The 49,130-nt window shown below is 67.2% G+C and carries 50 protein-coding genes; 37 read left to right on the top strand and 13 right to left on the bottom strand.

What is annotated here, in order from left to right:
• Positions 1-15: 15 nt before the first annotated feature.
• From E1263_RS20015 to E1263_RS19995, 5 genes are all read left to right on the top strand, one after another.
• The gene (locus E1263_RS20015; RefSeq protein WP_202868969.1) at positions 16-408 is read left to right on the top strand and encodes a cytidine deaminase; all 393 of its coding nucleotides are present in this window, start codon (positions 16-18) and stop codon (positions 406-408) included.
• A complete protein-coding gene (locus E1263_RS20010; protein WP_132169535.1) occupies positions 405-1,679 on the top strand; it encodes a thymidine phosphorylase in 1,275 nt (424 codons plus the stop codon). Before E1263_RS20015 ends, E1263_RS20010 begins: the two co-directional genes overlap by 4 nt.
• A gap of 232 nt (positions 1,680-1,911) precedes the next feature.
• Positions 1,912-2,517 (top strand): hypothetical protein, encoded by a 606-nt coding sequence (locus E1263_RS20005; RefSeq protein WP_132169533.1) that lies wholly within the window; start codon positions 1,912-1,914, stop codon positions 2,515-2,517.
• Positions 2,511-3,470, top strand: a complete 960-nt coding sequence (locus E1263_RS20000; protein ID WP_132169531.1) for a hypothetical protein — start codon at positions 2,511-2,513, stop codon at positions 3,468-3,470. Before E1263_RS20005 ends, E1263_RS20000 begins: the two co-directional genes overlap by 7 nt.
• Positions 3,471-4,097: 627 nt before the next feature.
• Positions 4,098-4,580, top strand: coding sequence for a hypothetical protein (locus E1263_RS19995; RefSeq protein ID WP_132169529.1), 483 nt, complete (start codon positions 4,098-4,100; stop codon positions 4,578-4,580).
• 9 nt (positions 4,581-4,589) lie between these two features.
• Here E1263_RS19995 and E1263_RS19990 read toward each other — a convergent pair whose 3' ends face one another.
• Complete coding sequence (locus tag E1263_RS19990) at positions 4,590-6,545, bottom strand: hypothetical protein (protein WP_132169527.1); 1,956 nt, start codon at positions 6,543-6,545, stop codon at positions 4,590-4,592.
• Entirely contained in the window at positions 6,545-6,883 is a 339-nt protein-coding gene (locus E1263_RS19985; protein WP_132169525.1) for a hypothetical protein, read from the bottom strand. Before E1263_RS19985 ends, E1263_RS19990 begins: the two co-directional genes overlap by 1 nt.
• A gap of 304 nt (positions 6,884-7,187) precedes the next feature.
• Here E1263_RS19985 and E1263_RS19980 point away from each other — a divergent pair, with 304 nt between their 5' ends.
• On the top strand, positions 7,188-11,717 hold the full coding sequence (locus tag E1263_RS19980) for an FtsK/SpoIIIE domain-containing protein (RefSeq protein WP_132169523.1): 4,530 nt from the start codon (positions 7,188-7,190) through the stop codon (positions 11,715-11,717).
• A gap of 80 nt (positions 11,718-11,797) precedes the next feature.
• Here the strand turns inward: E1263_RS19980 and E1263_RS19975 are convergent, their stop codons facing one another.
• A complete protein-coding gene (locus E1263_RS19975) occupies positions 11,798-12,067 on the bottom strand; it encodes a hypothetical protein (protein ID WP_132169521.1) in 270 nt (89 codons plus the stop codon).
• Positions 12,068-12,127: 60 nt separating this feature from the next.
• Between E1263_RS19975 and E1263_RS19970 the strand changes: the two genes are divergently transcribed.
• The 11 genes from E1263_RS19970 to E1263_RS19920 all read left to right on the top strand — a co-directional run bounded on the left by E1263_RS19970 (position 12,128) and on the right by E1263_RS19920 (position 21,536).
• Positions 12,128-12,319: a hypothetical protein gene (locus E1263_RS19970; RefSeq protein ID WP_132169519.1), complete on the top strand. Its 192-nt coding sequence runs from the start codon at positions 12,128-12,130 to the stop codon at positions 12,317-12,319.
• 270 nt (positions 12,320-12,589) lie between these two features.
• Positions 12,590-13,315 (top strand): hypothetical protein, encoded by a 726-nt coding sequence (locus E1263_RS19965; RefSeq protein ID WP_132169517.1) that lies wholly within the window; start codon positions 12,590-12,592, stop codon positions 13,313-13,315.
• Positions 13,315-14,109, top strand: coding sequence for a CpaE/TadZ family protein (locus E1263_RS19960; RefSeq protein ID WP_132169515.1), 795 nt, complete (start codon positions 13,315-13,317; stop codon positions 14,107-14,109). The genes E1263_RS19965 and E1263_RS19960 overlap by 1 nt, the downstream gene beginning before the upstream one ends.
• On the top strand, positions 14,109-15,416 hold the full coding sequence (locus E1263_RS19955) for a TadA family conjugal transfer-associated ATPase (RefSeq protein ID WP_132169513.1): 1,308 nt from the start codon (positions 14,109-14,111) through the stop codon (positions 15,414-15,416). Before E1263_RS19960 ends, E1263_RS19955 begins: the two co-directional genes overlap by 1 nt.
• A complete protein-coding gene (locus E1263_RS19950) occupies positions 15,413-16,297 on the top strand; it encodes a type II secretion system F family protein (protein WP_132169511.1) in 885 nt (294 codons plus the stop codon). The genes E1263_RS19955 and E1263_RS19950 overlap by 4 nt, the downstream gene beginning before the upstream one ends.
• Positions 16,294-17,211 carry a type II secretion system F family protein gene (locus E1263_RS19945; protein WP_132169509.1) on the top strand — a complete coding sequence of 306 codons (918 nt, stop codon included), beginning with the start codon at positions 16,294-16,296 and terminating at the stop codon, positions 17,209-17,211. The genes E1263_RS19950 and E1263_RS19945 overlap by 4 nt, the downstream gene beginning before the upstream one ends.
• 28 nt (positions 17,212-17,239) lie before the next feature.
• A complete protein-coding gene (locus E1263_RS19940; protein ID WP_132169507.1) occupies positions 17,240-17,443 on the top strand; it encodes a hypothetical protein in 204 nt (67 codons plus the stop codon).
• Between the two features lie 10 nt (positions 17,444-17,453).
• Positions 17,454-17,864, top strand: a complete 411-nt coding sequence (locus tag E1263_RS19935) for a TadE family protein (protein WP_132169504.1) — start codon at positions 17,454-17,456, stop codon at positions 17,862-17,864.
• A 37-nt stretch (positions 17,865-17,901) separates the two neighbouring features.
• On the top strand, positions 17,902-18,276 hold the full coding sequence (locus E1263_RS19930; protein ID WP_132169502.1) for a TadE/TadG family type IV pilus assembly protein: 375 nt from the start codon (positions 17,902-17,904) through the stop codon (positions 18,274-18,276).
• Positions 18,273-18,707 (top strand): TadE/TadG family type IV pilus assembly protein, encoded by a 435-nt coding sequence (locus E1263_RS19925; protein ID WP_132169500.1) that lies wholly within the window; start codon positions 18,273-18,275, stop codon positions 18,705-18,707. Before E1263_RS19930 ends, E1263_RS19925 begins: the two co-directional genes overlap by 4 nt.
• 12 nt (positions 18,708-18,719) lie before the next feature.
• The gene (locus tag E1263_RS19920; RefSeq protein ID WP_132169498.1) at positions 18,720-21,536 is read left to right on the top strand and encodes a BTAD domain-containing putative transcriptional regulator; all 2,817 of its coding nucleotides are present in this window, start codon (positions 18,720-18,722) and stop codon (positions 21,534-21,536) included.
• 3 nt (positions 21,537-21,539) lie between these two features.
• On the opposite strand, the gene E1263_RS19915 is transcribed toward E1263_RS19920, so the two are convergent.
• Complete coding sequence (locus tag E1263_RS19915) at positions 21,540-22,190, bottom strand: hypothetical protein (RefSeq protein ID WP_132169496.1); 651 nt, start codon at positions 22,188-22,190, stop codon at positions 21,540-21,542.
• Positions 22,191-22,220: 30 nt separating this feature from the next.
• Positions 22,221-22,817, bottom strand: coding sequence for a uridine kinase family protein (locus tag E1263_RS19910; RefSeq protein WP_202868968.1), 597 nt, complete (start codon positions 22,815-22,817; stop codon positions 22,221-22,223).
• Positions 22,818-22,876: 59 nt separating this feature from the next.
• On the opposite strand from E1263_RS19910, the gene E1263_RS19905 reads away from it, so the two are divergent.
• A complete protein-coding gene (locus E1263_RS19905; protein ID WP_132169492.1) occupies positions 22,877-23,296 on the top strand; it encodes a hypothetical protein in 420 nt (139 codons plus the stop codon).
• On the opposite strand, the gene E1263_RS19900 is transcribed toward E1263_RS19905, so the two are convergent.
• Both E1263_RS19900 and E1263_RS19895 read right to left on the bottom strand, forming a co-directional pair.
• Positions 23,253-24,041, bottom strand: a complete 789-nt coding sequence (locus E1263_RS19900; RefSeq protein WP_132169490.1) for a phosphotransferase — start codon at positions 24,039-24,041, stop codon at positions 23,253-23,255. The two genes, E1263_RS19905 and E1263_RS19900, sit on opposite strands and share 44 nt — an antisense overlap.
• Before the next feature lie 6 nt (positions 24,042-24,047).
• Entirely contained in the window at positions 24,048-25,001 is a 954-nt protein-coding gene (locus E1263_RS19895; protein WP_202868967.1) for a sugar-binding transcriptional regulator, read from the bottom strand.
• A gap of 143 nt (positions 25,002-25,144) precedes the next feature.
• On the opposite strand from E1263_RS19895, the gene E1263_RS19890 reads away from it, so the two are divergent.
• The 8 genes from E1263_RS19890 to E1263_RS19855 all read left to right on the top strand — a co-directional run bounded on the left by E1263_RS19890 (position 25,145) and on the right by E1263_RS19855 (position 32,768).
• Entirely contained in the window at positions 25,145-26,509 is a 1,365-nt protein-coding gene (locus E1263_RS19890; protein WP_238161338.1) for an ABC transporter substrate-binding protein, read from the top strand.
• Positions 26,510-26,521: 12 nt separating this feature from the next.
• Positions 26,522-27,472: a carbohydrate ABC transporter permease gene (locus tag E1263_RS19885; protein WP_132169486.1), complete on the top strand. Its 951-nt coding sequence runs from the start codon at positions 26,522-26,524 to the stop codon at positions 27,470-27,472.
• Between the two features lie 8 nt (positions 27,473-27,480).
• A complete protein-coding gene (locus tag E1263_RS19880) occupies positions 27,481-28,314 on the top strand; it encodes a carbohydrate ABC transporter permease (RefSeq protein ID WP_238161337.1) in 834 nt (277 codons plus the stop codon).
• The gene (locus E1263_RS19875) at positions 28,311-29,777 is read left to right on the top strand and encodes a mannitol dehydrogenase family protein (protein WP_132169482.1); all 1,467 of its coding nucleotides are present in this window, start codon (positions 28,311-28,313) and stop codon (positions 29,775-29,777) included. The genes E1263_RS19880 and E1263_RS19875 overlap by 4 nt, the downstream gene beginning before the upstream one ends.
• 133 nt (positions 29,778-29,910) lie before the next feature.
• Positions 29,911-31,350, top strand: a complete 1,440-nt coding sequence (locus E1263_RS19870) for a xylulokinase (protein WP_132169480.1) — start codon at positions 29,911-29,913, stop codon at positions 31,348-31,350.
• A 26-nt stretch (positions 31,351-31,376) separates the two neighbouring features.
• Positions 31,377-31,847 (top strand): DUF3592 domain-containing protein, encoded by a 471-nt coding sequence (locus E1263_RS19865; protein WP_132169478.1) that lies wholly within the window; start codon positions 31,377-31,379, stop codon positions 31,845-31,847.
• Complete coding sequence (locus E1263_RS19860) at positions 31,844-32,293, top strand: DUF3592 domain-containing protein (RefSeq protein WP_132169476.1); 450 nt, start codon at positions 31,844-31,846, stop codon at positions 32,291-32,293. Before E1263_RS19865 ends, E1263_RS19860 begins: the two co-directional genes overlap by 4 nt.
• Positions 32,294-32,348: 55 nt before the next feature.
• Positions 32,349-32,768, top strand: coding sequence for a DUF3592 domain-containing protein (locus tag E1263_RS19855; protein WP_132169474.1), 420 nt, complete (start codon positions 32,349-32,351; stop codon positions 32,766-32,768).
• On the opposite strand, the gene E1263_RS19850 is transcribed toward E1263_RS19855, so the two are convergent.
• The gene (locus E1263_RS19850; RefSeq protein ID WP_132169472.1) at positions 32,765-34,021 is read right to left on the bottom strand and encodes a sensor histidine kinase; all 1,257 of its coding nucleotides are present in this window, start codon (positions 34,019-34,021) and stop codon (positions 32,765-32,767) included. The two genes, E1263_RS19855 and E1263_RS19850, sit on opposite strands and share 4 nt — an antisense overlap.
• Positions 34,018-34,713, bottom strand: coding sequence for a response regulator transcription factor (locus E1263_RS19845; protein WP_132169470.1), 696 nt, complete (start codon positions 34,711-34,713; stop codon positions 34,018-34,020). Before E1263_RS19845 ends, E1263_RS19850 begins: the two co-directional genes overlap by 4 nt.
• 125 nt (positions 34,714-34,838) lie before the next feature.
• Here E1263_RS19845 and E1263_RS19840 point away from each other — a divergent pair, with 125 nt between their 5' ends.
• From E1263_RS19840 to E1263_RS19815, 6 genes are all read left to right on the top strand, one after another.
• On the top strand, positions 34,839-35,072 hold the full coding sequence (locus E1263_RS19840; protein WP_132169468.1) for a hypothetical protein: 234 nt from the start codon (positions 34,839-34,841) through the stop codon (positions 35,070-35,072).
• Positions 35,069-36,073 carry an AAA family ATPase gene (locus tag E1263_RS19835; RefSeq protein ID WP_132169466.1) on the top strand — a complete coding sequence of 335 codons (1,005 nt, stop codon included), beginning with the start codon at positions 35,069-35,071 and terminating at the stop codon, positions 36,071-36,073. The genes E1263_RS19840 and E1263_RS19835 overlap by 4 nt, the downstream gene beginning before the upstream one ends.
• Positions 36,070-37,089, top strand: coding sequence for a DUF58 domain-containing protein (locus tag E1263_RS19830; protein ID WP_132169464.1), 1,020 nt, complete (start codon positions 36,070-36,072; stop codon positions 37,087-37,089). Before E1263_RS19835 ends, E1263_RS19830 begins: the two co-directional genes overlap by 4 nt.
• Positions 37,086-38,024 carry a VWA domain-containing protein gene (locus E1263_RS19825; protein ID WP_132169462.1) on the top strand — a complete coding sequence of 313 codons (939 nt, stop codon included), beginning with the start codon at positions 37,086-37,088 and terminating at the stop codon, positions 38,022-38,024. Before E1263_RS19830 ends, E1263_RS19825 begins: the two co-directional genes overlap by 4 nt.
• Before the next feature lie 176 nt (positions 38,025-38,200).
• The gene (locus E1263_RS19820) at positions 38,201-38,956 is read left to right on the top strand and encodes a S1C family serine protease (RefSeq protein WP_238161336.1); all 756 of its coding nucleotides are present in this window, start codon (positions 38,201-38,203) and stop codon (positions 38,954-38,956) included.
• A gap of 320 nt (positions 38,957-39,276) precedes the next feature.
• Positions 39,277-39,741 carry a YkvA family protein gene (locus tag E1263_RS19815; RefSeq protein WP_132169458.1) on the top strand — a complete coding sequence of 155 codons (465 nt, stop codon included), beginning with the start codon at positions 39,277-39,279 and terminating at the stop codon, positions 39,739-39,741.
• Here E1263_RS19815 and E1263_RS19810 read toward each other — a convergent pair.
• Together E1263_RS19810 and E1263_RS19805 are read right to left on the bottom strand one after the other, a co-directional pair.
• Entirely contained in the window at positions 39,729-39,989 is a 261-nt protein-coding gene (locus E1263_RS19810; protein ID WP_132169456.1) for a hypothetical protein, read from the bottom strand. The genes E1263_RS19815 and E1263_RS19810 overlap by 13 nt on opposite strands.
• Entirely contained in the window at positions 39,986-40,723 is a 738-nt protein-coding gene (locus E1263_RS19805) for a sulfite exporter TauE/SafE family protein (RefSeq protein WP_238161339.1), read from the bottom strand. Before E1263_RS19805 ends, E1263_RS19810 begins: the two co-directional genes overlap by 4 nt.
• Positions 40,724-40,811: 88 nt before the next feature.
• On the opposite strand from E1263_RS19805, the gene E1263_RS19800 reads away from it, so the two are divergent.
• The 3 genes from E1263_RS19800 (at position 40,812) to E1263_RS19790 (ending at position 45,531) form a co-directional block, all read left to right on the top strand.
• The gene (locus tag E1263_RS19800; RefSeq protein WP_132169452.1) at positions 40,812-41,693 is read left to right on the top strand and encodes a LysR family transcriptional regulator; all 882 of its coding nucleotides are present in this window, start codon (positions 40,812-40,814) and stop codon (positions 41,691-41,693) included.
• Between the two features lie 63 nt (positions 41,694-41,756).
• Positions 41,757-44,207: an aminopeptidase N gene (gene pepN / locus E1263_RS19795; RefSeq protein ID WP_238161335.1), complete on the top strand. Its 2,451-nt coding sequence runs from the start codon at positions 41,757-41,759 to the stop codon at positions 44,205-44,207.
• A 43-nt stretch (positions 44,208-44,250) separates the two neighbouring features.
• Positions 44,251-45,531: a S28 family serine protease gene (locus E1263_RS19790; protein WP_132169450.1), complete on the top strand. Its 1,281-nt coding sequence runs from the start codon at positions 44,251-44,253 to the stop codon at positions 45,529-45,531.
• On the opposite strand, the gene E1263_RS19785 is transcribed toward E1263_RS19790, so the two are convergent.
• Positions 45,518-46,054: an RNA polymerase sigma factor gene (locus tag E1263_RS19785; RefSeq protein WP_132169448.1), complete on the bottom strand. Its 537-nt coding sequence runs from the start codon at positions 46,052-46,054 to the stop codon at positions 45,518-45,520. The genes E1263_RS19790 and E1263_RS19785 overlap by 14 nt on opposite strands.
• Positions 46,055-46,111: 57 nt before the next feature.
• Between E1263_RS19785 and E1263_RS19780 the strand changes: the two genes are divergently transcribed.
• Both E1263_RS19780 and E1263_RS19775 read left to right on the top strand, forming a co-directional pair.
• The gene (locus E1263_RS19780) at positions 46,112-47,131 is read left to right on the top strand and encodes a serine/threonine-protein kinase (RefSeq protein ID WP_132169446.1); all 1,020 of its coding nucleotides are present in this window, start codon (positions 46,112-46,114) and stop codon (positions 47,129-47,131) included.
• 44 nt (positions 47,132-47,175) lie between these two features.
• Positions 47,176-47,808 (top strand): hypothetical protein, encoded by a 633-nt coding sequence (locus E1263_RS19775; protein ID WP_202868966.1) that lies wholly within the window; start codon positions 47,176-47,178, stop codon positions 47,806-47,808.
• 1,234 nt (positions 47,809-49,042) lie between these two features.
• On the opposite strand, the gene E1263_RS19770 is transcribed toward E1263_RS19775, so the two are convergent.
• On the bottom strand, positions 49,043-49,129 hold the full coding sequence (locus E1263_RS19770; RefSeq protein ID WP_420323368.1) for an IS3 family transposase: 87 nt from the start codon (positions 49,127-49,129) through the stop codon (positions 49,043-49,045).
• Between the last annotated feature and the right edge of the window lies 1 nt (position 49,130).

Genomic DNA, 49,130 nt, shown 5'->3' with positions numbered 1-49,130 from the left:
GGGGATGCTGGGGTGGTGGATGTGGATTGGGTAGGGCTGCGGGTTGCCGCGGTGGAGGCCATGGGGCGGGCGTACGCGCCTTATTCGGGGTACGCCGTGGGGGCGGCGGCGGTGACCGACGACGGGCGGGTGGTTGCCGGGTGCAACGTCGAGAACGCGTCGTACGGGTTGTCCTTGTGTGCTGAGTGTGGGCTGGTCTCGGAGCTGCACCGGACCGGGGGTGGGCGGCTGGTCGCGTTCACCTGTGTGGATCAGCATGAGGCGTTGCTGACGCCGTGTGGGCGGTGCCGGCAGCTGTTGCACGAGCATGGTGGGCCGGAGTTGCAGATCGAGACGGCGACCGGGAGCCGGCCGTTGCGTGAGTTGTTGCCTGAGGCATTCGGGCCTGAGTTTCTGGAGGAGAAGTGAGCTTCGACGCGGTCGACGTGATCCGTACCAAGCGGGATCGCGGTGAGCTGAGTGACGGGCAGATCGACTGGGTGATCGACGCCTACACGAAGGGCGACGTCGCCGACGAGCAGATGTCGTCGCTGGCGATGGCGATTCTGCTGAACGGGATGAACCGCCGTGAGATCGCTCGCTGGACCGCGGCGATGATCGCCTCCGGTGAGCGGATGAACTTCGCGAAGCTGTCCCGCCCGACCGCCGACAAGCACTCCACCGGCGGGGTCGGCGACAAGATCACGCTGCCGCTGGCACCGCTGGTCGCGGCCTGTGGCGTCGCTGTGCCGCAGTTGTCGGGGCGCGGTCTCGGGCACACCGGCGGGACGCTGGACAAGCTGGAGTCGATTCCTGGCTGGCGTGCGGCGCTGTCGAACGACGAGATGATGCGGCAGCTCGAGGATGTCGGCGCGGTGATTTGTGCTGCGGGTGACGGGCTCGCTCCGGCCGACAAGAAGCTGTATGCGCTGCGCGATGTGACCGGTACGGTCGAGGCGATTCCGCTGATCGCCAGCTCGATCATGAGCAAGAAGATCGCCGAGGGGACCGGCGCGTTGGTGCTCGATGTGAAGGTCGGTACCGGCGCGTTCATGAAGGATCTGGCGGACGCGCGTGAGCTCGCCGAGACGATGGTTGCGCTGGGCACCGATGCCGGCGTGAAGACCGTTGCCCTGCTCACCGAAATGTCGGTGCCGCTGGGATTGACGGCTGGAAACGCTTTGGAGGTTCGCGAATCCGTTGAGGTGCTGGCCGGTGGTGGTCCCGCGGATGTCGTCGAGCTCACCATCGCACTCGCCGTCGAGATGCTCGCTGCCGCTGGGGTGACCGACGTCGACCCGGCGGAAAAGCTGCGAGACGGTACGGCGATGGACGCGTGGCGAGCGATGATCGCGGCCCAGGGCGGGGACCCGGATGCGGAACTGCCGATCGCTCCGGAGCAGCACGTCGTACCGGCTCCTGCTTCTGGTGTGTTGTCGAAGCTTGACGCTTTGGCTGTCGGGGTTGCGGCCTGGCGGCTCGGCGCTGGTCGGGCGCGGAAGGAAGACCCGGTTTCCGCGGTCGCGGGGATCGAGATGCACGCCAAGCCAGGCGACACCGTTGTGGCCGGGCAGCCGTTGCTGACCTTGCATGCTGATGATGCGGGCCGGTTCGAGCGGGCGCTGGAGTCGTTGACGGATGCAGTCGAGGTCTCGGCTTCGTACCAGGCCGGGCCGCTCGTGATCGACCGAATCGGCTAGCAAGACCAAGCCCCGCAAGCACAAGCCAGACCGGCACCGCACTTTTGCAGGAAGGTGCAATTCCGCACCACTCAACCACGCACTGTGATTTAGTGGAACGGTATCGGCTCTCGAGCCGACCCGTGACCGGAACCGCGCACTCCCCGTGATCGTCCGATCCGTTAGTGTGCGGGTGCTGGTTCGTCGACAAACTCTGGGGATAAAAGTGATGACGAGGTCTCGCGTCGGGTCCATGCTGCTCACGACCGCGTTGGTGTGCTCGCTGGCGGCCTGTGGCGGCAAGGATGACAAGTCCAGCGGCTTGCCCACCCTGACGCCGGATCCCACTAAATCAAGCTCGACCCCTTCGAGCACCCCCACGCCTCCTACGCCGACCGCGCTTCCGACCACCAGCACACAGAAGTACGGCGGGCTGACGGTGATTCTGAATCATCCGAATCCGCCTGCCAACTCGGACGATGTATTTGCGGCGTACGACAACTTCGAGCGGGCCGCGAACAAGACAGCCGCCACCAACGTCGAGGATCCGACGCTGACGAAATACGCGGTCGGCGCGGCGCTGACCACTATTCGCGGTCATCTGGCGGATCAGAAGTCCAAGAAGGTCGTTACCGGTGGTCAGGTCCGCCTGACCACAAAAGTTGAGACCTTCGGCGCGATCGCTGCGCTTACCACCTGCTTAGATCAATCGAAGTCGGTTCTGGTCAGGGCCAACGGCACGACTTATGTCGGGCCGGGCGCGAAGAAGTTTCCGCGGATCAAGATCGTTGTCATTCTCGGGCCCCTCGATAGCCAGTGGAAGGTCACGGGGTACAACGTGAAGGGGGAGAAATGCTGAGCCGACGCATGTTCTACTGCCTCGGAGTGACATCCACGGTGGCAATGTCGGTGGTGGCCGGAACGGTGCCGGCTGGTGCGGACTGGGAGGATCCTCCGCCGACCCCCGGCGCTTCGGGCAACACGATCAGCGTGAGCCTCACCGGCACAGGCGTCGGTAACGGTAAGGGCGGACGTCCAGGGCACACGTCGGTGAAAAAGGTGCCCGTTCCCTGCAACTACACCCAAGGCTTTACCGGCAAGCACTACTACGAGTTCGTCACGGGCGGCGCCCCGTTGGGGCGTGACACGAACGGCGTTCCGTTCGAGCCGCATCCAGGGTATGAGCAGTACAAGGACGACGACAAAGGCCACTGGTACGGCGGCATGTGTGATCCGGATCTTTTCGGTGGCGGTACGGCAGCGTTCAACGAGTTCATCACCAAGTGGTTCGCCGAACATCGGGCAGTGTATGTGCCGGAGGGGCAGCAGCCACCGGTACCACCTATTCCGCCGGCCATCCTGCGTGACGCTGCGTTCGAGGCGATGACGGTACCTGAGCCGAAGCTGAACTGGAATCCCAAGTTGACCGCCGCTGCGGGGACTGTGGTCAACGTGGATACCTGGGTGTGGCTGGACGGCTATCCGAAAGATCTCTACGTGCGGGCTTCTGTGGGCGCGGTCTGGGCTCAGGTCGACGCGGAGTTGACTGGCATGGAGGTCTCGGCGCCGGACGCTGACCCGGTGAGCTGCGCTGATGCGGGTACGCCGTACGCTCCCGGGGCGACCAGCGACTGCATGATTCGGTTTCGCAAGGCCGGCGCAGGCAAGACGCCGGTCACTGTGAAGGTCGGTTGGGCCACCACCTGGAGGTCGAGTGAGAACGGCGACCCGCAAGCTACGCCAGACCAACTCGACATACCTCCCGCCACAGCAGGCATCCAGGTACTGGAGATCCAGACACACAATCGCTGACGCGGTAGCTGGTGGGTACGAATGGCGCTCGGCAGGAGCACCCCTCACGATCCATGCAGAAACCGACTGCCTCGACCCCTGAATTTCGAGGTAGTGAGATGGAAGGTTGGCTGAGGGCACGGCGATGGTTGCCGGTGGCGGAGCTCATGGCGGGCGGAGTGTGTCTCAGGGCCTGATGCCGCCGAGCTGGGTGCTGAATTGCGGCGCCGAGGAATGAGGCAGCTGACGGAAGAGGCGGACTTCAACACTGCCGACGGCGTTGAGCCCACGATTACCGAGGATTCATCCAAAGATGTTGCTTGCGGCAATGACAGGGTGAAGCGGGTCTTCGCAGCTTCTTCCCCTTCAGGGTCTGCCGAGACATCGACCAGACCTTCGACTTTGCCTTCACCGCCTTGCGCGGGAGGTGTTACGACCTCACCAGTCGGCCAGATCCGGACAGCACGGCACGGCGGGGGGCCGTATTCACTGGCAAGGACGACTACAAGGTGACTTTGACGTCCGTCTTCACCGGCGGTGCGAAGCCGACCTTCCTCTTCCTCGGCGAGACAGTTCGTCTCGACCGTTGAGTGTCGTGGCGCGCGGCGTGGGTGGGATTGTGGTCTGTCTGTCTGGTAGAACCGGTGCATGGTGAAGCGGTGGTTGGTGACGGGGGTTGTTCTGCTGGCGGGGGTAGGGCTGACTGGGTGTGCGAAAGGTTCGACGCTTGCTGAGCTCGGCTCTGAGATCAAGCAGGTGGGGACAGAACAGCTAACCGAGGCTGCGGACACCGGGGCGGTCAAGGGAACGGCGCCGGTCATCACCGACGACGCATCGGCGGATGTGCCATGCGGTAGTGGTAAGGCGAAGAGGGTTTTCGCCGGCTCGTTCCCCTACAAACCAGATCCCGATATCGACACGACGCTAGATTTTGGCTATAAGGCGGTTCTGGCAACGATGGACACTGGCCGCTACAAGCTGACCAAGGAGCCGGACTCAGACGACACCAAGCGTCGGGAGTTCGTCTTCACGGGCCAAGAGGAGCACAAGGTGACCTTCACCTTCGTTCTGACCGGCGGAGCCGCTCCGTCCCTGGCGCTGCGCGCTGAAACGGCTTGCCTTGACGTGTGATCGCCGGGCTCACTTCCACTGCAGCGTGGAGCCATACTTCTCGCCGACCTTCGAGCCGCCGACGTAGTTCTTCTCGCCCTGATCGATCTTGTCGTCCATGACGTACGGCGGCTCGTCGTTGGAGTCGCTCCAGGCGAAGAACCTCGCCAGTTTTTTCTCGTCCTTAACGATCTCATCGACGCTCAGCAGGTTGCCGTCGGCGCCGCGGATGTCCGGAGGGATCACTTTGTGAGGATAGCCGGCGGCCACTAGCAGCGCGGCGGTCTGGTATTTCATGGTGAGTGTCTCCTGCAGGTCCTCGCTCTCCAGGATCTGTACCCGTGTGGCGCCGCCCTTCACAAACTTCTTCAGCCCGGCCCCGGCTGCCTTGGTGACACCCTTCCAAGCCCATTTGGCAGCGACACCGGTAGGAGTGGGTACCTTGCCGATGCCCAGCGTGACAACCTTCGAAATATTCTCACGCACCTTTTTGTCGAACGCGTCCATACTGCCGCGGACATCCTTCATCGCCTGATACTGCAGACCTCCCAGACTGCCGAATGCGTCCATCGTGCGCTCGAAGTTCCGGGGATCCCGCCCACCAGCCTTGATCGCGTCGCGGTCCTGCTGGGCAGCCAGCTGGGCGATCGCCTGGTACAGGTTTCCCATGGCCTCGTCGAACGGTTCGGACAGGACGTCGCTGTCGGCGAATCCGTGCAGGAAACGGTAGGTGTCTTCGGCACTCAGGTAGAACCTTGGGGTTATGCCCGGAATCGTGTTGAAGTCGGCCGGTTTACCGACGCCCGAGTCGCGGGCGCCACCGTCGTCGGTTCGAGCGCCGGTGAGGAGTTCGTGGGTGTAGGAGGCGGCTAGGCGGCCTAGGGAAGGCTTGATGGCGTAGGGGACTTGTTTGTACTGGCCGGTGGCGAGGATGAAGTCGAAGGCGAACTTGGCGGCGGCTTCGGAGTGGGCGCCGGACTTCTCGGTGGTGGAGCCCGTGCCGGCTTCGATGGCCAGGCCGAAGTTCTGGGCTACGGACTCTCCGGTGCCGACTGCGCCGGCGTAGCTGAAGACGAGTTTGACGGTGTCGGACATCGGGCCCATGGAGGTGATGGCCGAGCGGGCGGCTTCGGGGTTGTTCTTCAGGGCGCCGAAGGCCAGGGCGATGATGTCGTCGGGCAGGCCGGTGTCTTGGGACATGTTGCCGCGGAAGTCGCTGATGCCACCGTGGCCCTTGCGGGCGAAGGCGTCGAGGCCGTTGGCGCGGACGACCTTGGTGAGCCAGGTGGGGTCGAAGTCACCGTCTTGGAGGAGCGCGAGCCGGCCCCAGGCGGCCGGTGTGATGGGAGCACCATTCTTGGTCGGGGGATTGGCGAACATGTTCATCACGTCGACGATGCCCTGCGACGGATCGGTGTCTTTGAATGCTACGCCGAGTGCGGTGCTGAACGCTTTGACGTCCTCGCGGATGGTTTTGCTTCCGCTGCCGGACATCATGGGCACCAGCAGCTCGATCGACTGCGGGCCGAGTTCTGCGAAGAAGGCGGCGGCCAGGTCCGGGTCGTTCACCGAAGCCAGGGCGAGGGCGGCCTCGTGGTAGAGCTTGGCGTTTTCGGGGCCGGACTTGGTGTGTTCCTTGAGCTTCTTGGCCAGGTTGCGCATCCGGGTCAGTTCGGCCTCCGTCGGTAGGCGGACCGGTTCGTGGAGGCTGACCGGTCGGCCGGGGGAGGCTTGGGACTCGAGGGCTCGGGCGAGGCTGAGGCGGCGGCGGAGCATCGGGAGTTCGCCGTCGATCCAGCGGCCGACGTCCATGATCTTCTGGAACTCCGTCATACCAACGCCGTACTCACCGGCGCGGCGTTTCAAGGACGTCAGCGACTGCAGGGTTTTCGAGCGATTCTCCAGGTCGGTGATCATGGCGGCGAGCGAGCCCACGGTGATCGCGGAGATGTCGGAACTGTTGCCGCCTGAGCCCGGCCGTTTCATCAGTAGTGTCCGATTCGCTGGTCGTTGTGGAAGATTCTGGCTTCGCTGGTGGTCACCTTGTCGGGCAGCGTCCGCAGCTGTGCGTCGATCTGGGCGATGACGGCATCTACCCAAGGACCGAGGTTCTTCTTCCGGCCAGTGAGCTCGGCCGCCCAGTTCTTGGCGGCGGTCGGTCCGGTCCAGGTCTTGCCGTCGCCCATCTTCTTGGCCGCAGGATCCAGTGCGGTCGCAAGGCCTTCCCGAGCGGCGACGACCTCGGCGCGCAGCCTGGTGAGTGCTGCTCGCTCAGGGTTGGCGACCATCGGTTCAGGCGCGACCGGATCGTTCGGCAAGGCCATCTACTGCTCCCCGTCCCCCGGAGTGGGGCCCCAGCGGGCCGCTACGTTTGTGAACAAACCAATGTACTGCGTCAGGGTGTACCGGAAGTCGTTGTGGGCTTGCAGGTTGATGCAAGTTTTGATGGCGAGGGGATCGATAGTGGTGGCGCCGTGCAGGATACGGTGGCGTTGATCGGGCAGACCGTGTCCAGCTGAACCTTTCCAACGCCGCGGCCGACGGCTACGCCTGGGGCTTAGGGGCTGTGCACCGGGAGTCGTGACAGGATCGGCGGGACGGGCTGGCCGAGGCGAAGGATTGGGACGCATGCGGTTTGTGCTGACGGTGGCTGATCCGGCGGCTGGGAAGAGCGTCGACGTGTTGGTCGATGCGGAGCCTGGGCTGACTGTGGGGGCGTTGGTGCCTCGGTTGGTGGCGGCGGTCGGGCGGGATGTGGCGACGCCGGGGAACGTGATCAACCTCCGCGATCCGGGGCCGGTCGAGGACCGCACACCGCCGGTGTTCGTGGACGGGAAGCCGGTGGATCCGCGGCTGGAGCTGGCCGCTTCGCCGTTGCGTGAGGGGACGCTTCTCAGCATCGGGGACTCGCGTGGGTGTGTGCCGGCCGAGCCGCAGGGCGTCGTCGAGTTGCGGGTGGTCAGTGGTCCTGGCGCGGGTTCGGTGCACCGGCTCGGGATGGGGACCTACACGATGGGGAGCGCGGCCGATGCAGGCGTGCGCTTGATGAGCTCCGGAGTCCCGCCGCTGGTGGCGACGCTGAACGTCTCGGTCGCTGGTGAGGTGACAATCCGCCCCGAGGAGCTCGGTGGGGCTGGTGGCATGGAGCGGCCGGTCGATCCGATGGCCGGCCCGATCGTGATCCCGGACGAGACCGGTGACGAAGAGACGACGTACGTTCTGGAGCCCGGACAGCAGCCGGCACTGATCGAGCTGGACCGCCGGGACCTCAGCGCAGGCAGTCGTTGGTCGGGCAGCGACTGGCAACCGGGCGCGCAGCTCACCGTCGGCCCCGTCATGCTCACCCTCGCGGCCGTCGAGCCGCCGGATGCGTCACTGTCGCCCAACCCGGCCGGTGGCACGCTCGACTTCAACCGGCCGCCGCGCTTGCTGCCGCCGCCACGGATGACCGAGTTCTCGCTGCCGAGCGAGCCGGAGAAGGGGCAGAAGCCCACTTTTCCGCTCCTCATGATGCTGTTGCCGCTGGTCGGCAGCGTCGCTCTTGCCCTGATTCTCAAGCAGCCAGGCATGCTGCTGTTCGGTCTGCTCTCGCCGCTGATGTACATCGGCCAGTATCTGCAGAGCCGAAAAGAAGGAAAGTCCGGCTACCGCGTCCAGCTTGCCAAGTACGAGGAACGCAAGGCCCGGGTCGAGCGTGACGCCCGCCGCGCACTGGTTGCCGAACGCAACGCTCGACGTCGCGACCTGCCGGACCCGGCAGCCGTGCTGTTGTTCGCCACTGGTCCGCGGGCCCGCCTGTGGGAGCGTCGGCCGTCCGACCCCGACTGGCTGGAACTACGGGTCGGGATCGCCGACCGCCCCAGCGAGGTGATGGTCGAGGACCAATCGCTCGACAGCCATCTGCGGAAGCGGACTTGGACGGCTCCCGACGTACCGGCAACCCTTCCGCTCGTCGGCGTCGGGGTCCTCGGTGTCTCGGGCGCAGGCGGTGCGGCTCAGCAGATCGGCGCCTGGCTGGCCGGTCAGCTCGCGGCCTTGCACAGCCCCCGTGCGCTGCGGCTGGTCGTCCTGTGCCCGCCTGAGTCCGCACCGACGTGGCAGTGGATGCGCTGGCTTCCGCATGTCCGTGGGACCGAGGACGACGGCTTCCTCGGGATGTTCGGCAACGACAACGAGACGACGGTACGGCGGATCAACGAGCTGGCCAGGTTGGTCGAGGCACGCCGCAAAGCGTTGAACGCGAACTCGCCGGTCCCGCAACCGGCCCTGTTCGCCGAGCAGATCGTCGTGATCATGGACGGCGCTCGTCGGCTCCGGCTCCTCCCTGGTGTGGTCGGGCTGCTCAACGACGGGCCGTCGGTGGGTGTCCGGTTCATCTGTCTGGACAGCGACGGGCGGCAGTTGCCCGACGAGGCCAACGCAGTGATCGAGCCGCACGGCCAGTGGTGGCGGCTGCGACAGACCGGCGCGCCGATCGTCGACGGCATTCGGCCGGACATCGTCACGCCGCAATGGCTGGACCGGCTCGCCCGGTCGCTGGCGCCCATCCAGGACGTCTCGGGTGGTGACGAGGCGACCGCGATTCCGGCGTCGAGCCGGCTCCTGACAGTGCTGGGGATGGAAGCCCCCTCGGCCGACCTGCTCGCTCAGGGCTGGGCGTCGGGTGGCGGCCGGACCACTCACGCGATCATCGGTGAGGGCGCCGAAGGTCCGTTCGGCATCGACATCGTCCGGGACGGCCCGCACGGCCTGGTCGCCGGAACGACGGGTGCCGGTAAGTCCGAGCTGCTCCAGTCGATCATCGGATCGCTTGCCGTCGGCAACAGACCGGACGAGATGACGTTCGTGCTGGTCGACTACAAGGGCGGCGCGGCCTTCAAGGACTGCAACCATCTACCGCACACGGTCGGCATGGTCACCGACCTGGACGGTCACCTGACCACCCGGGCGCTCGCTTCGCTGGCCGCCGAGCTGCACCGTCGCGAACACCAACTCAAGCGCGCCAACGCCAAGGACATCGAGGAATACCTCGAACGGATGGAGCCGGCCGACGAGCGGATGCCGCGGCTGCTGATCGTGATCGACGAGTTCGCCGCGATGGTCTCCGAGCTGCCCGACTTCGTCACCGGCATCGTCGACATCGCCCGGCGGGGCCGGTCTCTCGGCGTCCACCTGATCCTGGCCACCCAGCGCCCAGCCGGTGTGGTCACCAACGACATCAAGGCGAACACCAACCTGCGGATCGCGCTGCGGGTCACCGACGCCGGTGACAGCTCGGACGTGATCGAGGCGCCCGAAGCGGCGTACATCTCCAAAGGCACGCCCGGCCGCGGTTATGCCCGGCTTGGGCACTCGTCGCTGATTCCGTTTCAGACTTCGCGCGTCGGTGGTCGGCCGCCGGGGCTGGTGGCCGCGACCGTTGGCGTCCGGCCGATCGACTGGCGCGACCTCGGTCGTCCGGCCGCCTTCGACGTTCAGGAGGCCGAGGACGACGTATTGGTACCGACCGACCTGGCAACCCTGGTGAAGGCGCTGCAGGGCGCGGCGGAGGTGGCCGGTATCAAGACTCCGCCGAGCCCGTGGCTGCCGCCGTTGGACGGCATTGTCACGCTCGACGACCTAGAGGTGACGAGCGCGCCCCAGGACGGCGCGCTGCCGCCGATTCCGTTCGGTCTGGCCGATGTGCCGAGTCAGCAGGCGCGACAGGTGGCGACCTACGACCTGGAGTCCGCCGGGCACCTGGCGATCATCGGCGCTCCCCGGAGCGGCCGCTCGGCGGCGTTGCGGGCTATCGCCGGGTCGATCGGCCGGACGATCGAGCCGAAGGATATCCACCTGTACGGCGTGGACTGTGGAAACAATGCGCTGCTTCCGATCATCAGTCTGCCGCACACCGGAGCAGTCGTCTCCCGCGAGCAGGCCGACCGACTGACCCGGCTCACCGCCCGGCTGCAAGCCGTCATCGGCAACCGCCAGCAGGAGCTGGCCTCGAAGGGATTCGCGGACGTCTCCGAACAGCGCCGCGCCAGTCCGGTGGACGAGCGGATGCCGTACCTCGTCGTCCTCCTCGACCGCTGGGAGGGGTTCGTTGCAGCGTTCGAGTCGGTCGACAACAGCCGACTCGTCGAGGCATGGCTGCAGATCCTGCAGGAAGGCGCGGGCGCGGGCGTCAAGGTGGTGATGACCGCGGACAAGAGCGCCCTGGTCGGCCGGATCTCCACCCTGATGGAAGACCGTTTGATGCTCCGGATGACCGATCCGTCCGACTTCCTGATGATCGGCATGCCGACCAAGGAGGTGCCGGACAAGTTTCCGCCCGGCCGAGGGTTCCGCTCCTCAGGCCTGCTGGAGACCCAGATCGCCTTGCTGGACAAGAACGACGACGGTACGGCGCAGGTCGCCGCTCTGCACCGGATCGGTGCGGCGGCGACGCCCACGTCCGAGATCCCGATCCGGCTCCAGCCGTTCCGCGTCGACGCGCTGCCGGCTTCGATCGGCGCGGCTGCCGCACTGGAGCTCGGCCCGCAGCCTTTGCGGCCGACCGAAGTACTGGTCGGTGTAGGTGGCGACAACCTTGGCATTCGGGCGTTCGACGCGTACGAGCACGGTCCGGGACTGCTTGTGGTCGGGCCCCCGCGCTCCGGGCGCAGTACGACGCTGCTGACGATGATCGACTCGCTCACCAGCCGCGGTTGGCAGGTGGTGGCGATCGTGCCGCGGCGCAGTCCGCTGCGCGACCTGACCGGGAAACCGGGGATCGCCGGGGTGTACGGCGCAGAGGCCGACACCGAGCAGGTGAAGTCCGTGCTGGACGGGCTGAGCAGCCCGTTCGCGATCGTGGTCGACGACCTCGAACTGCTCGGCATGGACGGCGCGATGTCAGAGTTGGTGGACGCCCGGGTCGGGATGCTGCGCGACACCGGCAACCTGGTCATCGGCGCGGGCTCGACCGGTGACCTGACCGCCGCGTACCGCGGGCCGGCCGCCTCGATGAAGAAGTCCCGGGCCGGGATCGTCCTGGATCCGCAGAAGTACGACGACGCCGAGATCTTCGGTATCAACCTGCCCCGTGGAATGGCCGGTGGCGCGCCCCCTGGCCGCGCCCTATTCGTCGTCGGCGGCCGATGGGAGCCCGTCCAGGTGGCCAAACCGGACTGATTCGTTGCCCCTGACAACGTCAGGAAACGCAGAAAGCCGGCCGACCTCGAGGGGCCGACCGGCTTTCGGGCGAGGCCGGATCAGCCGCCGGTGGCGGTCTGAATGGCCTGACGGTTCTTCTCGACCGCGGTCGAGGCGTGCGTCAGGTCTGCCTCGATGTTGCTGATGTTCTTCGCGCACTGACCCCAGGCAGCGCGGAAGTCGTCCGCGTACTTGCCCTTCCAGGTCGTGCTCGTGACCACACCCGAAGACGCAGTCTTCAGCTGGCTCAGCTGGGTCTGGAACTCGGTGAGCTTCTTCTTCAAAGCTTCCATCTCCGGCAGGCTGCCGCCGACCATGTCTCCCGACATAGGAACTCCCCAATCTCCTGGTGGTGCCAACGAAGCACCTCGTGGCTACAACGTAACGCTATGCAGGACCAGTTGCGGACCTGCCCTCGCTCAGATGCACAGCATCTGTTCACGGTCCTTGTTCAGGGCATCAATGGCAGCCTGGCATTCACCGAGCCTGACCTGCAACAAAACTGCACCTTGTTGCAACAGCACTCGCAACCCATCGGCGGGATGTCTTTGCAGCAAGGTGCAAATCTTCCGGATAGGTGAGCCGTGCGGGCAGTTGGCGCGTACCATCTGCGCGAGCCGAGGAACGAAGTTGGTCTTCGCTCGGTAGCGTGCCGGCCAGGAAAACGAGCAATGGTTGTGATCGGGCGATGGCCGTTCGTGGGATGAAGTCAAGGGTTCGGCAGGGCGGTTCGACGTAGGGCGTGGTGTGTCTGGCCCTGCACGGACGGTAAGGTCGGACGGTCGCCAGACGGGGGCGAGCTGCGCCGGACCGGTTCAGAGTTGCCCTGCGGAATTCGAGGAGCGGGGCAGATGTCCACCAGCACCGGCAGGGAAACTGTCGACAGGCAGCGACAGCGGGCCGAACGCGGGGTCGGGACCACCCGCAAACCCGGCGGCAAGCTTCCGACGAACAGCAAGCGGCGGCGGCCGGCGGTTGCGGCCCTTGCTGCATTGCTGATCGTCGGCGGGGCGTTGATCGCGGGGTTGCTGGCGGTACGGATGGACGAGCGCGAGGCCGTCGTCCAGCTCCGCAACAATATCGGGGCGGGTCAGCAGATCACCCGGAAGGATCTTGCCGAGACGCGGGTGGCGGGTGACTCGCTGCGTGTGGTTCGGGTCGACCAGTTGAGCCAGATCCTCGATCGGTACGCGAAGGTCAACATGCTCAAGGGGCAACTGCTGGATCCGCTGCAGGTCACTCCCGTCGCACCGATCGGCGAGGGCAAGGCCGAGGTCGGCATCGTCCTGATCGGTGGCCGGATCCCGGCCGGAGGGCTGCAGCGAGGCGACCTGGTCGAGCTGATCAAGATCACGAACGGAACCGCGGGGGCGCCGGTGTCGATCGGTACCGGGACGGTGCTCGAGGTGCCCGAACAGTCGGCGACCGGATCTGGGCTGGGGGAGAAGGCAACGACGGCCCAGAGCGCCACGGTGCTGGTGGACAAGACCCTGATCAAGGCGATTACTGATGCCTCAGGCAACAACCGGATCGCAGCGGCAGTCCTGAAGCGCGGTATGTCGGTGGAGCCGAAGTAATGGGGCTTTTCGTGATGGCGGCGGCGAAGGGCTCGCCGGGAGTGACGACGTCGGCGGTGGCGCTGGCGGGGTCCTGGCCGGGCGATCCGATCCTCGCGGACCTCGATCCGGCCGGCGGTGACATCGCGCTGCGGTACCGCGACCAGGCCGGCGTACCGCTTGATCCGGAGCGCGGTCTGTTGTCCTTGGGTGCGGCGGTGCGGCGGGGAAGCACCGAGGTTCAGCTCGGAGACCACGTGCAGATGCTGGCGGGTGGTCTCGAGGTGGTCGTCGGGGTCACGTCGCCCAGCCAGGTGCAAGGGCTCGGGCCGGCGTGGCAGCATCTGGCCCGCATGTTCCGCAGCGTTCCGGGGCGGGACGTCATTGCTGACTGCGGTCGGCTGATGCCTGGGTCCGCGACGGTTCCAGTCCTGCAAAATGCTGATGCCCTGTTGCTGGTTGCGCGGCCCACGGTCGAGGGCCTGTCGCACCTGCGGGAGCGGATCCGCGGTTTCTCCGAGGTGCTCCAACTCGGCACGTACGACGCCATCCCGGTCGGCGTGGCGCTGATTGCGTCGTACCGGGACACCCACGTGGTCAGTGAGGTCCAGGGGATCTTGGACCGAGCTCGGCTGTCTGCCACTGTGCTCGGCATTCTGGCCGAGGACACCAAGGCCGCCGAGGCGGTTCGGACCGGTGACGGCCGGAAGGCCAGGACATCGTTGTTGTTGCGTTCGGCGGCCGATCTCGCGGAGCGTCTCCGAGCGCTGGCCCGGCAGAACGCCAAAGCCGCTGAAGGCTGGGGAGCTGCCTGATGGATCAGTCGCTGGTACGGCGGTTGCGCGAAGAGGTTGCCGAGGTTCTGGCGCGGCAACGTCGGGAGGACACGGCCAACGGCCTGCCCCTGATGACCGCCGAAGACGAGCGTCAGTTCGCTCGGGCCGTGGTGGGCCGGGTGCTGGAGACGCATGCTCGGGGCGAGATCGCCTCCGGCCGCACTCCACCGAGTGCCGTTGAGGAGCAAGAGCTTGCCGACGGCATCCATGCCGCACTGTTCGGCGTCGGCCGGCTGCAGCCGCTGCTCGACGACCCGATGGTCGAGAACATTGACATCAATGGCTGCGACAAGGTCTTCATCGGGTTCGCCGACGGCCGCGAGGAGCTCGGCCCGCCGGTTGCCGAGTCCGACGACGAACTGGTCGAGCTGATCCAGACTCTGGCGGCGTACTCGGGCCTGGCCAGCCGCCCGTTCGACTCGGCCAACCCGCAGCTGGACCTGCGGCTCCCGGACGGGAGCCGGCTGTCGGCGCTGATGGGTGTTTGTGCGCGGCCGTCGCTGTCGATCCGGCGGGCCCGGCTGTCCCGGGTGAGCCTGGACATGCTGGTTCAGTACGGCACGATGTCGCCGGACCTGGCCTCGTTCCTGTCCGCCGCCGTCGCGGCCCGGAAGAACATCATGATCGCCGGTGCGACCAACGCCGGTAAGACCACCTTGCTGCGCGCGCTGGCCAACGAGATCCCGCCCGACGAGCGGCTGGTCACCGTCGAGCGGGCGCTGGAGCTCGGCCTTGGCGAGTTCGAAGACCTGCACCCGAACGTGTTGTCGCTGGAGGAGCGGCTGGCGAACTCGGAGGGGCAGGGCGCCATCGTGATGGCAGACCTGGTCCGCCGGAGCCTGCGCATGAACCCGAGCCGGGTGATCGTCGGTGAGGTGCTCGGCGACGAGATCGTCACGATGCTGAACGCGATGAGCCAGGGCAACGACGGTTCGCTGTCGACGATCCACTCGAACTCCTCGCTGGAGGTCTTCAACCGCATCTGCACCTACGCGATCCAGTCGGCCGAGCGACTGCCGGCCGACGCGACCATGATGCTGATCGCGGGAGCGATCGACTTCGTGGTGTTCGTCGAGCGCCGCAACGAGTTCGCGACCGGTGGTGAGCTGCGCCGGATCATTACCTCGGTCCGCGAGGTCAACGGTGTTGACGGTCACGTGCTGTCCAGCGAGATCTTCAAGGCCGGACCCGACGGTGTGATCGTGTCGGCCGCGCCGATCAGCTGCCTGCCCGAACTCCAGGCGGTCGGCTACGGCGGTACGGCGCCGGCCGGGTGGGCCTCATGACGGCTCCGTCGGTCAACCTGCTGCTGATCGTCCTGCTTGGCGCGCTGGTCGGTGGCGGCATCCTGCTGCTCGTCCTGGCGCTGATCCCGCGCGAGGACGACGAGGAGATGAAACCGCCGTCGGCGTTGCTTATCGCGCTCCGCAAGGCCGGTGTCCGGTTGCCGATCGCCGCTGGCGTCGGGCTGCTGATCCTGTTGCTCACGCGCTGGCCGGTGGCCGCCGTGGCGATGGGATTCCTGGTGTTCGTCTGGCCCGCGCTGTTCGGTGGAGCCGGTGCGGAGGCGAAGGCGATCAGCCGTCTGGAGGGGCTGGCCGGCTGGACCGAGTCTCTGCGGGACACGGTGGCGGGCGCGGTCGGTCTCGAGCAGGCCATCCCGGCCACGGCGTACGCCGCCTCGCCTGCGATCTCGAAGGAACTGACTGCACTGGCGGACCGGCTCAGGGTGCGTGTCCCCCTGCCTCAGGCCCTTCAGCGTTTCGCTGACGAGATGGACGACTCCAGTGTCGACCTCATCGTCGCGAGCCTGATCCTGAACTCCAGGCTGCGCGGGCCCGGTCTGCGCGAGGTGCTCACCTCGCTGTCGGAGTCGGCCCGGGCCGCGCTCGACATGCGTCAGCGGGTCAACGCCGGCCGGCGCAGCACCCGGCGCAGTGTCCAGATCGTCATGGGCGTCACGGTTGTGGTCGTGCTCGGTCTCTCGCTGTTCAACAAGCCGTACGTCAAGCCCTATTCGTCACCCGTCGGCCAGTTCGTGCTGCTGATCATCCTCGGCCTGTTCGCCCTGGGGTTCTTCTGGCTGCGGCGGCTGTCCACCTTCGAGGTGCCTGAACGTTTCCTGCATGCCCGTGACCGGGTCCCGGACCGGGGCGGTGTGCGATGACGCTGGTGATGGTGGCGGGCGCCTTGGTCGGCGCCGGAATTCTGGTTCTGATCCAGTACATCGGAAGCTCGGCCCCGAGCGGTGCGGCGGGATTGCTGCAGCTGGATGCGGACCGGCGGCGCTACCGCCGCGAGGTGAGTCTGACCGCTGATCGCCGGCACCAGGAGGAGTCGCTGCGGATGCGGCGGCTCGGGGCCGGCCTGCGCCGGGCATTCGATGCCCGAGGCATCCAGCTGCCGACCTCGGTCCGCGCCGACCTCGGCATCTCCGGACGGTCCCTGGAGACCCATCTGGCGACCAGCCTGGTGGGTGCGCTGGTCGGCTTCGTCGTGCCGTTCTTCGTGCTGCTGCCGGTCAGCGTCGTGACCGGGAGCCTGCCGGGGATCGTTCCGATCTGGCTGGCCCTGATCGGCGCGGCGGTCGGTGCCCTGCTGCCGACAGCCCAGTTGCGGGCCGTTGCGGCCGACCGGCGACGGGACTTCCGGCACGTGGTCAGCTCCTTCCTGGATCTTGTCGCGATGAATCTGGCCGGCGGTCGCGGCGTACCGGAGGCGTTGTCGTCGGCCGCCGGAATCAGTGACGGCTGGGCATTCGTCCGGATCCGTGACACCCTCGAAACGGCCCGGTTGCAAGGCGTCACGCCCTGGGCGGCGCTCGGTGAGCTCGGTGACGAGGTCTCGATCGATGAACTACGTGATCTTTCGGCGGCGCTGGCCCTGGTCGCCGAGGACGGCGCAAAGGTACGCGACTCGCTGGTGGCCCGGGCCATCTCGATGCGTCGGCGGGAACTCGCCGACACCGAAGGCCGTGCCCAGGCACGGTCCCAGTCCATGCTTATGGCACAGATGTTGCTGTGTGTCGGATTTCTGCTGTTCCTGACCTATCCAGCGGTAGCCCGTGTGGTCGGGCTGTGAGCCTGACCTGCACCGAGGAGTGATCGACATGTTCAACCCCACCAACCAGGCAATCGTTCTGCTCAAGGTCCTCGTCGAGGGCCGGATCCAGCGTGCCCGCCGGTCGCAAGGCGGTGCATCGGCGGTCGAGTGGGTGCTGATCTCGGCGCTGGTGATCGGGATCGCGATCGCGGTCGGCGCGATCATCATGACCAAGCTGACCGGTAAGGCCAAAAACCTCCCCCTGGGCTGACCGGGTAGCGATGAAACTCTTCGGCCGGAGGCGGGCCCAGCGGAGGCGTGACGAGCGCGGTGCGAGCACCATCGAGCTCGTCCTCTACATGCCCATTCTGATGCTGGCGATCTTCCTCACGATCCAGCTGTCATTGATCTACCTCGGCAACCAGGCTGCCTCCGCGGCGGCACGGGAGACTGCCCGGGTGGCCCGGACGACGCTGGACGCGGGCAAGGCCGAGGTAGCCGGGGTCGAGTACACCACCAAGATCGGCAAGGGCATCCTCGAGGACGTGCAGGTGAGCGTGACCCCGGTCGGCACCCAGCAGGTGCGGGTCGTGGTGACCGGTCACGCGCAGAAGATCACGCCGTTCGTCGACCCGCCGACCGTGACCCAGGTCGTCCAGGCCCCGCTGGAGGAGTTCCGTGCGGGCAACTGAGCGACTCCATGCGCGATGGCGCTCAGACCGCGGCTCGATGGCTGTCGAGATCGTCCTGCTCGCGCCACTGATGGTCGCGTTCATGATGCTGGTCGTGGCCGGTGGCCGTTACGTTGCGGTCCGCGGCGATATCGAGGCCACCACCCGGGACGCTGTCCGCGCGGCCACCCTGGAGAAGGACGAAGGCCGTGCTCTGGCGGTCGTGGCCGACATCACGGCAGCCTCCCTCCAGGACGTCGGCGCCTGCTCCGGGCCGGAACTGAGCGGTGCCTTCGTGTCCGGCGGCATGCTGACCGTCACCATCAGTTGTGAGGTCTCGTACGACGGGCTCGGGCTGATCGGCCTGCCCGGCTCGAAGACCGTGACGATCAGCAGCTCGGCACCGATCGACACCTTCCGGGAGACACGATGACACTGCTCGGCCGACGGCCGTGCGGGCGGCGCCGGAGTCAGCGTGGCTCCGCGACGATCTTCATGCTCGGATTCGCCACTGTCCTGATGGTCGGGGCCGGCATCGTGATCGACGGCGGTCTCGCCCTCAACAAGCGCAGTCAGCTGACTGACGATACCGAGCAGGCGGCCCGCTCGGCAGCGAACGCGATCGACGTTCCCGCGCTGCGCAACCTCCAGGAGGTCCGGGTCGATCCGGGTCAGGCCACCGCGGTGGCCACCAACTTCCTCGGCGACCGGGGCTACACGGACATCTCGGTCGTTGTGGACGGCAACGAGGTGAGTGTGTCGGCGCAGACGACGGTGGACACGGCGATCCTGTCGCTGATCGGCATCAGCACGTTCACGATCCGCGGTAACGCCACCGCGGTACCCCAGATCGGGATCGGCTAGGAGACGACAAGCATGACGACCCAGCGACCCGGGCCCGGGCGGTTCACCGAGGCACCGGATCCAGGCCGCTTCTACCAGGAGCCACCAGCGGAGCGCCGTTCCACTCCGATGGCGATCCTGGCTGCCCTCGCGCTGCTGCTGCTCGTGATCGGGGTGCCGGTCGCGCTCCTCGTGCTGACCGGACCGCCGCCGTTCCCGCACGGCTGGCCGACTCGCGCGGACCTGACCGCGCCGATCGGTATCGATGCCGTGCTGACCGTGCTGCGGGCCGTTGTCTGGCTGGCCTGGCTGCATTTCAGCGTCTGTGTGGTCGCCGAGGTCGCCAGCGCGGTGCGCGGCCGCGGTGTGCCCCGGCCGATTCCGCTCGGTGGTGGGAGCCAGAGGCTGGCCCGGGTCCTGGTCGGCGCGCTGCTGCTGACCGGGATCGCCGCCGGTCAGGCGGTCGCGGTGACCGGCAGCGTCGGCAGCCCGATCGAGCCGAAGTCGTCCGTCTCGATCTCCGCTACGACCCAGACCGAGAAGCAGGCCGCCGACGAGCACGTGGACGTGAACCGATTCACTCCGCAGCACTCGACGAAGGCGACGAGCAAGGATCCGCTGGCTGGCAAGAGGGTCTACGTCGTGAAGGCCCCGCACGGGCACCATCACGACAGCCTCTGGGACATCGCCGACAAGCACCTCGGCGACGGTCGACGCTACAAGGAGATCTACGAGCTCAACAAGGAGCGGGTCCAGCCCGACGGCCAGCACCTGCACCTCGCACGGCTGATCCAGCCCGGCTGGACGCTGGTCATGCCCGAGGACGCCACCGGAGTCGAGCGACAGCCGGCCGAGCACGTTCCGGCACCGGTCCGGACCGCGTCCGATACGCACCAGACCGACACGCCGAATCCTGGGGTGGACACCCCAGACATCGAACAGGCCGGCGGCGGAGATGGCGGCGACGGGAAGGACGGTGGCATCCACCAGCCGCCGACCGGTGGCGGCGAGCACCAGCCGGCCGGCGACAACGGCCAGCAGGACTCACGCTGGCGGCTTCCGAATGATCTGCTCGGCGGTGGTCTGGTTGCAGCCGGTCTGCTCGGCCTGCTTCTCGTGGAGCGGTACCGACGGCGTGGCCGCGACCCGGAGCCAGCAGCCACGGTCGCCGAGGTTGCATTGCGAGCGGGCGCAGACCCGGCCCGGTCCGAGGCCCTCGATCGGGCGCTCCGTGGCCTGGTCGGCCAGTGCGATGCGGTCGGGGTTCCGTTGCCGCCGCTGTTTGCCGCCGCGGTCGACGACTACGCCATCGAGTTGTTGCTGGCGCCTCCGCGTACGGATGCGCCGGCCTCTTGGCAGGTGCTCGACGACGGCCGACGCTGGCGGCTGGAACGGTCGGAGATCGCGGCCGATGCGACCGGCCCGGCGCCGTACCCGGCCCTGGTCTGTCTCGGTCGCGACCAGCACGAGCGCGATGTGCTGGTCGACCTCGAGGCCGCCGGCGGTGCGTTGAGCGTCCGCGGTGACTCGGTCGTTGCCCGAGAGGTTGCAACCTCGGTCGCGGTGCAGTTGGCGACGAACCCCTGGGGTGACCAGCTCCGGGTGACCACGTCCGGACTGCCGGACTCGGTCGGTGAGGTACTCGCGGATCGGCTCCGGGTGGTTCCGGACATCGACCTGGTGCTGCCCGACTTCGAGCTGGGCGGGATGGAGGCCGAGGTGCTCACGGGCCGGGTCAGCCGGTCGGCGGACGCTTCACCGCAGTACGTCGTCCTGGGTGCGCCACCGGACGAGGACACCGCGCGGAGGCTCGCAGTACTGGCTGCTCAGCCGCGGGCCGGGTTCGGCCTGATGGTCGCGGGTGACGTGACCGGTGCCCGTTGGCAGCTGCAGGTGGACGAGTCGGGCACGCTTCTGATCCCGGCGCTCGGGTTGGTGCTCTCGGCCAGCAGGCTTTCCGAGCCCACCGTCGAGCTGGTCACCGAACTGCTCGCCGCGGCCCGGACCTCGACCCAGCTCCCGTCCGGTGGCAGCCGGGTTCGGATTCCACCGACCGGCAGCTCCGGCGACGACTCGAACTGGGTCACTGCCAGCGTCCGGGTCGGTGTCCTTGGCGCGGTCGAGGTTCGCAGCCCGTATGCCTTCGAGGCCGAGCGGTTGCCCTTGGCAATGGAGATCGTGACCTTCATCGCGCTGCACCCCGGCGGCGTTCACCCGAGCGTGCTGGGCGCTTCGGTCTGGCCGCGTGGCGTCACGTCCGACGTGCGGGACGCGACCGTCGAGCGGGTCCGGCAGTGGCTCGGCACGGACTCACAAGGTGGACACCACTTGCGTCAGGACGTGAACGGGCGGCTGTACCTCGGGCCTGAGGTGGCCGTCGACTGGGACTGCTTCTGCGACCTGGTCCGGCGCTCGCGGACCGCACAGACGGTGCGGGACGAGCGGGAGCTGTTACGGCGCAGCCTGCACCTGGTACGTGGTGCGTTCCTCAGCGGCCGGCCACGGGGCGGCTACTCGTGGATCGCGCGCGTTCACCTCGAACGGATCGTGCCGGACCTGGTGGTCGACACAGCCCACCGGCTGTCCCAGTTGGCCCTGGGGGACGACGACCCTGCTGGAGCGGTCAGTGCTGCTCGGGCCGGGCTCCGGCTGGCTTCGAGCTCCGATCTGATGTGGCGGGACCTGCTCATTGCTGAGCACCGGTACGGCGGTACTGCCGCGGCGGAGAAGGTGGTTGAGACGTTGGGGGAGGGCGTGCTCAAGCACGGTCTGGTCCTCAGTCCGGAAACCGAAGCTCTGATCGACGAACTGCTGCCGACAGATGCGAGCCGGGCTCGGCGGGCTGGCTGACTCTCAGCTGGATTTGCTGGTGAGCCGCGTGTGCTGAAGCGCGACTTGGGTGGTGATGAGGGCGGTGTCCGGGGTGATGGGTGTGTTGAGGGGCGCCGATTGGCGGACTGACAGGAGCGCGACCAAGTTGCCCGCGGTGAAGCTGGCTTCGGCGATGGCTTCGGTCTTCTCGGTGCCTGCGTCATAGGCGGCGTGGGCGTTGCTGAGGGCGCCGGGGACCTGGAACGGGTGGTCGCGGGTCTCCTGGCGCCAGAGGCCGGCCTGGAGGATCTTTGCCTTGGCGGGGTTGGCGGCCTTGAAGAGCTGAATGACGTAGCGCTTCTTCTTGTCGGGGCTGAGCCTCGTGGCGCGGTAGCCGGTGGCGAAGCCGGCGTTCAGGAGGAGCGCGCGGTCCAGGGCCGGCTCGGCGGAGTAGTTCGCCAGGTAGGTCTCGGTGGTGAAGGGGCCGGTGGTGTTCTTCGGGTCGGCAATGTAGCCCGCTGGGAGCGCGACCAGACCGGCCAGGGCGCTGGGCGCGGGTTGCTCAGCCACTGCGGCGGGGGCAGCGGCTGGGCGCACGGAAGCGCCCGCGTCGTTGCCGCAGGCGGTGACGCCGAGCAGCAGAGCGGTTACTACGGCGGCTATACCAGGAGCCGAGCGGTTCACGAGCCCCATCCGAGCAGGCAGAAGTGAACAACGGCCGAACTACCGGTGTGAATCGGCCTTCACTGCGGTGATACGGCGCAGGGCGGACTTCGGGGTCATCGGTTCGCAGCCGGCTTCGACGCAGCGGCGGACGACCTGAGGGTCGTCGCGCAGCAGCAGGAGACCGCGGCGGAGCAGGGTGAACGGGGGCTTGCGGTGTTCCCGGAGGTCGCGCTGGAAGCGGCGGACGAAGGTGACGAGCCGGTGGTGCCGCACACAGATGGCTACAGCGAGTAGACCGCGATCCCTGAGCTCACTGGTGATCTGGTCGGCAAAGATGCCTTCGGCAATGATCAGCGGGGAGGCTTCGGTGCTGAACTCGCGGTGGCCGACGGTGCCGTCGGCGGAGATCTCGTAGATCGGCATGTCGGCCTCGCCGGTCCGGCACAGCTGCTCGAGAGCGGCCACGGCACGCGCGCCGTCCCAGGAGGAGGGGTCATCCCAGTCGACGATGCCGAGCGGGGAGCGCGGCATTGCCTCGTCGTCGCCGTCCCGGTAGAAGTCGTCCAGGCGCACGACCGGCAGCCCGGTCAGCTCCGCCAATCGCGACTTCCCGGCCCCGGACGGCCCGGCCAGCAACACCACACGCGCACTCACCCGCACCATTCTCCGGTACGGGTCGGTAACGGTGAACCACCCCCTAGCGATACTCAGGTGTGCCGAAGCTGAAGCTGGGAGCAGTCCTGTACGCGCTGGTCGCGATCGCAGGAGTCGTGCAGTTGGTGCGGGCGGTCCGGCATGACGATCCATGGCAGGAGGCGCACGGTTGGCAGTACGGCGCGACGGTCGCGGTACTCGCGTTGACGACCGGGCTGCTTCTCGTCGGTGCGGTGACCCGGTGGGGGCTGATCTCCGACAACGGTCCGTGGATCTGCCAGAACGGCTGGATCGTGCTGATCGCGCTCACGGTGCTGGCCTTCGGCCTGGCTCTCCTGATGGACGGCGGTCAGGCCTGGCCGGTCGGGCCGGCGGTGTTCCTGCCGCATTTCGTGCGGAAGCTGCAGGAGAACTACTACGCGGGCCAGCAGGAAGCTAGCGCAGCAGCGCGTCCTGCAGCGCCTGAGCCTGGCGAGTGAACCATGCGTCGGTGCGGGCGGTCAGGTCGGATTCGCCGGTGGTCCACCGCTGGTGGAACCAGGGATGCCCGGTCTCGGAACCGCGGCGGACGTAGTCCATACACCAGACGTGGTTGTCCGCCGTTGCCGCGACGAGCCGCCGGCGATCGGCCTCGTCCAGCCCGTAGGTGTCCGCGAAGCGACGCAGCCGACTGAGCGCGCGTCCCCGCCGTACGTCGTGAATGTCGTCGGCCGGACGCAGCGGCGCCCACAGCCGGATCGCGGCGGCGACGTCCCATAGCCCTGATCCCGGCCCGGCTAAATCGAAGTCGATCAGGGCGACCGCAACGCCGTCCCGGAACACGATGTTGTCCAGGTTCGGGTCGTTGTGGCTGACCGTCCCGTCCACGTACGCCGCGGGCACCGGCTCAGCCCACTCGTAGTCCGCAGCCGCAAACCCGGCGACGGCTTCGTGGTACGAACGCAGCAGCACGGCCACGCTGTCCAGCGCCGCATCCGTCATCGACCACTCCGGGTACGGCGGCGTGACCGTCTCACCCGGTACGTACGTCAGCACCTCCCGACCCTGGTCGTCGACATCCAGGAACCGCGGTGCACCGGTGAATCCCACGTCCTCCAAATGCCGCAGTACGGCGTGAGTCGCGGGACTGCTGACCCGGAGCGGTCGCCGGACGGTATCGCGGACCCGGACGACGAGTCCCCGATTGGCGGTGCCGCCGAGCAAGGGGGTTTCCACTTCGCCCATGGTGGGCTAGGTGACCTCGTCCAGCAAGGCGCGTGCGAGGGGACTGTGGGTAACGATTCCGTTCACCAACCCGCTGCGCACCGCGGCCCGCACCGCCTCGACCTTCCCGAGACCGTACGGAATCGCGATCACCTCGTCGATCGCGTTCATCTGCTCGGCGTTGATCGCGATCACCCGATCAGTCACCTTGCTCTGCACCGGGACGCCCTTCGCATCCACGAACACTCCGGAGATGTCCGCCACGACACCACGTCTCTGCAGCTGCTCACACGCGTTCTCGTCCATGGCGTCGTACAGGGTGGATTGGCCGGGCGCCCATGAGCCCAGCCCCACAACGGCTTTGGTGACGGAGTCGAAATGCCCGATCGCCTCGGCGACCTCGGGCTGCTGCCGCAGGGCACGCGCGGTCGTTGCCTCCGGTACGACGAGGGGTGCATAGAACAGGTATGCCGGTCCACCGGACAGCCGGGCGGTGTGTCGCACGAGCTCGACCGAGTTCGCCTCGACGTCTGGTCGGCTGAGTGCACCGGTGAGCTGCACGACCGGCACGCGAGCGAGTGAGGTGAGCTGGTCGGTCATCGCCGTGACGGCGCGCGCCCAGGCCAGCCCCAGTACGTCGTCGGTCGTGACAATCTCGGTGAGCAGCTCCGCCGCGGCCTTGCCCAGTTGCAATCGGAGTGCGGCCGGGTCGACCTCCGGCGTGTCCACGACGATCGCGCGCCGCAACCCGAAGGTCTCCTGGAGGCGGGCGGACAGGTCGAGGTCGACGTTGCCCGGATGGCTGATCTCGATCCGCACCAGCCCACTGCTGCGCGCCTGGTCGAGCAGCCGCGCGACCTTGAACCGGCTGAGCCGGAACTCGTCGGCGATCTCGACCTTCGACCGGCCGTCGACGTAGTACCGGCGCGCGATCGACGCCGTCAGCACCAGCTGGGCCGGTCCCCCCGCGATGGGTTCCATCACACCTCCCGAAACCGTCTGCTCATATGAGCGGAGCTGCGCACCAGTGTTGCACAGACTCTTGACAGGTCAACCCCCATTCCGCTTCACTCGGGGCAGTGAGCGGAAGCTTGCTCAAATGAGCAGCGATGAGGGAGTGGCTCGTGCCGAGACAGGGACAACGTGTCGGAGCGATTGGTGTCGCACTTCTGGTGAGTGCGGTCAGCGGTTGTGCCGGCTGGGGCGGTGGCGCCGGTGGTGGTGGCGCCGACAGCATCAACGTGCTGATGGTGAACAACCCGCAGATGGTCGATCTGCAACAGCTGACGGCGGACAACTTCACCAAAGAGACCGGCATCAACGTGAACTTCACGGTGCTGCCGGAGAACGACGTCCGGGACAAGATCAGTCAGGAGTTCTCCAGCCAGGCCGGTCAGTACGACGTGGCGACGCTGAGCAACTTCGAGATCCCGATCTACGCCAAGAGCAAGTGGATCGCGCCGCTGTCCGACCACATCGCGAAGGACCCGAAGTTCGACCAGGACGACATCCTGAAGTCGATGACCGAGTCGCTGTCCGGTGAGGATGGCAAGGTGTACGGCGAACCCTTCTACGGCGAGTCGTCATTCCTGATGTACCGCAAGGACGTGCTCGAGGCGAAGGGCGTCACGATGCCCGCCAAGCCGACCTGGGACGAGGTCGCGGACATCGCGGCCAAGGTCGACAACGCCCAGCCCGACATGCGCGGCATCTGCCTGCGCGGTCAGCCCGGTTGGGGTCAGATCTTCGCGCCGCTCACGACCGTGGTGAACACCTTCGGCGGCACCTGGTTCACGAAGGACTGGCAGGCGCAGGTGAACTCGCCCGAGTTCACCGCGGCGACCAAGTTCTACGTCGACCTGGTCCGCGCGCACGGCGAGCGCGGTGCGCCGCAGGCTGGCTTCACCGAGTGCCTCAACAACCTCATCCAGGGCAACGTCGCCATGTGGTACGACGCGACGTCGGCCGCCGGATCGCTGGAGGCGCCGAACTCACCCGTCAAGGGAAAGATCGGCTACGCCCCGGCGCCGGTGAAGGCGACCGACAGCTCGGGTTGGCTGTACGCGTGGTCGTGGAGCATCCAGCAGGCCAGCAAGAAGCAGGACAACGCCTGGAAGTTCATCTCGTGGGCCTCCAGCAAAGAGTACGAGCAGCTGGTCGGCGAGAAGCTCGGCTGGTCCCGCGTCCCGGCCGGTAAGCGGGCCTCGACGTACGAGAACCCGGCGTACCTGAAGGAGGCCGAGGCCTTCGCGGCGCCGACCAAGGCGGCCATCGAGACGGCCGATCCGAAGAATCCGGGCACGCAGCCGCGGCCGGCGATCGGGATCCAGTTCGTCGACATCCCGGAGTTCCCGGATCTCGGCACCCAGGTCAGCCAGGACGTGAGCTCGGCGATCGCGGGGCGGATGACTGTGGACGAAGCGCTGAAACGCGGGCAAGTGCTCGCCGACGACGTCGCCGAGCGGTATCGCTCGCGCGCGGCGAAGTGAGGGGAGTGAGCCATGTCTGTTGACACGAAAGATGCGCCGTCGAAGCCGAAGCACTCCGGGACGCAAACCGGGTCGTTCATGCGTAAGACCGGTGACTGGGCGCGGCGGGCGCCGCTGCTGCCCGCGCTGATCTTCATGATTGTCGTGACCCAGCTGCCGTTCCTGGTCACGCTGTTCACGTCCTTCATGGACTGGAACGCCTACTACCCCGACGAGCGCGGGTTCGCCGGGATCGACAACTTCCGTCGGGTGCTCACCGATGCCAACACCCGGCATGCCATCTGGGTGACGATCCTCCTCACGGCAGGCGTCGTACTGATCAGTCTGCTGCTGGGGCTGGGAATCGCGCTGTTGCTCGACCGCAAGTTCCGCGGCCGGGGTGCGGTGCGGACGATGATGATCACGCCGTTCCTCGTCGTACCGGTGGCGGCCGCACTGCTCTGGAAGCACGCGCTGTACAACCCGTCGTACGGGCTGTTCAACGGGGTGCTGAAGTGGATCTTCGGTGAGAACGCGCCGCAGCCGGACTGGATCAGTAACCAGCCGTTGTGGTCGATCATCTTCGCGCTGGTCTGGCAGTGGACGCCGTTCATGATGCTGATCCTGCTGGCCGGGCTGCAGAGCCGGCCGCTCGACGTGATCGAGGCCGCCGGGATCGACGGCGCCAACCAGTGGGAGATCTTCCGCTACATGACGCTGCCGCATCTTCGGCAGTACTTGGAACTGTCCGCGCTGCTCGGCTCGATCTACGTGGTGCAGAACTTCGATGCGGTCTTCACGATCACGTCCGGCGGACTCGGTACGGCGAACCTTCCGTACACGATCTACCAGACCTTCTACACCGCTCACGACTACGGACGCGCTTCCGCGGCCGGCGTCATCGTGGTGATCGGCACGATCGCGATCGCGACCTTCGCACTCCGGTCCGTGTCCACCTTGTTCCGAGAGGAGAGCGGCAAATGAGCAGCGGGGTGACAATCGTTACTGGTAAGAAGAATCGGGGCGGTGGGTTCGTCCTCAGCGGCCTCGCCTGGGTCGTCGGCATCCTGTTCGTAATGCCGGTGTTGTGGATGCTGCTGACCTCGTTCCACTCCGAGGAGGACGCAGCGAAGAACCCGCCGGACATCGCGGCTCCGCTGTCTCTCGGTGGCTACAAGGCGTTCTTCGACACCGGCCCCTGGCCGTCGCTGGCGAACTCGTTGACGGCGAGTGTGCTGTCCACGGCGTTGGTGATCCTGCTGGCGTTCCCGGCGGCGTACGCGCTGTCGATCCGGCCGGTGAAGAAGTGGACCGACGTCCTGTTCTTCTTCCTGTCCACGAAGATGCTGCCGGTGGTGGCCGGGCTGCTCCCGATCTACCTCTTCGCCCAGTCGGTGAACTTCCTGGACAACATCTGGTTGCTGATCATTCTCTACACGTCGATGAACCTGCCGATCGCGGTCTGGATGCTGCGCAGCTTCCTGTCCGAGGTCCCGGTCGAGATCCTCGAGGCCGCGTCTGTCGACGGTGCCTCGATCACCAGGACCTTGCGATCCGTGGTCGCGCCGGTGGTCACTCCGGGAATCGCCTCCGCCGCGCTGATCTGTTTCATCTTCAGCTGGAACGAGTTGCTGTTCGCCCGAGTGCTGACCGGCACAGTGGCGCAGACGGCGCCGGTGTTCTTGACTGGGTTCGTGACCAGCCAAGGATTGTTCCTCGCCAAGGTGTGTGCCGCGTCGATCGTGGTCTCGCTGCCCGTGCTCATCGCCGGCTTCGCGGCCCAGGACAAGCTCGTCCAGGGTCTGTCGCTGGGAGCGGTCAAGTGACCCAGCTGAACACTGCCGCGTTGAGTGCCCTCGGCAACGACATCGCCGTACCGGCTTATGACCGTACGGCGGTATCACCGGGCATCGTGCACTTCGGGGTCGGTGGCTTCCACCGGGCGCACCAGGCGATGTATCTCGACTCGCTGATGAATGACGGGAAGGCCCTCGACTGGGGCATTGTCGGGGTCGGCGTGCTGCCGCACGACAAGCGGATGGCCGACGTACTGTCCGCGCAGGATCACCTGTACACGCTGGTGATCAAGCATCCGGACGGGACTCTCGAGCCGCGGGTGATCGGCTCGATCGTGGACTACCTGTTCGCGCCGGACTCAGCTGAAGCGGTCCTCGAGCGGTTGGTCGACCCCGCGACCCGGATCGTCTCGCTGACGATCACCGAGGGTGGGTACCACGTGAACCAGGTGACGGGGGAGCTGGACACGTCCGACGCCGGGCTGGCCGCTGATCTCGAACCGGGTGCGACGCCGGGGAGCGCGTTCGGGTTCGTGGTCGAGGCGCTGGCCCGGCGACGGGCGGCCGGGATTCCGCCGTTCACGGTGATGTCCTGCGACAACATCCCGGGCAATGGGCATGTGGCTAAGAAGATGCTCGCGGCCTTCGCGCGATTGAAGGATGCCGACCTGGCCTCGCACTTGGAGAATGAGGTGCGGTTCCCGAACTGCATGGTCGACCGGATCACCCCGGTCACCACTGACGGTGATCGCTCGGCGCTTTCCTCGACTTTCGGAGTTGAGGACGGCTGGCCGGTGGTGTGCGAGCCGTTCACGCAGTGGGTGCTCGAAGACGACTTCGGGGGTGAGCGACCGGCGTACGAAGAGGTCGGCGTTCAGATCGTCGACGATGTCGAGCCGTACGAGTTGATGAAGCTGCGGTTGCTGAACGCGTCGCATCAGGCCTTGTGTTACCTGGGGTATCTGTCCGGCTACCGGTATGCGCACGAGGTGAGCCAGGACAAGCTGTTCATCGACTTCCTCCTCGGTTACATGACCGACGAGGGGTCGCCGACGCTGCCGCCGGTGCCCGGGGTCGACCTGGATCGGTATCGGCATCAGCTGATCGAGCGGTTCGCGAACCCGGAGGTCAAGGACACGCTGGCGCGGTTGTGTGCGGAGAGCTCGGACCGGATTCCGAAGTGGCTGGTGCCGGTGATCCGGGAGCAGCTCGCGGCCGGCCGCGAGATCAAGCGGTCGGCGCTCGTCGTCGCGTCGTGGGCCCGGTACGCCGAAGGTGTCGACGAGCAGGGGGCGCCGATCGAGGTTGTCGACCGCCTGCGCGACAAGCTGGTCGAGCGGGCGCAACTCAACCGATCCGATCCGCTCGCGTTCATCTCGGACCCGGATCTGTTCGGAGATCTGGCTGCGGACGAGCGGTTTGTCGCTCAGTACACCGCGGCGCTGCAGTCGCTCCACGAGATCGGCGCGCGGCGGACGGTCGAATCGCTTTAGGGTGGAGCCCGGACCGCCAACACTCACCAAGTCGTCTTGAGGACCCTGCCGCACGCTCAGCTGAGCGTGCGGGGGCTTGCTCGGTGGAGGTTAGTGAGTGGGGGCGGTCCGCCATCGAGATCAGGGAGCCTGAATGAGCGAGCCGAGACTGGTTGCCGGAGTGGACTGTTCCACCCAGGCGACCAAGGTGGTCGTCTGCGATGCCGAGACCGGCGCGGTCCTGCGCGAAGGCCGGGCGCCGCATCCGGACGGCACCCAGGTCGATCCGCAGGAGTGGTGGAAGGCGTGGGAGACCGCGTCGGCCGGCCTGCTCGACGGCGTCGAGGCGATCGCCATCGGCGGTCAGCAGCACGGCATGGTCCTGCTCGACGAGACCGGCTCAGTCGTCCACCCGGCAGTGCTGTGGAACGACACCAGCTCCGCCGACGCCACCACTGAACTGATCGCTGAACTCGGTGGACCGGAGGCGTGGGCCGAGGCAGTCGGGTCGATGCCGGTGCCCTCCTTCACCGTCACCAAGCTTCGCTGGATGCGCGACACCGCCGCGAGCGACCCGGTACGACGGGATGCGGTCGAGCGGGCGGCGGCCGTCGTACTGCCGCACGACTGGATGACGCACCAGCTCGCCGCCGATCGATCCGGGATCGAGGGCATCACTACTGATCGCGGTGATGCGTCCGGGACTGGATGGTGGTCGCCGGCCACGAACAGTTATCGCGAGGATCTGGTTGAGCGGGCGTTCGGGCGCTCGCTCAAGCTTCCGCGGGTGGCCGGTCCGGCGGAGATCGTCGGCCGTACGGCGGCCGGTGCCGTGCTGGCTGCGGGGACCGGGGACAACGCAGCGGCCGCGCTCGGTCTCGACCTCCAGGTCGGCGATGTCGCGATCTCGCTCGGAACCAGCGGTACGGCGTTCGCTCGTTCCGCGCACGCGACCGCCGACGCTTCAGGTTTCGTGGCCGGTTTCGCGGACGCGACCGGCGAATATCTGCCGCTCGTCTGCACGTTGAACGCCGCCCGCGTGATGTCGGCGACCGCGCAACTGCTCGGGATGACCCTGCCCGAGTTCGACGAGGCGGTGTTGTCGGCACCCGGCAGCCAGGGGCTCGTCCTGCTGCCGTTCCTCGACGGCGAACGCACGCCTGACCTCCCGCACTCCACCGGCCTCGTCTACGGCCTCACCCGAGCCACCGCCCAGCCCGCCATCATGGCGCGCGCCGCGGTCGAAGGACTCCTCTGCGGTCTGGCCGACGCGGTCGACGCGCTCCGTGCCCAGGGCATCCCCGTCAACCGCCTTCTCCTGCTCGGCGGCGGTGCCAAGTCACGTTCCGTCCAGGCCCTCGCTCCGGCTCTCCTCGGCGCCGAAGTCGTCCTGCCCGAGCCGGCCGAATACGTTGCGCTCGGCGCAGCCCGCCAAGCCGCCTGGGCCCTCACCGGTGACCTCCCCACCTGGAACGTCCCCGTCGGCAAGCCCGAGCCGGCTCTCACGGTGGACGCCACCCAGATCCGCGCCAACTACGCCCAAGTCCTCAACAGCACCCGCCCGCTGCTCTCCGCGCCGTACAACGGGAGCTGATCCGGATCGGTAGCCGTCCAAGTGCCGTGAACGACAACCTGGACCCGAATCTTGAGCGGCACTCGTTCAAGCTGCACCCCGACCTGCCTCCCTGGGTCATGCGTTTCGTCGGCGTCGTCCTGGCCGGGATGCTCGTCGTGGTGGGCTCGATCCTGCTGTGGAACGCTGTTGCCCTGGAGGTGCGGGGCGAACACGCCACCGCGACGGCAATGGAGACCAGGACATCCGCCGTCGCCTTCGTCACGCGAGCCGGCGAGCGAGTTGAGACTGGCGCGGGTCTGTGGCGGTCGACCGCGGCCGGCGAGTCTGTAGAGATCGTCTACGACCGGGAGAACCCCACTCAGATCCGTCCCGCCGACGACCCGTTCGCGATCCTCGGCGCTGTCGGCGCCGCTTTCCTCCTGCTACCGCTTTTCTTCCTTCCCCCGATCAATCGCCGGTGCGGACGCCGTGCAACGGGATCCGATCGGGCTGGGCGCGCGTCGTACCGGCTGTGACGGAGGTGAAGCCACGCAAGTGGCGGATGAGCATCGAGGGCGCTTTGGCCTTGGTGGTGGCGGTCGGGTTTGTGGTGGCTGCTTGCGTGCAGAGCGCGGACGTCTACTGGCTGCGCCAGCGCGGCGAGGTTGTCACCGGCACCGTCACGCAGAAACACGAGAGCCGCCGCGGTGACTCGTCGATCAGCGTGCGCTACACAACCCAGGTCGGTGACACCCTCATCGCGGACACCTCGAAGTACAGGTACGCCGAGGTCGACAAGCCGATCGAGGTCCTCTACGACCCGGCGAAGCCGGATCGCATGCAAGCCGCCGACTTCAGCCGCAGCTACAGCTACCCGCTCTACAGTTACGGCAGCTTCGCCGTCTTCGCCCTGCTGCTCGTCCTCCTTGAGCTCCGCTTCGGTTTCCTGACGCAGTTCCGCAAGTTCGGCCGGCATGAGTAGGCGCTCGAGGCAGCGGCGGCAGCAGAGGGTCGCCGTGCAGCGGCGGAGGCAGAAGGTGATCCGGCGACGCACTCATCAGCCGCGCCAGTGGAAGTTCAGCTGGAACGGCGTTCTGTGCCTGGTCGCGGCGGTGGTGTTCGGCGTGATCGGCTACGTGCAGGTCGAGGATCTGTACTGGCTGCGGCATCGCGGCGAGGTGGTGACCGGGACGGTGGTGGATCGTGCTGGGGGACGTAGCCCGTGGATCGAGGTCCGGTACGTGACGCGTGCTGGGGAAACGGTCACGGAGCGCACCTCCAACGGCGACGCGGAGCTGGGGCGGTCGATCGAGGTGATCTACGACCGCGAGGACCCAGAGCGAATGCAGGCAAACGACTGGGGCCTGGGCTACTGGTTCCCCGCGCTCTTCTTCGGCGCCGCTACGGCGGGGTTCGCGATCGGAGCATTCGTTCAGCTGCGGCCGCGGCGGGATTAGAGCCGCGGGCCGAGCGGGTCTTCTTCTGGTGGGACCGGCGTACGGCGGATGTCGTCGGTCAGCGATCGATCCGGGAGCCAGATGATAAAGGTGCTGCCGACGCCAAGTTCGGAGTGGAGGGCGACCGTGCCGCCGTGGGATTCGGCGATCTGGCGGACGATGGCGAGGCCTAGGCCGGCTCGGCGTTGGCCTGTGGAAGGGACCGTAGCGGGCGGTTGGTGGGTGCTGCCGGCGCGGAAGAAGCGGTCGAAGACGCGGTCGGCGTCGTCGGCGGCGATGCCGGGGCCTTCGTCGCGGACGGCGATCCACGCCCAGCCGTTCTGACTGCCGACGGCGAGGACCAGTTGGCTGCCGCCGCGGGCCAGGCGGACGGCGTTCGAGAGCAGGTTGTCGACCGCACGCCGCAGGGCCGATGCGTCGCCGGCGACGACCGGGCCGGGCGACAGCCGACGTACGACGTGGAGTTCGCGGTCGGCGGTGAGTAGTTCGTACTCCTCAGCCGCCTCGCTCGCGATCGTCGCCAGGTCCACGTCGGCATCGACGAAGGCGGGAGACGAGCGGCGGGCCGACGCGAGCAGGTCCTCGACGAGGCGGGTCATCCGCTGGATCGCGCGGCTGACGATCGCGGTCGCCTGCGCGCGGTCCTCGGGCGGGGTGTCGTCATGAGCCAGTACGGCGTCAACGTTCGCCTGGATCACCGCGAGCGGATTGCGCAGTTCGTGGGAAGCGTCATCGACGAGCTGCCGTTGCGCCACGAAGGCCGACTCGAGCCGCTCGAGCATGTCGTCGACGGTGTCCCCGAGATTCCGCAGCTCGTCGTGCGGACCCTCCAGCGCGATCCGCCGGGAGAGGTCGGTCGCGGAAATCTCCTGCGCGGTCGCGGTGATCCGCCGTACCGGCCGGAGCGCCCGCCCCGACAACCACCAGCCGGTCCCGAGGCTGACCAGGAAGAGCGCGCCGATCCCGGCCGCCGAGTAGTTCCGCAGGGTCTCCAGGGTCTGAAAGTTGACCGCCGACTGGATCGTGGAGATCTCGGCGGCCTCGATCGTGTAGCCCTGCTTGATGTGGACTTCGCCGCTGGAGTCCTTGTAGTACTTGTTCACCGTGATCGGGTTCAGCGGCTTCGGATCCAGATAGGCCTGGAGCGCGAAGTACACCCCACCGAGCACCAGCGCCGACAGCCCGATCAGCACGGCGGAGTAGGTCAGCGTGAGCCGGAAGCGGATCGTCTGGGTCCACCCGGGGAGCTTCATGTCTCTTCACCCCGGAGGCGGTAGCCGCGGCCGATCACGGTCTCCAGCAAAGCTTCTTCCCCGTCCTGGGTGAGTTTGCGACGCAAGGTCCCGACGGTCACGCGGACGCTCTGGGTGAACGGATCCGCGTTCTCGTCCCAGACATGTTCGAGCAGTTCCTCGGCCGACACGACATGACCGGGCCGCGACATCAGATACCGCAGTACGCCGAACTCTTTCAGCGTGAGCGACAATTCGCGACCGCTCCGCGTGGCCAGGTGCCTCGCCGAATCGAGGACGAGATCCCCGACGTGCAGTTGCGTGCTGCCGTTCGTCACGTCGCGTCGCAGCAGCGCGCGGATGCGGGCCAGCAGCTCCACCAGCGCGAACGGTTTGGTCAGATAGTCGTCGGCGCCCTCGTCCAGCCCGCGCACGCGGTCGGCGAGCGAAGCGCGCGCGGTCAGCATCAGCACCCGCAACTCCCGCCCGGAGGCGACCTCGATCTCGCCGCGCCGGACCGCCCGGCACAGGTCGAGCCCGCTGGTGTCGGGCAGCGTGATGTCCAGGATCGCCAGGTCGTACGCCGTCGTCGCCAGCTTCTCCACCGCCTCGGCCCCGGTCAGCGCCGTGTCCACGGCATAGCCGGCCCGGCCGAGTCCGGAGCGCAATGCGCTGACCAGGCCTTCCTCATCCTCCACCACCAGTAGTCGCACCCCACCAAGGTAGCCGGACCAGCCGCGAGTACCGGTCTGCTCTTTCGGTCGGCTTTCGTTCCACTTTCCGGTCGTTTTCGCATGTCCTTGATGAGGTGGGGACTACTCGAGACGAAGGAGCTTTCATGAACATCCCCGGTAAGCGGATCCTCCTCGGTACGGCGGTCGCCGTGGCCACCCTCGGTGTCGGCGGCTTCGCCTATGCCGCGGGGAACGATCCGGCGCCTGACCAGGGCTATGTGACGGTCGAGGAAGGCACACCGACCACCGCGCAGCAGGGCAGCGACGGGCGGGACTGCCCCGACAAGCAGGGCAGCCAGGCGCAGCCGTCTGAGCAGAACCCGGCCCGCGACGCATGACCGAGACCCATGTCGCGCGTCCTGGCGTGACGGCTGCTTCCCTCGAACACGCGTTGTTCGAGGTGAAGCGGGTCGTTGTCGGCCAGGATCACCTGGTCGAGCGGATGCTCGTCGGGTTGCTTGCCCGCGGCCACTGTCTGCTCGAAGGTGTGCCCGGAGTCGCCAAGACACTCGCGGTCCGGACGCTGGCAGAGGTGATCGGTGGCCGGTTCGCCCGGCTCCAGTTCACTCCCGATCTCGTTCCGGGCGACATCATGGGGACCCGGATCTGGCGGCCTTCCACTGAAGCGTTCGACACCGAGCTCGGCCCGATCTTCGCCAACCTCGTACTCGCCGACGAGATCAACCGCGCGCCGGCCAAAGTGCAGTCGGCGTTGCTGGAGGCAATGGCCGAGAGCCAGGTCAGCATCGGCGGCAAGAGCTACCCGCTGCCGGATCCGTTCCTGGTGCTCGCGACGCAGAACCCGATCGAATCCGACGGTGTCTATGCGCTTCCCGAGGCACAGCGCGACCGGTTCCTGCTCAAGATCACCGTCGACTACCCGAGCCCGCTCGAGGAGCTGACGATCCTGCAGCGGATGAGTGCTCGCCGCCCGCATGCGAACGCCGTACTGACTCCGGAGCAGGTGCATCAGTTGCAGCAGGCAACGGAAGAGGTGTTCGTCCACAACGCCGTGGCCGAGTACGTCGTCCGGTTGGTGCACGCGACTCGGGCTCCGCAGCAATACGGGCTGGCGGATCTGGCCGGCGTACTGGAGTTTGGGGCGAGCCCGCGGGCGACGCTTGGTTTGGTGGCGGCTGGTCGGGCTCTCGCGTTGTTGCGTGGTCGGGACTATGTGCTGCCGGCTGATGTGTACGACGTGGCTCTCGATGTGATGTCGCATCGGTTGGTGCTCACGTTCGATGCGCTGGCGGATGGGGTTGATCCGCGGTCGGTGATCGCTCGGATTCTGCACTCGATCGAGCAGCCGCACGTCGTACCGGCGGACAGCGCAGCATGAGTGGCCCCGATCTGCTGGCTGGTCGCGAGCGTGCGTTGCGGGCGCTCGAGCTGACCGTGAAGCGCAAGCTGGAAGGCCTTCTGCACGGTGACATCACCGGGCTGCTCAGTGGTCCCGGGAGCGAGCCGAACGAGGCCCGGCCATACCAAGCCGGGCAGGACGATGTACGCCGGATGGATTGGAACGTCACCGCTCGTTCGCTCGAACCGCATGTGCGGGCGCCGTTGGCCGAGCGCGAGCTGGAGACGTGGGCGCTGCTCGATGCGTCCGCCAGTATGGATTTCGGGACCGCGCTGAGCGAGAAGCGTGATCTGGCGATCGCGATCATCGGAGCGCTTGGCCTGCTAGCCAGTGGTCCGGGGAACCGGCTCGGTGTCCGGGTCGCGATCGGTGACGAGGTACGACGGCTTCCGGCCGCCGGCGGAGGTGTCCAGCTCCGCCGTTCGCTCCGCACGTTGCTGTCGTTGCCCAGGGCAACACCAGGCGAGTATCCGCCGACCGACCTGGCCCGCGCGATCGCGCGGATGAACCGCGAACACCCCAGGCCGGGTCTCCGCGTGGTCGTCTCGGACTTCCACGACGATCCCTTCGCGCCACGGATCGTTGCGGGCGGATCGATCGGCCGCGCGGCGTCTGGTCGTTCGGGCGACGCGGATGGAGCGCTCGGCTGGGCCAATGCATTGCGTCGGCTCTCCGCGCGCCATGAGGTGCTGGCGATCGAGGTGCTGGATCCGCGCGAGCTCGAACTTCCCGAGGTCGGCCTGCTGACGCTCGTCGATCCCGAGACCGGGCGGCGCCGTGAGGTCCAGACAAGCAGCAAGAAACTGCGTCGCCGGTACGCCGAAGCGATGGCCGCGCACCGGGATCGGACGACGAGTGCGATCCGTGGTGCCGGGGCAGCGCATCTGGTGTTGCGGACCGACACCGACTGGGTGCGCGATGTCGCTTCGTTCGCCACCGCCCGCCGCCGGGCCAGTGTCCGTCGGCACCCGACTTCGAGGACCGGTATCCGATGAGATTCGAGCAACCCCTGTGGCTGTGGCTACTGGTGCTGGTCGTGGCCCTGGTCGCGGCCTACCTGATCGCCCAGCGCCGCCGGAGCAAGTACGCCGTCCGGTTCGCGACCCTGCCGATGCTGGAGAAGGTCGCCCCGAATCGGCCCGGCTGGCGCCGGCACGCGCCGGCCGCGGCCTTCCTCGCCGCGTTGACCGTGCTGACGATCGCCATCGCCCGGCCGGTGGCCGACATCCGCGTACCGCGGGAGCGCGCCACGGTCGTGGTCGCGATCGACGTGTCGAACTCGATGGCCGCGACCGATGTCGCGCCGAACCGGTTCGATGTCGCCAAGCAGGCCGCGGTCCAGTTCGTCCAGGACCTGCCGGAGAAATTCAACGTCGGCCTGGTGTCCTTCTCGCGGACGGCGACAGTGGTCGCCGCCCCGACTACCAACCACCAGGCGGCGGTCGACGCGATCAACGGTCTGCGGCTGAGTAACGCGACCGCGATCGGGGACGCGGTACTGACCAGCCTGCAAGCGGTTCGCACGATCGACCCCGACAATCCGCCGCCGAGCCGCATCGTGCTGCTCTCCGACGGAACCAGTACGTCGGGCAGCCCGGTCGATGAGGCGGCACAGGCCGCCGTACAGGCTGGTGTTCCGGTGTCGACGATCGCCTACGGCACGCCGGACGGCACGGTCACCATCGACGGGCGCGAGATCCCGGTCCCGGCCGACACCGAGACCCTGCAGACGCTCGCCGACACCACCAAGGGTTCGTTCTACGAGGCCGAGTCCGATGAGCAGTTGCGCGACGTGTACTCCGATCTGCAGTCCTCCATCGGCTGGACCACCGAACCCCGCGAAATCACCAACCTGGTGGCAGGAATCGCTCTGGCAGCCGCACTCCTGGCCGCAATCGCCTCCCTCCTCTGGTTCTCCCGCCTCCCGTAGTAGGAGCCCTCATGTCTCCACATCTAGGTAGTCCTTTCCGCGGACCGAACTACGTTCCTGGTCCTCCGCCGGTGGAACCGCAGCCCAGCGCACCACCACCCACGTTCTCCGTCACCCCGGCCTCCGCTGCGCCACTGGCTCCCCCCTCTCCAGTGGCGGCGGCACCTCAGGCCGGGGTGACGGGTCCAGCCCGCGGGCGCCGCGCAGGCGTCGTACTGGGGACGTTGGCTCTGTCGCTGGTTGCGGGTGGGGTGGCAGGAGCGGTCACTGGCGGTTGGGACGGTACGTCGGTTGACTTGCCGCAGGCGGAGGCTCCTGCGGCGACCGGCCAGCAGGGGTCGATTTCGGCGGCTGCGGCGAGTGTGTTGCCGGGCGTGGTGTCGGTGCGGGCCGGCCGGGCGACCGGGTCGGGGTTCGCGATCGACGCGCAGGGGCACGTGGTCACCAACGCCCATGTGGTGGAAGGAGCGAGTGATGTATCCCTGGTCCTGTCGAACGGCCGTCAGGTCGACGCTGACGTTCTCGGGGTCGACGCGAACAACGATCTCGCGGTTCTCCAGGTCGCGACCGCCGACGCCGAGGGACTGCGCGCGCTCACGCTCGGCCGGTCCGCACAGCTGCATGTCGGCGACCCGGTCCTGGCCGTCGGTTCACCACTAGGCCTGGAAGGAACGGTCACCGCCGGCATCGTCAGCGCCGTCGACCGCCAGGCCCGCTTCGGCGACAACAACACCCGCCAGTCCGCGATCCAGACCGACGCCGCGATCAACCCCGGCAACTCCGGCGGACCCCTCGTCAACGCCGCCGGCCAGGTCGTCGGCGTCAACACCGCCATCGCCACCCTCGGCAGTTCCCGCTCCGGCAGCATCGGCATCGGCTTCGCCATCCCCGTCGACCGCATGACCACCATCGTCAAAAGTTTGATCGACTAAAACGCCGTACCATCTCCTGAAACGACGTATTAGTCCACATCATCTTTGAGCACCCCTCAACCATTTCGGCCGCCGAAATGTGGTTGGTGGGTGCTCAAAGATCGCCTCCCTACCCAAAGAGCAGCGCGCCCACCTTTGGGCGCGAGGGGCGACTTTGGGGGCGAGGGGCGACTTTGGGTACGCACCAGTCATCTGTACGGCGTCGAAGTGGTTGGTGGGTACCCAAGGTGGAGCTTCGTGCCCAAAGAGCAGCGGGCGGTTCCGGAAGAGTCGGGGTTGTGGTGGCGTGTGGATTCGGGTCTGCGCTCTACAGTTGGGGGATGGTGTATTTCGGTGGGTTGCTGGCGTTGATCGGGCTCGGGACGCTGTTGTTCCGGGACGGCGATGTCGTGGGGCTGCCTGCTGCCGCGGTCGGCGTGGTCTTGCTGGTGATCGGGGCCGCGGCCGGTGTGTTCGGGTTCATCCGGAAGCGGAAGGTCCGGGCGCGGAAGATCGCCAAGGGCGAGCCGGTGCCGGTGGGCGATGTGATCGAGCGGGCGCGGGCGTTGCCGCGGCTGATTCGGGCGGCGCGGTCGGGCGCGTACGGCGAGTTGCCGAAGAGCCGGATGACGTTGTGGGTGTTCGCGCTGGTCTACCTGATCTCGCCGATCGACATCCTGCCGGATCTGCTGCCGGTCATCGGCGTGACCGACGACGCGGGCGTCCTCGTCTGGCTGCTGACGAGCGTCTCAACTGCCGCCGGCCTCTACATCAACCACGAACGCAAGCAGGTTCACCCAGACTGAAGCCAGTCCGCCAGATCATCGGCGGCCTCATCAGGATGCTGATAGGCGAACAACTGCAACGGATCAGTCGGTACGGCGCCTGTCGGGCAGGCGAGCCGATGCGCGGCCAGCACCAGCTCCCGCGCAGCGGTGAGCACCAGCTCGGCTTGCGCAAGAGCAGCGGCCGGGTCGTCCAGCTCAGCGGCTGAGCGGGCGAGCTCCGACACCTCGCACGCCTGGTAGGCCATCGCCAGCTGGGCCCTGTTCATCCGAACGCTCGCACGAAGAACAAGACCGTCATCGCAACCGCCGTTCCGACGACGAGCACGCGCAGGACCGCGGCTGGGAGGCGGCGTACCAGGTGGGCGCCGAAGTAGCCGCCGATCATCGCGCCGCACAGCATCGCGACCAGGTGCCGGGTCTGGTCGAGGACATCCGCGGCGAACAGGAAGATCAGCGCGGCGGTGAAGAAGACGGCACCGACCTGGATCACGCGCAGCGGAGTCCCGCGTGCCGTGTCCAGCGAGGTGGTGGCCGACCAGAACGCCAGCATCATCACCCCGACCGCGCCGCCGAAGTAGCCGCCGTAGATCGAGAGCACGAACTGGACCACCAGGATCGCGACCGGTCCGGCAGGCCCGAGCCGCATTGCCTTGGTCAGCCGCTTGCCGAAGGCGAGCACCAGCGTTGCGAATGCGAGCAACCACGGCACGGCCGCCTCAAAGGATGCCGACGGCAACAAGAGCAGGAGCCCGGCACCGATCGCCCCGCCCAGCACGCTGGCCAGCGTCAGCCGCAGCGTGGACGGATGCTCGAAGGCGTGCACCTGCTTCCGATACACCCACGCGCTGGTCGCGTTGCCCGGCAGCAGCGCGACGGTGGCGGTCGCGTTGGCGGTGACCGGCGGCAGGCCGCCAGCCACTAACGCGGACAGCGCAACGAAGCTCCCGCCGCCGCCCACGGCGTTCAGGGCACCGGCGGCGATTCCGGCCAGCAGGATCATCAGCACTCTTCGAGGATCAGGCCTGACCGCGGACTCCACAATGCGCGATCCCCGTAGCCAGCCTAAGCCTGAGGCGTAGGCTGAGCCCATGAGGTACGACCTGGACGACCTCCGTCTCTTCGCTCTTGTCGCCACCGAAGGCTCGATTACCGGTGGGGCGAAGGCGATGCACCTCAGCCTGCCTTCGGCCAGTGCGCGGGTCAGAGCACTCGAAGCGCAGGCCGGCGTACCGCTGCTGATCCGCGAGCGCCGAGGCGTCCGACTGACTCCCGCCGGCGCCACCCTGGCCCGCCACGCGCGCGACGTACTGGCCGAGACCACCCGCCTCGACAGCGCAGTCGCGTCGTACGCGATCTCTGGCACCGAGCCCGTCCGCTTGGTCGCCGGCGGCTCGGCGATGCACCAACTCGTCCCGGCTGCGCTCGCCACCTTCCTGCGCGATCACCCTGAGTACGACGTCAATGTGAAGGAACGCCGTACCGTCCGGAGCGTCAAGATTCTCGCCGGCGGTGAAGCCGATCTCGGCGTGATCCTCGACGACGAGCCGACCCTGCTACGGACCGAACCACTGGCCGACGACTCCCTCGTCGTCATCGGCCAGGCCGGCGGCATCCTCGCGGGCCGCAATTCGATCGCGTACGCCGAAGTGGCCGAACACCCCTTGGTCGCGCTCGACCGGGTCTCACCGCTGACCCTGTGGATGGAAGAGCGCCTCGGCCCACACGCGCCCGTACCGCGCTATCGGACTCTCGTGCCGACCCTGCACACCGTGATCAGCCTGGCCACGGCTGGAGCCGGTCTGGCGATCGTCCCGCGCCGTGCGGTGGATGCGATCACCTCGATCGACATCTGCCCGCTCGAGGACGCGTGGTCGATCCGCGCGCACCTGCTCTGCTACGCCACCAACGCTCCCCAAGGCACCTACCTGTTGGCGGAGCACCTGCGAGCAGCAGCTAGCGTGCGCGCATGACGGACATCCCGGTGTAACCCGCTGGCTCAGCTGGTTGCCCGCACCGTCGGATAGCGTGCAGGAATGCGCGCTCTGACAGTGGAAGCTCTGACAGTGAAAGAGGCCAGGCAACGGGCCGCGGACCTGGCTGTTCGGTCCTACCTGGTCGACTTCGACCTCACCGACCCCGGCGACACTTTCGAGGTGACAAGCCGGATCAGCTTCACAGCAGCCGGTACGGCGAGTTGGGTCGATGTGAAACCGGAGCGCCTGCTCTCGGTGGAGCTCAATGGTCAGCCACTCGACACTGAGCTCCTGACCGACGGGCGGTTCCCGCTGGCCGGTCTGCAGGCTGAGAACGACCTGGTGATCCACACCGTGCAGAAGTACTCGGTCGACGGTGAGGGCCTGGTCCGCTCGGTCGATGCGGCTGACGGGCGCGTCTACACGTACGGCATGTCATCGCTGGAGTCGGCGCCGCGCTACTACCCGTGTTTCGACCAGCCCGACCTCAAAGCGCCGTACACGGTGACTGTGAAGTGTCCTGAGGACTGGGTGGTGCTCGGCAACGGCGCTGCCACGCAGACCGGGCCGGGGGAGTGGGCGCTGGCCGAGACCAAGCCGCTGTCGACGTACTTCGTCGCGATCGTCGCCGGTCCGTTCCACCTGATCCGCAGCGAGTACGACGGCATCCCCCTCGGGCTGGCCTGCCGGCAGTCGCTCAAGGAGCCGCTGGAGGCAGACGCGGAGGACCTGTTCAAGACGACGCGGGATGCGTTCGACGCGTACCACCGCATGTTCGCGCAGCGGTACATGTTCGGCGAGTACTGGCAGGTCTTCGTCCCCGACTTCAACCTCGGCGCGATGGAGAATCCGGGCTGTGTCACCGTCTCCGACGACTTCCTGTTCCGTGCGCAGGCAACTGAGGCCGAGCGCAGTACCCGGTCGCGGGTGCTGGTGCACGAGATGGCGCACATGTGGTTCGGCGATCTCGTCACCATGAAGTGGTGGAACGACATGTGGCTGAACGAGTCGTTCGCCGAATACATGGCACACCGCGTGGCCGAGGATGCGACGGCGTACAAGGACAACTGGACGGACTTCGCCTTTGTCCGCAAGTGGTGGGGGATGCAGACCGACCAGAGCAGCTCGACGCACCCCGTTGCGCCGGACAGCCTGAAGGACGCGCGGCAGTCGCTCGACGACTTCGACGGCATCTCGTATGCCAAGGGTGCTGCGGTGCTGAAGCAGTTGGCGAAGTACCTCGGGGACGACGTGTTCCTGAAGGGTGTGAACTCGCATCTCGAGGCGCACGAATACGGCAACGCGGATCTGCACGAGTTCATTGCGAAGCTGACCGAGGCCGGCGCGAACGGTCTGGAGAACTGGTCCGAGCAGTGGCTGCGCACATCCGGTCTGGACACGTTGTCGGCCGAGCGAACGGCGACCGGCGTGGTGCTGCATCGTGAGAGCCCGGACGATTCCCGGCGGCCGCACACGCTGACGGTCGGCGGGTACGACGAAGCCGGTACGCCGACAATCGTCGAGCTGGTATTGGACCAGGATTCCGTGGAAGTTGCGCTGGGCAACGAGATCGCGGTGATCGTGCCGGATGCCCAGGACGACACCTGGGTGAAGGTCCGGCTGGATTCGACCACCCTCGCCAACCTGCCCGCCGTACTGCCGAAGATCGCCGACGGTACGACGCGTGCGGTGATCTGGAATGCCGTCCGCGACGCGACGATGACGGGCGAACTTGATCCGCGGCAGGCGCTGGAGCTCTTCGCCACGACCATCGGCGCCGAGGACAGTGACGTCGCGGTCGAGTCGCTGGTTCGCTGGCTGGACAAGGTAATCGGCGGCTATCTCCCGTACGACGAATCGCGCGCCGTGGTCGCGGATGCGCTGGAGGCCAAGCTGGCGAGCGTCGAGCCAGGCAGCAGCCTGCAGCTCGCCACCGCCCGAGGCTTCGTGGAAACCACCCACGACAGCGAACTGTTGAAGAGCTGGTTGACCGCAAACCCTGGGCGTGGATTGGACATCGGGCAGGATCTGCGGTGGGCCATCGTGCTCCAGCTGGTGCGGCTCGGCGCCTTCGGTGCGGCTGAGATCGACGCCGAGCTGGCGCGGGACCAGTCCTCCGAAGGAGTCACACATGCGGCCCGGTGTCGCGCGGCGCTTGCCGATGGCAAGGAAGCGGCCTGGCAGCGGATCATGGCCGACCCCGAGATCGGGGTCCGCGAACTGCTCGCCACGGCCGAGGGTTTCTGGCACCCCGCGCAGGCCGCGATCACAGCGCCGTACGTCGGGAGGTTCTTCACCGACATCGCCGGGACCGGAGACTTCCGGGCCGGGATGGTGCTGATGCTGACCGCGAACCGGATCGTCCCGAAGTACGCGATCGACGCCGGTCTGATCGGGATGGCCGAAGCGTTGGCCAAGGACACGACGGTGACCTCGGGGATTCGGCGGGCGGTGGCGAACTACGCCGACGACCTCCGGCGGGCAGTAGAGGTTCGTCGCCGATACAGCTAATCTGGTCACTCAGAGTGTCGGCTAGCGCTCGAGGAGTCACCGAATGCGATGGTTCCGCCTCCTTCTCATCGTCGCATTGCTCCCGGTGGCTCCCGCAGCCGCGCTCGACTCGGTCGCTGCGGTTCGGGCCCGGCTGGAGACGATCGCCGGGCTCCGGGTCGAGAGTGGTCAGCTGCTGAACGGCAAGCCGTTCTTCGTGCTCTGGTACGCCCAGCCGACCGATCATCATGCGACCGGCGGTGAGCAGTTCGAACAGCGAATCACCTTATGGCACAAGGGATTCGACCGACCAACCGTGCTGCAGACGACCGGGTACATGGGCACGGCCGGAGCGAATGCGGCTGAGCCGACCCGCCTGGTCGACGGCAACCAGCTGAACATCGAGCAGCGTTTCTTCGGCCGCTCGACCCCCGCGAGCAAGGACTGGACCAAGCTCGACATCTGGCAGGCCGCTACCGACCACCACCGGATCGTCGAAGCCTTCAAACCCTTGTACGGCGGCAAGTGGTTGTCGACCGGCGCGAGTAAGGGCGGAATGACCTCGGTCTACCACCGACGTTTCTACCCCGCCGATGTCGACGCGACGATCGCGTACGTCGCGCCGCAGGACACGGTCAACGCGCAGGATTCATACGTCGACTTCATCCAACAGGCCGGCACCGATCCGGCCTGCAACGAAGCCCTGCGGACCCTCCAGCGCAATGCCCTCTACCGCCGCGCGGCCATGCTCCCGAAATTGGTAGCCCTCCGTCAGACGTATGACGAGGCCTACGGTTCGGCCGATCGCGCCTTCGAAGCGGCCGTCCTGGATACGCCGTTCAAGTTCTGGCAGTACCGCACTCAGTCGAGTTGCTTGCTGATCCCCGGCAGATCCGCGACAGACCAGCAGTTGTTCACGTTCATCGGACAGATCGTCGACTGGTCGTCATACTCGGATGCCGGCGTCGCGCCGTACCGGGCGTACTTCTACCAGGCCGCCGCTCAGCTCAACTGGCCCGATACCTCCACCGGCACGACCTGGCTCAAGGGCCTCCTGCATTACCCCGAAGCCAGCGCGGCCCCCGCGGCCCTCAAGGCGCCGCCGAAGCACGACGCGCAGGCGATGCCCGACATCGACCACTGGGCGCGGACGTCCGCGACCCGGATGCTCTACGTCTACGGCGCCAACGACCCCTGGTCGGCCGAGCAGTTCGCGCCATGTCCGCAGGACTGCCACACGTACGTCGTACCGGCTGGGAACCACAACGCGACGATCGCCGGTTTGCCGACGGCTCAGCGGACCGCCGCGACCGATCTCCTCAAGAAGTGGGTCAGCGCACCGTAAGACGTTCCGCGACAGCCTTGCGGGCCTGGTGAATGCGGGCCTTCACAGTCCCGAGCGGTACGTCGAGTTCATCCGCGATCTCGGCGTACGTGAGAGCGCCGAGATCGCGCAGGACCAGCGGCTGGACGAGCTGCGGGTGGCTGGACTCGAGGTGCTCGAGCGCCTCCAGCAGATCCAGCCGGGAGCCGGCGATGACGGAGGTCGTGCGTGGGTCGACCGCTTCCGGCATGTATTCGGAGGTCTGCTCAACCGCGCGCCGCTTGAGCGAGCGATAGGTCTGCCGGGCCTGGTTGGTCGCCACGATCGTCACCCAGCCGGCGAAGCTGCCGGTGCCCTTGAACTGGTGCAGCTTGGTTGCCACCGTCAACAAGGTGTCCTGGACGGCTTCTTCGGCGTCCTCGCGATACGGGAGGAACTTCGCCACCCGCCGCTGCACCAACGGCCGGATCGCATGCAGCAGCTCAGGCATCACCGACGCGTCCGCCTTCGTGCGCGTCGCGAGCCCTTCGAGCTCCTCGTTCATGCTCCCCCAGAGTGGTTGTCCCCCGTTCGGACCGTCAGTGAACGACAATAGCTCTCGATGGATGTCATCGGACGGTATCGGCTGCAGGACCAGATCGGCGCGGGCGCGTTCGCGACGGTCTGGCGAGGCTACGACGACGACCTCGACGTGGATGTCGCGGTCAAGATCCTCGCCGACAACTGGGCGTCGCGCGCCGACGTACGGGAGCGGTTCCTGTCCGAGGCCAGGCTGATGCGCAAGATCGCCAGCGACCGGGTGGTCCGGGTCTTCGACCTCGGACGGTTGCCGGACGGGCGCCCGTACTTCGTCATGGACTACGTCGGTGGCGGCACACTCGGCGACCTGCTGCGGCAGGGGACGCTGGATCCCGTGGACGCGCTCTGGTGGGGTGCGGACCTGGCCCGGGCGGTCGCCGCGCTGCACCACGAGGGGGTCGTGCACCGCGACGTCACCCCGGCAAACCTGCTGCTCCGCGAGAACGTCGGCATCGAGTCCGGGGGCGGCACGCACCGCATCGTGCTCGCTGACCTCGGCCTGGCCAAGCGCGCGGCCGAGGCCTCCGGACTGACCCAGGCGGTCGGCACCCCGTCGTACATGGCGCCTGAGCAGGGGCGTGGTGACGGCGGTTTCGACGAGCGCGCGGACATCTACGCGATCGGCGCGGTGACCTACGCGCTGCTGACAGGACACCCGCCGTACGCCGTCTCTTCGATCCCTGACGTGCTCAACCGCGACCCCGACTTGCTCCCCGGCAGTCTGCAGCCGCTGCTGCATGACGCGGTCGGCGACCTGGACGACATCTTCGCGCGGGCGCTCGCCTACAACCCGACCGACCGCTTCGACCGGGCCGAGCTGCTAGCCGAGCGCCTGGAGGCTGAGGCGTACCGCCTCGAACAGGAAGCGCCGCTGCGCGCCCAGGAGCGAACCAGCATCACCGACGACGAGGTGTCGACCACAGTCGCCACCAACCCACCCGTACGGCGTCGCCGTCGCCGCGCCTGGCTGTGGTTCGCGGCGACCCTGCCGGTGGTGTTCGCCGCGGCTGGTGTCGGCGGCTGGTACTTGTTCGGCCAGTGAGACGAGGGTCCCCAAGCAGTCGTTTGGATGCTTAGGGTAGCGATATGGCTACTCACCGCAGTCTTCTCGTTCTCGGTGCTGCCGTCCTTCCCTTGATCTTCGGAGTCCCCGCGGCCGGCGCTCAACCGGCCGCTCAACCTGCCGCGAGCTATGCCTGCCGAGCCGACACCAAGTTCGGCAAACACCTGCTATCGCTACGCCAAGGCGTCGACGCCAAAGCCCCCACCACCGTGAAGCCGAACCACCGCTTCTCCATCACCGTCGACCTCAAGCCCGGCCAACTCCCGACCGAGGTCAAAAGCTTCAAACTCAAAGAAGTCCGCGACCTGTCGCTGCGCGTCCCCATCCCACCCAACACGTCGTACGTGAGCGCTGCCCTAACCGGCGGCTCCGGCCTCAACTCCACCCCGTCCGTCCGCCTCGACGGCCGCACCGCGATCATCACCGTCGCCGGCCCCATCCCCGGCGGCGCCGCGTACCAGCTCCCGAGTCTGACCGTTCGGTTGAAGGCCGGCCGCCGCGGCGCCGTAGTCGAAACCCGCCTCCAAGGCACCTCGTACGACGCCCCCGGCCTAACCCTCACCGCGAAAATCAAGTGGAAGTTCGTCACCCTCACCGCCCCGGTGAACTGCTACCCCAACCCCAATCCAGCCCTGACCCGCACCACCATTCGCTAACCCTGGCAAGGCTGGTCTTCGTATGGCGGTGCATGGTTGTTCGCCGCACCGGACAAGCCGGATACGTTGTCTGTGGCTGGTCGCCGCGGCGGCCGCGTTACATAAAGAGCTTGGCTGGGCCCGGCGGGTGGTTGAGGTACTGGCGAGGTCGGCGATCGCGCTCGCGCCGATTGAGGTGCTCGCTGTGGTTGCGGCCGGTAGTGGGGAGGCCTGGAAAGTGACCCTCCGCTGTGGTGAAAAGCGCTGGCAAGGAGGCCGGGGTGCTGCCGCGCCCGGCTGACCCCGGCTGCCCCCGGTCGCCGCGCTGGTTGCCCCTTTTTCGTCGCGGCGCTGTCCAGTTGTCGGGGGTTTGTGGGCTGGGTGGTGGGCGTGAACAAGTAGTTACCTGTCCCGGCCCACCGTTTCTTGTTCAAGCCCCCGGTTGTTGGCCCGGCTGGACTCGCCGGCGCTCACTACGCGTGAGTTTTTCGGCGTATGGAGGCTGTAGCGAAATGGGGCTCGACTTGGGCACGGTGGGGAGAACCGCGCACAAATTGGCCGATTTTGGTGCCCAAGTGGAGGGGACCACGATTAGGCGGCGAGGTCGCAACTCTCTGACCAGGGCGTATTCGATGGCTCTGGCACCTCAGGGATGAACATCGTTTTCATCTCCCATTTTGCGACAGCCTCATGGACCCGAAAAAGTCCCGCGTAGTGCGAAACGGTGGGCGGGTATGCCGGTGGAACTCCCCAGTGCCCGATTCGTCGGGTATCCGGGCGGGCTGGGGAGCGAAACTGACCTGGAATGACGGGTAAAGCTCCCCGGCCCCACCCGCCAGCCCGCCCGGTGAGCTGGGTGGAACGTTTTGTGCAAATGGCGACATGGAGTTTCCACACTGGCGCTGCTTTTCGACCCCAGCCACAGCGGGCACCTCAAGCAGCGGGAACGCGATCGCCGGCCTCGCCAGTACCTCAACCAGGCACCGGCCCCAGCCAAGCTCTTTATGTAACGCGGCCGCCGCGGCGACCAGCCACAAGCAACGTGCCCGGCTTGTCCGGAGCGACGATCAACCATCCCGCCGTACCGGCCTCGAACCCCCAAGCCAACGTCCGAAAGACCAGAGACGGGCACTCCGATATTTCGGACGTAAACGGTGCGCCCGCTCCTCGGGCGCTCCCTCGCAGCAGGAACCACCTGAGGGGTCAACCCCTCGGATGAACTGGTCCCCGATTGTTGGACTGGCTGGTTAGAAGCCTAGGCCGCGAGGGCTTGGGCCCGGTATTGCACCGGGCTCAGGCCCTCGAGTCTTGTTGAGATGCGGTCGTTGTTGTACCAGCGGATG

Source organism: Kribbella antibiotica (assembly GCF_004349055.1).
GTDB classification, from domain to species: Bacteria; Actinomycetota; Actinomycetes; order Propionibacteriales; family Kribbellaceae; genus Kribbella; species Kribbella antibiotica.
The sequence above is the reverse complement of the archived record's forward strand: the minus strand, read 5'-3'. Positions and strand labels throughout refer to the sequence as shown.

Excerpts from the sequence above, each read along its gene's own strand:
- E1263_RS20005 (WP_132169533.1), top strand. The coding sequence starts at position 1,912 with ATGCTGCTCACGACCGCGTTGGTGTGCTCGCTGGCGGCCTGTGGCGGC.
- E1263_RS20000 (WP_132169531.1), top strand. The coding sequence starts at position 2,511 with ATGCTGAGCCGACGCATGTTCTACTGCCTCGGAGTGACATCCACGGTG.
- E1263_RS19995 (WP_132169529.1), top strand. The coding sequence starts at position 4,098 with ATGGTGAAGCGGTGGTTGGTGACGGGGGTTGTTCTGCTGGCGGGGGTA.
- E1263_RS19990 (WP_132169527.1), bottom strand. The coding sequence starts at position 6,545 with ATGAAACGGCCGGGCTCAGGCGGCAACAGTTCCGACATCTCCGCGATC.
- E1263_RS19985 (WP_132169525.1), bottom strand. The coding sequence starts at position 6,883 with ATGGCCTTGCCGAACGATCCGGTCGCGCCTGAACCGATGGTCGCCAAC.
- E1263_RS19980 (WP_132169523.1), top strand. The coding sequence starts at position 7,188 with ATGCGGTTTGTGCTGACGGTGGCTGATCCGGCGGCTGGGAAGAGCGTC.
- E1263_RS19975 (WP_132169521.1), bottom strand. The coding sequence starts at position 12,067 with ATGTCGGGAGACATGGTCGGCGGCAGCCTGCCGGAGATGGAAGCTTTG.
- E1263_RS19970 (WP_132169519.1), top strand. The coding sequence starts at position 12,128 with ATGCAGGACCAGTTGCGGACCTGCCCTCGCTCAGATGCACAGCATCTG.
- E1263_RS19965 (WP_132169517.1), top strand. The coding sequence starts at position 12,590 with ATGTCCACCAGCACCGGCAGGGAAACTGTCGACAGGCAGCGACAGCGG.
- E1263_RS19960 (WP_132169515.1), top strand. The coding sequence starts at position 13,315 with ATGGGGCTTTTCGTGATGGCGGCGGCGAAGGGCTCGCCGGGAGTGACG.
- E1263_RS19955 (WP_132169513.1), top strand. The coding sequence starts at position 14,109 with ATGGATCAGTCGCTGGTACGGCGGTTGCGCGAAGAGGTTGCCGAGGTT.
- E1263_RS19950 (WP_132169511.1), top strand. The coding sequence starts at position 15,413 with ATGACGGCTCCGTCGGTCAACCTGCTGCTGATCGTCCTGCTTGGCGCG.
- E1263_RS19945 (WP_132169509.1), top strand. The coding sequence starts at position 16,294 with ATGACGCTGGTGATGGTGGCGGGCGCCTTGGTCGGCGCCGGAATTCTG.
- E1263_RS19940 (WP_132169507.1), top strand. The coding sequence starts at position 17,240 with ATGTTCAACCCCACCAACCAGGCAATCGTTCTGCTCAAGGTCCTCGTC.
- E1263_RS19935 (WP_132169504.1), top strand. The coding sequence starts at position 17,454 with ATGAAACTCTTCGGCCGGAGGCGGGCCCAGCGGAGGCGTGACGAGCGC.
- E1263_RS19930 (WP_132169502.1), top strand. The coding sequence starts at position 17,902 with ATGGCTGTCGAGATCGTCCTGCTCGCGCCACTGATGGTCGCGTTCATG.
- E1263_RS19925 (WP_132169500.1), top strand. The coding sequence starts at position 18,273 with ATGACACTGCTCGGCCGACGGCCGTGCGGGCGGCGCCGGAGTCAGCGT.
- E1263_RS19920 (WP_132169498.1), top strand. The coding sequence starts at position 18,720 with ATGACGACCCAGCGACCCGGGCCCGGGCGGTTCACCGAGGCACCGGAT.
- E1263_RS19915 (WP_132169496.1), bottom strand. The coding sequence starts at position 22,190 with ATGGGGCTCGTGAACCGCTCGGCTCCTGGTATAGCCGCCGTAGTAACC.
- E1263_RS19900 (WP_132169490.1), bottom strand. The coding sequence starts at position 24,041 with ATGGGCGAAGTGGAAACCCCCTTGCTCGGCGGCACCGCCAATCGGGGA.
- E1263_RS19895 (WP_202868967.1), bottom strand. The coding sequence starts at position 25,001 with ATGGAACCCATCGCGGGGGGACCGGCCCAGCTGGTGCTGACGGCGTCG.
- E1263_RS19885 (WP_132169486.1), top strand. The coding sequence starts at position 26,522 with ATGTCTGTTGACACGAAAGATGCGCCGTCGAAGCCGAAGCACTCCGGG.
- E1263_RS19870 (WP_132169480.1), top strand. The coding sequence starts at position 29,911 with ATGAGCGAGCCGAGACTGGTTGCCGGAGTGGACTGTTCCACCCAGGCG.
- E1263_RS19850 (WP_132169472.1), bottom strand. The coding sequence starts at position 34,021 with ATGAAGCTCCCCGGGTGGACCCAGACGATCCGCTTCCGGCTCACGCTG.
- E1263_RS19840 (WP_132169468.1), top strand. The coding sequence starts at position 34,839 with ATGAACATCCCCGGTAAGCGGATCCTCCTCGGTACGGCGGTCGCCGTG.
- E1263_RS19835 (WP_132169466.1), top strand. The coding sequence starts at position 35,069 with ATGACCGAGACCCATGTCGCGCGTCCTGGCGTGACGGCTGCTTCCCTC.
- E1263_RS19830 (WP_132169464.1), top strand. The coding sequence starts at position 36,070 with ATGAGTGGCCCCGATCTGCTGGCTGGTCGCGAGCGTGCGTTGCGGGCG.
- E1263_RS19825 (WP_132169462.1), top strand. The coding sequence starts at position 37,086 with ATGAGATTCGAGCAACCCCTGTGGCTGTGGCTACTGGTGCTGGTCGTG.
- E1263_RS19815 (WP_132169458.1), top strand. The coding sequence starts at position 39,277 with ATGGTGTATTTCGGTGGGTTGCTGGCGTTGATCGGGCTCGGGACGCTG.
- E1263_RS19810 (WP_132169456.1), bottom strand. The coding sequence starts at position 39,989 with ATGAACAGGGCCCAGCTGGCGATGGCCTACCAGGCGTGCGAGGTGTCG.
- E1263_RS19805 (WP_238161339.1), bottom strand. The coding sequence starts at position 40,723 with ATGATCCTGCTGGCCGGAATCGCCGCCGGTGCCCTGAACGCCGTGGGC.
- E1263_RS19800 (WP_132169452.1), top strand. The coding sequence starts at position 40,812 with ATGAGGTACGACCTGGACGACCTCCGTCTCTTCGCTCTTGTCGCCACC.
- pepN (WP_238161335.1), top strand. The coding sequence starts at position 41,757 with ATGCGCGCTCTGACAGTGGAAGCTCTGACAGTGAAAGAGGCCAGGCAA.
- E1263_RS19790 (WP_132169450.1), top strand. The coding sequence starts at position 44,251 with ATGCGATGGTTCCGCCTCCTTCTCATCGTCGCATTGCTCCCGGTGGCT.
- E1263_RS19785 (WP_132169448.1), bottom strand. The coding sequence starts at position 46,054 with ATGAACGAGGAGCTCGAAGGGCTCGCGACGCGCACGAAGGCGGACGCG.
- E1263_RS19780 (WP_132169446.1), top strand. The coding sequence starts at position 46,112 with ATGGATGTCATCGGACGGTATCGGCTGCAGGACCAGATCGGCGCGGGC.
- E1263_RS19775 (WP_202868966.1), top strand. The coding sequence starts at position 47,176 with ATGGCTACTCACCGCAGTCTTCTCGTTCTCGGTGCTGCCGTCCTTCCC.